Source organism: Nonomuraea sp. NPDC050202 (genome assembly GCF_040656115.1).
Taxonomy (GTDB): domain Bacteria; phylum Actinomycetota; class Actinomycetes; order Streptosporangiales; family Streptosporangiaceae; genus Nonomuraea.
This window is the reverse complement of the sequence record NZ_JBFALF010000037.1, coordinates 1-51,014: the sequence shown is the minus strand read 5'-3', so window position 1 is coordinate 51,014 and position 51,014 is coordinate 1. Positions and strand designations below refer to the sequence as shown.

The window sequence follows — 51,014 nt, the reverse complement described above, 5'->3', positions numbered from 1 at the left end:
GTCCTGAGTGTTCATGATCCTCCTCTCTGCGTTCACAGCGATAGTGCCTGATCGACGAACTGCACACGGGCCGGGTTGGCCACGATGCGCAGCAGCTCGATCGCCCGGCCACGCTCGTCCGCGATGACCTCGTCGGCGGCCAGCACCCACGAGCCCTTGGCCAGCTTGAGCCGGGAGGTCTCATCGGCGGTCGCGAGCCGGGCCCGGACCGTGCGGCGGGTGACTGCCGCGGGGGCGTGGCCGGCGTGGGCCAGCGTGGCGTAGATGCCGCCGGGCACCTTGCGCTCGGCCGCGATAGGTGTGCCCTCCACGACCTGCCGGGGGTAGATGGCCTCGTCCAGGCGGACCGGCGCGTCGCCGGCGAACGCGGTCCGCGCCCGAGTGACGATCTCGGCGTCGGGCTCGATGTCGAGGAGCGCGGCCACCTCGTGGTCTGCGTGGCCGGGGGTGACGGCGTCGGTGACCATGCGCCCGTCGAGGCCGGCGAGCTTGCAGCACTCGGGCCAGGGGAGGGGGCCGTGGCCGGTGGGGTTGTGCAAGATCAAGTCCACGACGGTGGGGTTGGGGTTTTGGACGATCATGCCTACGGCGGCGTTGCGGCGGATCAGCCCCTCTGCTTTGAGGATCTTGTACGCCTCTCGGAGGACGTTGTCGGAGCCGAGGCCGTAGGTCCTCATCAGGTCGCGGGAGTGGGGGAGGGGCTGGCCGGTGGGGTAGCTGCCGTTGAGGATCTTCTCGCGGAGATCGTCAGCGACCTGCTGGTAGAGGGGGACGGGCTTCTCGGCCATGTGGGCATGTTACGCGCGCAACATGCCGGGCGTCTACCGGGTTCCGCGAACTACGCGGCCGAGATCAGCTCGTTGAACGCCAGGGCCTGCGGCTGATCGGGCCACCGCGACATCAGCGTGGCGTTCAGCCGCGCCAGCTCCGACTGCACCGACTGCGATCCCACCTCCGTGGCGATCACCAGCGCGTCGCTGGCCGTCTCCGCCGCCGTGTCCGGCGCCCCGGCGGCGGCGTGCGCGTGCGCGAGCCGCGCCATGTACGACGCCTTGTCACGGCGCTGCGTCGGCCGCAGCCCAGCGACGCACCGCTCCAGCAGCTCGATGGCCTCACCCGGCCGGCCCGCCTCCAGGTAGGCGGTCGCAGTCTCCGCGTCGGAGAAGCTCTGGCCGTAGAACCGCAGATAGCTGGGCGTCTCCTCACCCTTCGGCCCGTTCAGCAGCTCGGTGGCCTGCTCCATGTCGGCGTCCGGCCGCGCTCCGGCGAGCGCCCGGCCGCGGGCGAGGTAGGCGTGACCGATCCCGCGCAGCACCGGCGGGATCGGCCAGGACGCGTTGACCGCCTGCTCGGCCAGATCCAGCGCAGTCTGGTGGTCGCGTCCGTCGAGCGCCACGCTCGCCCTCCGGAGCTGCATGTAGGTGACCATGGGGTGGTCGCCGCTGTCCATCGCCCACAGTGCCGCGCGCTCGGCCCAGGCCAGGCAGCCGTGCAGATCGCCTGCCTCCTTGGAGAGCCACGACAGGTGCTCGGCGTACGCGCCCATCGTGGCGCGCAGCTTCCGCCGAGTGCCGGAGTCGCTGGCCTGCCGGATCTGCTCGATGCCGTCCAGCCGCTTGCGCAGCGCCTCGATGTGCACCGCGGGCGGGAACAGGTGGTGGGCGTCCTGGTGCCCGGTCAAGAACCGCCAGGCGTACGCGACCGGGTCCTCGTCCTTCGGCCATGCCGGACTCGAGGTTGTGGATGCTGCTGCGGTGGGCGTGGCCGGGATCACCCCGGCGCCGCCGGCTGCCAGGACCCCGAGGAGCGTGCGGCGGGACAAGGACAAGTTGACCACCTTCCCGGCGATGCTGATCGGCACGGTCACCGTGTCGCCCTCAGGGTAATCGCCGCCATGCGACATGGACATCTCCAGGATGCCCGGCATGGTGTTGCTCGGCGGAAAGAGTGTTGCGTTTTCTGTTGCGCCTAGGCGCAACACCTCCAGCAAGCCCCCGGCGTGAAGTACCTGGTCAACGGCTCGGACCGCAGATGCGGAGAGCCGGGTCAGGCCGTTCTCGGCGCGAGAGATGCGGCTGGGATCCACGTTCGCCTTCTTGGCCAGGGCCCGGACGCTGAGCCCTTTCTCCTCCCGGAAATGGCGCATGACCTGCCCGAACAGGACTGCCGTTCCGTCTGGCATCTCGCCTCCAGAGGGTGTTGCGCCTAGGCGCAACACAAGACGCAACACCCAGTTTGCCAACACCCGTGCATCCAGAGCAGCGTGTTGCCCAACCCGAGTTCCGCTCGCAGGGTAACTCCGAACCCCGGAGGTCTGCTATGCGCGATCCAGCGATAGCGCAGTGTGCACGACATCGCTGGCGTTCACCGCGCCGGGCGCGTAAGAGGCAGCCCGTCGTACACCACCATCACGCGCGTCGGATCGATGACCATGCGCAGCCACTCCACCCGGCGGCCCTCCTGGTCGCGCGTGAGCCGATCCAGGGTGAGCACCGGGAAGCCGGTCATCAGCGTGAGCTCGGCCGCCTCCTCAGCGGTGGACGGCCGGGCCGACAGGTGCTCATCCGCGCTCGTGGGGATGATGCCCGCGGCGCGCATCGCGCCGTAGACACCACCGACGACCTTCTCCTGGCCGGCGAGCGGGGTTCCCTCGACGAGCTGGGCGGGGTAGTAGGCGGTGTGCACCTGGCAGGTGCTGTCTTCCAGGGTGGCATGCCGGGAACGGCGGACCACGGTGTCGGTGCCCTCGGTGAGGCCGAGCGCTTCGGCGACGTCGGCGTCGGCGGGTTCGGTGGCGACTTCGACGGTCACCATGGAGCCGGTCACCCCGGCCTGCTGGCACGCGGTCTCCCAGGGGCCGAGCTGGCCGCCGGGTTCGAGGACGGCCCGGTAGCGGGACAGGGGGACGCGGACGGGTTTCCAGTCGAGGACGAAGGTGCCCTGGCCGCGTACTCCGGTGACGAGGCGTTCGCCTCGGAGCTGGTTGAGGGCGGCGGTCATGGTGGCGCGGGCCACGCCGTACTCGTCGCAGAGTTCGGTCTGGGTGGGCAGTGGCGTGCCCGGTGGCCATTCGCCGTTCTTGATGCGCCGTCGCAGGTCGGCGGCGATCTGTCCGTATTGGGTGGGCATGGTGGTGGTGGTCTCTCCCGTGTTGGGGCGCTGCGTAGATCCACAAGTCTAGTCTTGCGATTGTCTCTTGACACGAGGGCGGTCCGCATGGACTCTATAAATGTGGATCGCATTCCTAGACTAAAAGATCTAGGGGTGGCGGCGTACGACAGCACCATCAACGCCACCACCGGGCTGCCGCTCGGGCACCACGCCTGCGGCGTCTGCCAGGTCACCTGGAAAGCTTGCTTCTCGTCCAGGTGCTGGATGTGCGGCAGGGAAGGCCGATCCGCGAACAAGCCCTGAGCACCACTACGGGGCCACCCGGTGTCGTAACCACCGGGCACCGGCCCCAGCAGCACCGCGCCAAAGCAAGACGGTCCCTGGTGTCGTAACCACCAGGGACCGCCGTTATCAGGCTCTCCTCGCGAAAAGAGATCCACCTGATGCAGTCCATGATGGCACCACGCCCGCCCGGCGTGAACCACAGGCCGGCTGAACGGCCCCGCCTGCCGCTGGAAATGCGCCTCCGCTACCAGCGGGGCAAGCTCCAGCACCTGCTCGACAACCCCGACCGGCCCTGCGCTTCGGACCCGTCCCCCTGGGACGACAACCTGGACCAGGACCAGACCCGCGCCCTCTGCAGGGGATGCCCCCTCACGGTCGCGTGCGGGACCGTGGCGGTCATCGACGAGGCGATCGTCCTCGCCGACTCCGAGTGCCACGCGACGAACGCCCTCACCTGGATGGTTTCCGGCACCCGCGGCGGCGTGACCGCCCGCGCCCGACGCCGGACCGTGCGGGCGCTGGCCGACCAGATCATCACCGAGCGCATGGCCCGCGCCGAGCAGGCCCGCGCCGAAACCGCGCGCAAGCGCAAGGCGGCCCAGGCCGCGAAGGCGGGGGCGGCGTCATGATCCTCGCTGCTGACCGAGGCCTGCACATCCAGAGCCACGACGTGCCCGACGCCATCCCCGGCGCACCTGGTGGCGTCTGCCACCTCATGCGCTCAGCGCTCGAAGCGGACACCACGTACCACGAGCGGTTCGTCACGCTCGGCGGCCTCGACGGGCCCACCGTCACCTGGACGGCCACCGCGGCGGACAGCTGCCCGAGCCTGGACGGCAACGGCGTGTGGAACTGCACCGGATGCGGTGCCCACCGGTGCCCGGGCACGTACGCGGACGCTGAGCAGCACGTCACCGAGTGCCTGCGGGGGTGGGGCGGATGAAGCGCCGTCTCGTCGTCCTCGCGGCTCGGACGGTGTACGCGCTGGCGTGGCCGGTGCTCGCCTACATCGCGTTCATCGAGTCGCACCCGCTGGGCCGCAAGTCCTACCGGGTCGTCGGCGTCAGCCCGGAGACGGGCATGACCGCCATCCGCTACCGGAACGAACCGGGCCGGACCTACTGGGTCAGGTCCTCGACGTTGGCCTCCCTGGAGCAGGGGAGGGCCGCCCGATGATCGCGAAGCTCACCTTGGCCACCGTGGCCATCGTGGCTCTGCCCGCGACGGCCAGCTCGTGCAAGGCCGTCGCGAACGCCGGAGGCGGGGCGGTCCCGTTCTCACCCCTCTGCGGCGACCCGGCGCCGAAGGGCAAGCTCGGCCTCACCGACGCGCAGGCCCGCAACGCGACCACCGTGATCCGGGTCGCCATCAAGCGGGACTTGTCCCGGCGCGCTGCCGTGATCGGCATTGCAACCACGCTGCAGGAGTCGTACCTGGACAACAGCGTCGTCGGCGACAACGGCACCGCGTTCGGGATCTTCCAGCAGCGGCCCGTGTCCGGTTGGGGCACCGTTGCGACCGCCACCGACCCGGAGGTCGCGGCGGGCAAGTTCTACTCCCGGCTGGTCAAGGTCAAGCGGTGGGACACCCGGCCGCTGACCGAGGCGGCTCAGGCCGTCCAGAGGTCCGCGTTCCCGAACGCCTACGCCAAGCACGAGGCCAAGGCCGAGTGGATCGTCGCCAAGCTCGCCCCCCGCGCCTGTAAGGAGGCCGGCCAATGAGCCTGTTCAACCTGGGTCACCGCAAGTGCGACCCCTACCAGGACGTGCGGAACTCACTCGGCACGCACATGGCGCCCTCGGGTGAGCCGTGCTCCCAGTACCGCAACCCGGACACCGGCGAGATCGAGCACGTGATCGACCGCGTCGTGGACGGGATCGAGATCGAGGCCCGCGCCATCGGCGAGTGCCCCGAGCTCACCACACCTACTCCCGACGTCTCGTCCTTGGAGGCGACGTACTGATGAAGTTGTTCAGCTTCCGCTCGCCCGCCCAGCGCGAGCAGGACCGGCTCCAGGCCGAGCGGGTCCGCCTGGCCAAGGAGAAGCTCCGAGACGACGCGCGGCGTGAGCGGGAGCTGGCCGACCTCCACCACCAGTCGGAGGTGAAGGCCCTCTCCGACGTCCAGGCGCAGAAGAAGAAGCGCCGCGACTGGACCTTCGCCCGCGAGGTGTGGGCGAAGCGTCTGGACGTGGTGCAGCGGTTCAACCGGACCGTGGCGCTCGTGGGCGCGAACGTCGGCGTGAACCTTGTCGCCATCACTGGCCAGTTCCTGGGCCTGTGGCTTGGCCAGGACTGGCCGTGGGTGGTGGCGCTGCTCACCGCCGTGATCACAGAGACGATCGCGATCAACGTGGGCTTCTACGCCCACGACAAGCTGCTCAAGGGGTACTCGCCGATCGCCACGCGGACGTTCTCGTACTTGATCGGGTTCAGCGTCGGCGTGATCAGCTACGTGCACAACCACGACGACGAGGCCACCAAGGACGCCGCGATCCTGTTCGCGATCTCCTCCTGCCTGAACCCGATCCTCTGGCACATGTACGGCGTGTGGAAGCACGCCGACAACCAGCACGTACGTGGCACGCACAAGCCGCCCGCGCCCTCGTTCCCGTGGCAGCGGTGGGTGTTCCCGTCGCTGCGGCCGGAGACGAGAGCCGCCTACAAGCTGGGCATCGCCGAAGGCATCTCCGACCCGGACGAGTGCATCCGACAGGTTCGCCAGCGCCGCGCTCTCGCGCAGACGCGACGGTCCATCCGGGAGACGCAGGACCTTGTCATCCGGGTCCAGCGCGACACCATCCGGCTCCTGCTCATCAACAGCGCGCAGCTCGCCGACGAGCTGTACGGGTTGCCGGGCAACGCCGGAGCCGCGATCAACGAGGCCCAGGAGTGGATCAACCGCGTCGGCAAGGGGCTGATCCCGCGCTACCTCCCCAAGATCGACCCCGAGCTGACGCCGGGGTACGGCAGCGGCCGGCCCGTCCCTTCCTCGGCTGGGCCGGCCGCTGCCGAGACGGAGACGAGCACCCGAGACGAGACGCCGTTCTGGAAGCGGCTGCTCCGACCGAAGGGCGAGCTCGTCTCCACCGAGACGAGCGGGCAGGCGGACGGCGCGGACCGTCTGCCCGCTCTTGGAGCCGGGGACGGAACGGGGGCCGTCCCCGGCCGCGAGACGAAGCCGGACAGTCTCTCGTCTCCAGCGCCCCCGCGGGACGACACGACGACGCGAGACGAGACAGAGACGAAACCGGGCCCGAGCCGGAAGCCGAGACGAGACGGAGACGGCCCCCGCCCGAAGCCGAAGACGAAGCCGAAGACGGACACCAACCGGACCCGGTGGCCTCAGCCCGCTGATGTCGATGACCTGATGCCGCTCGCGCGCACGGTGGCCGCCGAGTTCGCGACGACGGGAACGAACCTGACTCGCGACGGACTCGTTCAGGCATTCCGGCAACGCGGCCAGGGCATCGGAACCGCCAAGGCGAAGCTCGTCCTGGACCGGCTCGCAGCCGGAGACAAGGGCGCACCCGTCCCCGAGACGAGAACGGAGACGGCCGCAGCCCGAGCCGGAGACGAGACGGAGACGAACGCACCGTCCCGATCCGGCCGAGACGGAGACGAACGACAGCCAGGAGACACGCTCGTCTCCGGCAGACGAACGAGACGAAGCGGAGCCGCCGCATGACCGCCACCGACATTCACGCTCGCTGCATGCCGCTGCCCGTCGAGGACATGGCCACCGGCGACATCCTCGCCGGCGAGCTCGTCTACGGCCCCGGCCTCGACCCCGAGCGGATGACCGTCCTCCTGCCGGGGCGGGCGCCGCTCCTCGTCGCGCACGCGGACCTGGCCGGCTGCCGGACCCGCACGGTGCGGGCCGACCTGGACGGCGGGCTCCGGCTGACCATGTTTCCGCAGGCCGGGGGTGAGGCGGTGGTGTGGGAGCTGTCCAGCCCGGCCGCCGGCGAGGAGCGGGAGACCGTGCTGCTCGTGCGGGTGGGCGTGTCCTGGCTGCTGCCATATCTGTCGGCCGCCGCCGACGTCGCGCCCGAGGGGGTCGATCTGCCTGTCGCGGACTGGGACGCGGAGGCCGCCGAGTGGTTCGGGGCAACCCGTGAACGTGACTCTTCGTGACGGGGCTGGGGAGCGTCGCAGCTCCGGGAGGCCTTCCATCAGCGGATTCCGAGGACCCCCTACACGCAGTAGCGCGCCCGCGCGCTCACGCGCCAGCGCGCACGCGCGCGAGGGCATCGTACCCGTAACTACAGACGGTCACAACCCGGAAGGTGGGAATGGCGCGACCGACCCGCGCAGAGATCCGGGCCGAAGTCCGCGACCAGGTCTACGCCGAGCGCAAGGCCGAGGCCACGACCGGCCGCGAACGGCTGAGCGCGGCCCTGGATTTTCTGCGCGCCGAGCTGACCGACCTCGCGACGGTCAATCCAGCCCGCGAAGACGAAGCATGCCGCCAGCTCGCCGAAGACATCGAAGCCATCGCCTACGACACCCGGAAGGAGGCAGACAGTGAGCGGAAGAATCAGATCACCATTCGCCAGCGCGCCCACCTCCGGCGACGCTGACCCTGAGGCCCCTGGCGAGGCTGCCACCGCTCCGGCCGAGGAGCGCCCCGCCGCGACGCCGCACGCCGAGCAGCCCGAGCCCACCACCGAGCCCGCGCCGTCGCCGGCCCGGCCGCGGCGCACGTGGCTGGACCTGCTGGAGACGCGCATGTCCGCGCTCGGGGCCCAGCGGCTGCCGTCCACGGCGGTCGTGAGCGCCTACCACGCGGACGGTAGCTATGTGCCGTTCGAGTCGGACCTGCTCAGGGCGATCTGCCGCCTCCACGGCAAGTGGGTGGCCGTCCCCTGGTGCTTCACGTTCACAGCGGTCGCGTGGTTGGGCGCGGGTGACTACCGGCGCCGCCTGCGACGGTTCGCCAAGGAGGGGCTGCCCGGCCTGTGGCGGTCGCAGCTCCCTCCGCTGGACGCCATGCACGGCGTTGGCCGGGTGTGGGTGGGTGTCTGGTCGGCGGTGGCGTGGTCAAACCTCAAGATCACTCGCATGCCGCTGACGCTGGGCTACGTGCTCCCGGCGACCGGCCCCTTCTGGTGGCCGCCCGTGTGGTCGCTGTTGCAGCCCTTTTTCACAGGCTTTCTGTCGATCTTCTCCAGGTGAAAGGACGTCTCATGTACTGGTGGGACTTCGCATCCGCGTTCCTGCTCGGCATCGGGCTCGTCATGGGCCGCTTCCGCCGCAAGGACAAGAACAAGCCGCTCAACGGCGGCCCCGCAGGTGGAGCGGCGCAAGGCGCTCCTGGCGGTGCCCCCGGTGGTGGAGGCCGGGGTGCCGCGCGCGGCAAGCTCGGCATGTGGGCCGCGTTCGTGCTGCTCGCGTCCAGCCTGCTCGGCATGCTGACGATCGTCGGCGGCTGGGCGGCCAGCATGGGGTCGTGGCTGTCGGTCAGCTTCGTCCTCGCGGCGATCGTGCTCACGGTCACGTCCGGCATGCTCGTGGCCGGGGTGATCCTTGACCTCAAGGACGGTGTGCCCGACCGGCGGACCCTGCTGGCGTGCATCTTCGGACCGCAGATCGTCATGATCGCGCTGGGCGCGTTCCTCGGCGCTGGCGTGCACGACACGATGGTCACCCAGGTCAAGCACACCCAGAGCGAGGTCTTCAACGTCGCTCAGGGCGGCCGATGAACACCGTCCTCGCCACCATCGTCACCATCGTCCTCTTCGTGCCGGTCGCGATCTACTTCTTCAGCGTGGTGGGCCGCGACCGCGAACGGCCCGAACCCGAGCCGCAGGAAACACCGCAGGTCGAAGAGGACGGCACCGCAGTCATCGTCACCGTCAATCGTCCCGAATCCAACCAGACCACGAACGTTGCGCTCACCTGGATCAAGCAGGTAATCACAGGGGGCCGGGACAAGCCGGCGATCGAACCGCCCGCGCCCAAACCCGCACCTCAGAACGACGGGCCGGAGTGGACGCCGCCAACCGACCTGGACGACCTCCCCGACCTGAGCGACTTCGACGTCCAGGTGCAGGTTAACCGGCCCGCCCTGGACGCCACCTCGCCGCCGGAGAACCCTCCGGCGGCCGAGGCCGTAGCGATCGAGCGCGGGCTGCTCGACCGCGTGAGGGACTGGCTTGGCGGTGGCGGCACGTCCACGCCGCCGCCGCTCGGGCCTGCACCCGGCACGGTCCAGCCGCCGGCCTTGGGTCAGGCAGACCCCGACTGGCTCGACACGATCCCCGACCCTCGTCAGTTCCCCGAACCGCAGCACCAGCCTCTTCCCGACCTGGATCTGCCCGCTCTAGACGTGATCGACAACTCTGGTGGGTTCGACGTTCATGTCGAACACATCCCCGCTCAGCCCGCTGAACCGCCGCCCGAAGCTACTGCCAGCACCGCCGCCGTCGAGGTCATCGAACCTGTCGAGGTCATAGCACCCATCGAACTGCAAGGAGTGGACATGGAACTCGTGCCAGTCGGCCGCCGCACCATGGCCCGCGTTCCCACCGTCACCGGACTCGTGAATGCGCTCAGGACGGGCGGATACCGAATCCTGCACACCTGGCTGGCCAGCTTCCGCAAGGCAGACCTCCACGACCTCGGCAACGCCCAGCGCATACACCGCATGGCCCTCATGCAAGCCCAGCGTTCCCGGGTGAAGCTCGCCATCGCCATCAACCAGCTCCAGGCCGTGCAGAGCGACCGTCTCGGCCCCAACGTGATCCGCGCCTGCACGAACACGGTCTTGCACTGCCATCGCGAGGCCACGGCCGCATTCCAGGTCGTCACCCACACCGAGGCGCTCGTGCGCGCCTCGGGCGGGGTTCCCGTCTCGCTCAGGGACGCGATCCGTGCTCTGGAACACGACCACGGCGACATGGCTCGCGCACGTCGCAGGATGACCGTCGAGCCTGCCGACATGACGTTCTACGAGCACTAATCGCCATCCCCTCACCGCCGAACGAACCCGAAGGAGAACCACCCGTGGCCGCCACGCCCACCGCACCGCCGCAGGCCGGACAGGTGCCGCCGACCAGCCCCCCTGCGCCGCCGCAGCAGGAGAGCCAGTCCGGGCTGGCCAACGCCACCTCCTGGAACTGGAACGAGCTCAAGAGTCGCGGCCACCGGTTCCGCCACACCTGGCCCGCACACGCCACCGTCCCCGCCATCTGGACCGGAGGCGCCGTCCTGCACGCCCTCGACGTGCCCGGCCTGTACGTCGCCGCCGCCGCGGCGGGCGCGTACGGGGTGACCGCGCTCGTGCGGACGCTGTGGCCGAAGCTGCGGACCAAGCTCGCGTCCCGCCTGTGGTGGGTGGGCGCCGGCGTGTGGCTCACCCTCGCCGCTGAGCTGGGCACAACCGGCTGGATGCAGACCCTCATGTTCGCCGGTGCCGGAGCTGCTGTCCTTCCGCGCATCTACCGCTACAGGACCCGTATCAGTCTGCCGACCAGGCCGCGCCGGACGGCGTTGGTCGCCGCCGAGCACCAGGCCGAGCAGCGGGAACAGCCCGACCCGATCGTGGAGCGGTGGAACACCACGACTGCGAACGAGAGCAGCCGCAAGCAGGGCGCGCTACCTGGTTCCCGACTCACGGACCGGACCCCGTTCTCCTACGGCGGGGCCAAGGGCATCCGCTACCGACTGACGCTCAAGGGGCAGATCACCAGTGAGGCCATCGCCGCCCGCCCCCAGGTGTGCGGCGACTTCGGCCGCACCATCGACGGCGTCCAGATCGAGGAGCCCGACGACCAGGTGCTGAACGCCGCCACGGTCACCTTCCTGGACCGACTCGCTGTCGAGGACGTGCAGTGGTGGACCGGCCCCGGCCTCGACATGGAAACCGGCATCTGGAAGATCGGCCCGTTCGCCGACGCCAACGGCGACGCCGCACTGCGCATGTGGGAGGAGGGGTCCGGCCCGCTCCCGGTCACGATCATCGGCGCGTTGCGCACTGGCAAGTCCACGCTGATGCGAGCCGCAGCCGCCGAATTCAAGGGCAAGCCGATCAAGCTGATCTACTGCGACCCGAAGAACGGCCAGTCCGCGCCCGAGCTACTACCGCACCTGTCTGAGCCCGCGCTCGGCGAAGCGCAGATCAAGCAGCGGGTCACGAAGGTCCACACCGAGATGCAGCGCCGCAACCGGATGCTGGCGACGATGGAGTGGACCGACGCCAAGGGCCGCAAGCGACGCGGCGTCCAGTCCTACGATCGTCCAGGCGCGTACGGCCTCGACATGCTGATCCTCGCCCTCGACGAGTACCACAAGATCCGCGATCCCGACGTGATGGAGATGGTGTACGACATCCTCGCCGAGGGCTCTGCCTGCGGCATCACCGTGTGGGTCCTCGACCAGAACGGCGACGTGGACACGTTCGGCGGTGGCGACATGCTCGGACTGCTGCTGTCCGGCAACTTGATCGTGCTGCGGGTCGGACGGCAGATGACCGCCACCCAGACGATCAACCAGTTCATGGACGTGCACCCGCATCTGATCCCCATGCAGTGGCCGGGCGGCGGCCACACGAAGGGATGCGGTTACGTGAAGGGCGCCACGATGCGACCGGTGCTGATGCGCATCCGGGACGTGGAGGACGTGTACGCGGTTCTCGGGGGCGAACCGCCCGCGCCGATCAAGTGGCTGCCCGCCGCTCCAGGCGAAACCGACACGCCCTCGTCGGACAGCAGTGTTACTCCTGGTCCGGGCGACGACCTGGACGAGGCGAGCCAACTGCCTGAGGGCACGCCCACGCTCGGCGACGACTCGGCTGGCCTGCTCGACGACCCCACCGACATCGGCCAGTTGATCGACTTCGTGAAGCTCTCCCCGGCCGAGCTGGCGGTCACTGAGTCCGCGATCCTGCCCCTGCTCGACGGGGCCGAGCAGGGGCTGACCCTCACCGACCTGGAGTTGGCCACGCAGATGCAGCCGATGGCCGTGCTGCTCGCCGTCCGCTCCCTGGAGGGCAAGGCGGAGATCACTCCGGTTGACGAGCATGGCACCCGGTACCTGCGCGTGAGGAAGGCGTCATGACCGGCGTGCGGTCACGCGCCGAGACGCGCCAGCCGATCGTTGAGGGCCGGGGGATCGAGCCGCCCGCCGCCGTGGTGGTGGCCGTCGCCGGGGCGGCCGGCCAGCCACTGCAGGGCGTCCGCCACGCTCTGCCGCCCCACCCACGCTGCGGCCAGTTCGTCCGCCTCGTGCACCCTCTCGCGCAGGGCGTGCGCGGATTCGATCCGGGAACGCCACCCCAGCACGCTGCAGATCAGGCCGATGCCGCCCACGAACAGGAACGGTGCCAGGCCGGTCAGCAGCCCGAACACCGCGACGATCGTGCTGAAGCCCAGCAGGAGCGGCGCCCAAAGCCCGGCCGGCTCTGGCGTGCCGAGGTGGGCGCGGGCCACGTGCACGGCGACGATGCCCTTCACCACGTCACGCGGTGCCTCGACGGCCAGGCGCTCGCCCACCGTGAGCACCGGCCGCGGCCGGTCAGCGGCAGGTGGGGCGATCGTCGCCTCGATGCCGTCGCCTGCGATGAGCACCTCAGGATCACGAAACCACGCCGCTTCGGGCGGAAGCGGGATCTCCGCGACCCGGTCAGCGATGAGCTGGGCGTACGACTGCGCGTGGGAACCCTGCATGTCCGCAGGGTAAGCGCCGCCGGGCTTCCCGTACAGCACAGGAGGGCGTGCTGTCTTCATGTTGGCGAAATCGCCAACGTCTTTCAGGCTTCCCCCGGCCGTCCGGCCGCGAGGGATACCGGTCCCGTCCGGGGCCACGACGAAGGGGAACGAATGGTGATCAACACCGGGATCTACTGCGCGGACGGCGAACCGTCTCGCTGTCGGGCGTCGCCATCGGTGACGGCGCCACCGTCATCATCACCCACGACCAGGACGAGACCACGGTCATCGTCACCGACGACCAGGAGTAGCCCGCGCTGGCCGGGGCTGGCGCGGCGCAGCCGTTGTCGCGCCACCCCTCCCGACCATCAAGGAGATCGAACACACCTATGAAGACCTGCGACAACACCAGCGTCGGCGCCATCATCCTCGACGACCGCAGGCGGCTGCTCGTGTTCGACCGCAACACCGACCCGCCCGGCGTCGCCGGGCCCGCCGGGCACATCGACGACCACGGGACCGCCGACGACGCCGTTATCGCGGAGGTGGCCGAGGAGGTCGGCCTGACCGTGACCGCGCTCGACCTCATCTCCGAGGAGTGGCGGCCCAACCAGTGCCGCCGCCTGCCCGGCCCGGCCGGCGTCGGCCACTACTGGGCCTTCTACCGCGTGGAGGTCGCCGGCGAGCTGACCCCGAGCGCTCGGGAGACGCGCAACGCCCGGTGGGCCGACCGCGTGGAGCTCCAGTCGCTGACGCACCGCACGATCAACTACGCCTGCGGGTGGCTCACCAACGAGGAGTTCCGCGCCCGACCGGGGATTGAGCCGGTGTGGCTGCCGACGCTCGCCGCCGCGGGCCTGGTGGACGCGGCGCCGGAGCACCTGGCGCTGTTCGCGGAACTCATCGCGCAGCCCCTCCCGCAGGGAAGTCGCGCATGAGCGACCTTCCCGCCGCCATCGCGGCCACCCACTCACCACGAAAGGACGATCGGATGACGAACCCGAGCGAAAACCGGCCGGACACCGGCCGCGGCTACGCCGCCGACGTGTTCGGGCAGGACCCCAAGAGCATGGAGCAGAAGGCTCTTAGCGAGGCGAAGGACTTCTTGGGCGACGACGTGCAGTTGTGGCTCGACCCGACGTACGTGGCGCACGATGCGTCGGGCGTGGGCTACAGGGCGACGATCTTCGTGTACGAGGTCGTAGAGGCCGCCCGATGAGCGGCGAGGTCGCCCACCGCGCCCAGGCTCAGCGTTCGCCGCTGGTCGGCGACGTGCTCTACGGCGTCGCGGGCGCGCTCGCCACCCTCACCGTCGTCACCTTCGTCGTGGCGGCGGTCACCAGCCGCACGACATCCGACCGCAGGAGACCTGCATGATGCTGCACCTTCCGCCCATCGACCTGCCCGGCAACATCCACCACGTCAAGGAGGACAATCCCACCTACGTCACCGGCGCCGACAGCTACCGGATGAGCTGGGCCGCCGTCATCGAACGCACCAGCCCTCAGTGGGACGGACTCACCGAGGGGTTCATCGAGGAGTACCGGCCGGCCGACACGTTCGGCGTCGCCGGAGTCGAGAGTCAGGAGCACTCGCTGCTGTGGCTCGGACCGGCGGAGGTCATCGCCCGGTTCATCGCGGACCCCGTCGCCATCCCGTGGGTCGAGCTCGCCGAGAACGGCGGCTACGCCAACCGGTGGCCGAACGGCGATGCGTGGAACGCGCTGATCCCGCACACCACGTGGAACCCGGACGGCCAGGGGATCGTCGCCGAGTACCCGTTCGACGACGGCAACGGCAGCGTCGTCGTGTACGAGCTGCTGGGCAGGCCCGCGCTGCTGTCTCCCGGCGTGACCGCCATCGGTGACGAGCCGGTGCCGGTGGTGACGTTCCACTGCACCCGCTGCCACTACGAAGGCGACTCCGGCGACCGGCACATGTCGGCCGCTCCGGACGATCGCCGCACCGTCTGCCGGAAGGCCCGGCAGCACACGAGGCCCGGCCGCTGCCGGGGAGAGGAGGCCAACGCCCGCGGCGACGAGATGGTGGCCGCCGTCCAGGCGTTCATCGGCAACCCCGTCACCGGGAGCAAGGAGGGCTTGCACGCGGCCTGGTGCCAGACGAAGGACCTCAACCCGAACGAGATCACGGAGTTCAGCTCGTGCGCGGAGGTCCGCGAGGCCCGCGTACACACCGACCGGCACCGCATGGCTGCCGGGAGGGCGCACTGATGAACGAGCTGTTCCGCACCGTCGAGATCGCATACTCCGGAGACGACGGCACCACCACGCATGTGCTGTACGCCCGCGTCGGCGAGGGCCAGTACGAGATGCTGCTCAACCCGAACGACCTAGCCGCCCCGCCGGACCAGGTCGTCATGTCGGTGTACGCGCAGCTCACCCCGACTGGAGACGTTGGCCCCCGCGTGATCCGGCTGAGCTGGGTCACCAGCGTGAAGCTGTGGGAGCCTCCGGTGGACTGCGGCTTCGCCCGTGAGGGGTGGTTGTGATGCTGGCGATCATCCGTGGCGCGTTGTCGGCCGGGAACCGTCGCCAACCCCGGCCGCCGAGAGGGTTTCCCGCTGCGGGCCTCGATCTCTACGACTCCGAGGATCACGATCACCTCTACGTGCTCGGGCACGTCAGCCCTGACCGGATGACGCGGGCCGTCGCCGAGTACATGCGGCACATCCACTTCGCGCCCGACGCCGTGGTGGACGACCCGCTGGCCATCCTCGCTGGCGGCGCCGCGCGGGTGCGAGCCACGATCCGCCAGGGCTATGCCACGTTCGACCTGCGCCCGGTCGGCTTCTGTGAGTTCAGCGCCCGGCTGTTTGTAGACCCGAAGACGCCGAGCGCGTGGCCGATCACGTACTGGCCAGGTGAGTTCGGGTGATGCGGCACCTGCTGATCGCCCTGGCCACCGCGGGCTACCTCACAACCGCGAGCTGCCAACCCGCCACGCAGGAGCTGACGGGCGTCGTCATCGGCTCGCAGGGTGGCGACGATGTCACCGCGACCGACCCGTACCAGCGGCCCATCGTGAACGTCGAGGATGCCCACGGCCGGATCTGGACCGTGTGGCTCTCCCCGGAGGAGCGGGACGCCTGCGCAGAGGTCAACAGCCCCTACCCCAACTGCCGGAAGGCGGCCAAACCGTGACGAACATACACACGACCAGGAGCGAGGACAGCACCACGATCACTCTGCCGGGCGCCGCCACCCGGCTCCCCATGGCCCTGGCCGTCTACGACCAGCTCAGCACGGCTGAGCGGCGCGCCCTGTTCGAGAACATGTTCGCCGCCATGCTCCAGTACCGCCGAACGGGCGAGGTCGAGCACCTGACCCGCAGCGCCGAGAGCGTGACGGTCACGATGTGGCTGCGCGGCCAGCCCGGAGTGCAGCAGGCGATCCGGGATGCGCCGACCGCACCATGTCCGGCCGAGGACCTGGTGCCCGTGGACGAGGTAATCCGCATGCTCCAGGAGGACCAGCCGTGACGTACACGTACACGGACGGGCGGCCGGCGGGCGCCCGGATCACGCCGGAGACGCACCCGTGCCGATGGCTGGCCGAGGAGGTGGGGCTGTTCCGGCAGAACCTCTGCTCGTACCAGGTCGAGTACGGCAACTGGGGACCACCCAAGCACTGCGGTGACCCATCCGACCCCGAGGCGGACTTCGGGCACTGCACCGAGCACGCCCTGGCTGTCCAGGACGATCACGGCGGGGCGAACTGGTGGCACGGGCTGGGCGAGGAGCACACCGACCCGTCCATCGACTGGAAGCGCGACCCGGCGTTTCTCGCGGAGCCCGACAGCGGAGGTGATGGCCATTGAGCAGGTTCACTGCCGTGATCAGTGTCCCCGGTGAGATGACGACGGAGGAAACGCTGCCCACCTTCGACACCGCGCGGGAGGCGTGGGCTTACCTGGCCAAAGAGCGCAGGGAGGCCGAGGACGAGCGCTCGGTGTACGTGGACGGCCTGCCCTGCGAGGAGTACTCCAGCGCTGTGGACGTCTTGGACTACCTCGCCTCAGACGATGGCCAGGCGGTTTACGGCGATCCCCTCGCGCTTCAGGTCGTCGGTGCTGACGGGACGGGTGTCATCGTCGCGCCCACTCCTGGCTATGACGGCGAGCACGACGTGGGGGTGTCATACACCGTCGCCTTGACTCCATGACGGGATGATCCGATCTTCCCACCAAGCGAAATGATCACTCGAAAGTGCAGGTCACAGGGCTCGTCGTGGCCTAGTGGACAGATCCAAGCAGGCGACCATATGGTGTCAGGCGACGCGCGTTGATCGCGTCTCCCGCGCCGCTCACGAGGCTTGATCGTCTCGGAGGTGGTGTGAGGGGCGCGGTCACCCGGCCGCCAACCCCTCTCAGGTCGCGCGGAAAGGCCCTTCATGATCGAAGTCACGGAAAGTCGTTGCGCGACACGCCCGCGCAAACCTGGATTCATGAATCACGGTTGCGCCATGATTAGCGACCATGAGTGGACGGAAGCCTGGCCCCCCCAAAGCGGTCGTGTACCGGTACCCGCAGTCGATCACCGACCCGGAGCTGCTGCGGCTGCTGAAGGAGCGGCACGCCCAGAACGGCGGCTCGTTCGCCAAGACGGTGGAGCGCATCCTCGCCGAAGCCCTCAAGCCCTCAGCGATGGAGCGCAGCGCCCAGGAGGAACTGCCCCTCGACCGCGACACCACGATGGCCGCCTAGCCGTACGGCGGGCGCCTCAGCGTGAAGGAGAACCCCTAGCAACAAGAAAGCCCCGCAGAGCGGGGCGTTTCCTGACGAGCGATCCACTACGTCGTTCGGCTCCCACATGGTTTCGCAGGCCCTGTGAGCTGAGCGACAAGGAGGATCGTCCGGCCGGTTTGACCGCGTCGGCCTGGATGGCCGCCCGCGGGCTTTGTCGTGCCTTCTGAATCGAAAGGCAATCGCCATTATGGCATCCCAACCCGGGGCCATGCCAGCATGCCCCGCAACAGGAACCGTGGCGTGTCGGACACGCGCCACCAAAACGCCCACCAGGCGGCGCCGGGACGGCGTGCGCTGGACGGTGCTCACCGGCGTGTCGGACCTGCCCGACCTCGTCGCCGGCCCGTCGAGAGCGCTCATCGCCGCCGCGGTGCCGCGCGGGATGCGCCGGGCCGGCTCGCAGCAGGAGTGGCTGCGCACCCTCAAGGAGGACCCGGAGGTCCTGGGCCTGCGCTGTGACGGCTACTCGAACCTGATGCGCGTCGCGAATTTGATCGTGTGGGGCGCGGACTGGTCCACGATGTGCTCGCGGCCGACGATCGCCCGGATCGTGGACGTCACGGGCCTAGCCAAGGGCACCGTGAAGCGGTGGGTGCGCTGGCTGCGGCACCGGGGCTGGCTCGGCGTGGTCGAGCAGGGGAGCACCGTCCGGTACCGGAAGGGAACGTGCGCGGGCCTGCTGGATGACGGCCTGGGGAACCGGGCGGCGCTGTGGGTGCTGGCCGTGCCACGCCGCACCAGCCGTGATCATGATCGACGCCAGATCGCTGAGCAGCACCAGCAGATAAGTGGACCCCCCTCTGTCTCTCTCCCTGAGAGAGACAGAGTTGATCCCACGCGCACGAAGCAGGCACCACGCCGCCACTCGCGTGATCATTCCCGCATTTCGCCTGCCTGGCACCTGCACGCCACGGCCAGGACGAAACGCGACAAGATCGCCCTGTGTGAACGGCTCCGTGCAGAGCTGCCTCTCCTGCGGCGCGTCACGGCCTGGTATCTCCGCTGGTGGCTCGCGCCCTTCCTCGACGAGGGATGGACGGCGGCGGACGTGCTGCATGCGCTGGATGTGCGGGCGGATGACTCTCGGTGGACGTACACGTGGCGCAGTTCGGCGGAGATCCGGCATGTGCCGGGCTGGGTGCGGCATCGGCTGTCGGCGTGGCTGGATGAGGAGGGGCGGCCGGTGGCGTCGCGGTCGCAGCGGCGTGCGGCGGCGGACGCGACACGGAGAGCTGGCCAGGAGAGGCGCAGGCGGGAGTGGGCTCAGATGGCGGCCGCCGTTGGGTGGCTGCTCGCCCCGGCCGGGAGCCCGAGTGACGTCGCGGCGGAGGACCTCGAGTGCGTGGCGTCGGGCTCGCCGGCGGCGGACCCGGGCGCTGAGTATCGGGCGGTGCGGGCGGAGATGGAGCGGCGCCGCCGGGAGAAGGCGGCGGAGGAGGCGGCGCTGGTGGAGGCCTGGCGGGCCCGGCGGTCGTTGGGGAGGGTGTCGTGACGGATGCGAGGGGTTGGGCGGATTTGGCCAGGACGTGGCTGGCCGAGTCGTCGCCGCAGGCGGCGCGGGCGATGAAGGAGCGGGAGCGGGAGGCAGCGCGTCGTCGCCGGGAGTGGCGACCAGACGGTGACTGGCGGGGGAAGCGCGCGGACCTGGAGGCCGGGGAGGAGCTGAACCGGGTGCGATGGGCGACGGAGCCCGATCCGGTGGCCGGCCCTGGCGCGGAGGAGATCGAGGCCGCGCGTGAGGCGCTGGCGCGCGAGCTGGCGTTGGCGCGGGCGAGGGCTCGCGCTCGGCGGGAGCGTGGGGGCGGAGGACCCTCGTGAATCTACATCGTAAAGGCCCGGGTGCTGCCCAACTGTCCGCGCTGCCCGGGTGTGGTGGCGCTCCCCTTACCAGTGATACCGGACATGCGGGAAGGATCCCGGCTCTCGATGCCAAGGGGCCGAGCCTTGTGCGGTGCTGCCGGGGCCGTGCGGTGGCCGGGTCGGGGGTGTTTGTGCAGGTTGCCCGCCTTTACACCGTAGATTCGATCTTGTCGCGGGACATGGGGGTCGTTCCGTGTGGTGTCCGCCGCTTTGTCGCGGCGGCGAGCAGTGATCGGCCAGCATGCGCGGAATGCTCATCATGGTGGCCACTGGCAGGCGAACGCGCCTGGTCCGATGTTGCCGGAACCGCCAACAGTGATCTTGGCTCAGAATCGCACACAGACAAGATCATCAGGCTGTGAGCAGGAAGATCGTAAACCTAGACTTAGCTGCCGTACGCGGTATCCTAGAAGTAGGTACAACACAAGATCAAAACGGCAGTGACCAGGCACAACACCCCACAGGAGACGCCATGCACCTGCCCACCCCTCCCCCCACCGCCATCCCCGCCGACCGCATAGGCACCCTCACCCCCCGCGACCTGCTCGACGCCGCCGCAGAACTCGACGTCAGCGAGGAACACCAGCGCGACGCCGCCATCTGGGGCATCACCGCCGCCCAGGTCGCCGCCGGATACGGCACCTTCGACGACCTCCACCCCGAGATCGCCGCCGAGTTCCGCCAGCACACCTTCGACCCCGACACCGGCGAAATCAACATGGCGGCCGTGGCCGCCGCCGCCTGCTACAACGAGACCTTCCCCCCAGCCGTCCCGGCCACCGCGATCCCCGCCGACCAGATCGAGGCCGTCACCCCCTCCCAGGTCCTCGCCGACGCCCGGGCCGTCGGCGCCCGCCCCGAGCACGTCCTGGACGCCACGGCGGTGGCCATCGCCGCCGCCATGGAGACCGTCACGGGCGCCGATTACTTCCACCTGCTGCCGAGCTACGCCAACACCGTCCGGGACTGGGCGCACGGCTGGCTCCACCTGAACCACGGCCTCGACCCGCAGATCGAGCCGATCGACTACGCCACGTTGGGCGGTGAGGTCGTGGCCGGGATGCTCGACCACGTCGCCGAGCACGCCCGCCAGTACGACCAATACGCCGGATAGTGCACGTTGTTGGCGGAATCGCCAACAACAGATCGAGAGGGACGCCAGAGTGGACGACCACACCACCGACACCGTGGGCACGCTGTACGGCGCGTTCGAACCCACCAACATCAACCTGCTGAACATGCTGTGGGCCGCGCACAAACTGGCCCGCGCCAACGCCAACCCCGCCATCAGCCAGTACGTCACCAGGGACCTCCGCGCCGCCATCATCGAGGTCCTCGACACCGAGGGTCACGACGCGAGTTCGGCGGCGCGGCTCATCGAAGAAGCGGAGCGGACCGGCAGCACGCAATGGGTGCTGGCGGGACTCGAATTGGCCGCCGGCCCGCAGGACGAGCCCGGCGACGGCGCCTGAAACGCGTTGAGCCGGACCCAGCGCCACCTAGGTCCGGCTCATCCACCAGCTATGAACCCCCACCACCAGAGGGAGTACGTGACCAGTGCTCCCACGATAACGCACCGCGAGGGCCGCACCGCAACCCCGAATCCGATCACGATGCGACGGGAGACTCACATGTACCACGACGACTTCGGCACCGACATGGAAGCCATCGAGAGCATGCGCCATGACGCCGACCTGGAGCAGGCCGCGATGGAGCGCGAGGGCAACCGCCTCGCCGCCCTCCGCGCCCGGGGGATCTGCACGCACAGCTCCGGCGTCGAGTACCGCGACCCGCCGTTCTACCCCGAGCAGACCGGCCTCCTGCCGGGCCAGTCCCGCTGCACCGAGGGCACCGCCGGCTGCGCCCGCGTGTTCAACTCCGACGAGGACTGGGTCGCCGCGCAGGAGGCGCTGTGACCGCCCTCTTCGACCTCGGCGAGCCGTGCCCCAAGTGCGACGCCCCGCGGGCGTCCAGTGCGACCCCGACTGCGTGCTCATGCAGGACCCCGCCGCGTGGTTCGACGGCGACCTGCACATCTCCGACGCCGACCCCGGCCTGTGACGGGAGTCCTGATGCCTGAGTGGACCCGCGACGAGCTCGTGAACCTGGTCGCCGTCATCGGAACCGTTCTCGACGACCCCACCGCCGACCACACGTACATGCTGCGCCACACCCACGAGGACCTGAGCCGCATCCTCGACGAGGACCAGGCGGGCAGCCGGTGACCGGGCTGGAGCCGCTCGACCCGGGCGCCGACGCGAGCGCCGACGCCGTGGCTCGGCTGCTGGAACGAGCGCAAGAGCTGGGCCTGGATGAGCTGGCCCTGGACCTGCTGGTCTACGACGCCACGAACGAGGTGGCCGCCGACCGTGTCAACGGTGGCGACTGGGACGACCCCACCTGGGACGACGCCTACGAGCGGCTACACGACGAGGCCGACAAGGAAGCCAGTGGCATCAACAACAACGGCCTCGCGGCCCAGCTGGCCTACCTGCTCGACGGGTACGGGGAGACGGAGCTCGCGGCCATGCTGGGGCGCGCAGCGGCGGTGGCCGATGAGCACGCTTGAGCCGCTCGAACCGGGGACGCGCGTCGTCTACTACGGGTCGCTGCCCGAGCAGTACGGCATCTGGACCGTCGTTGGGCCGTGCGGCCAGTGGGAGCACTGCGAACGCTGCGTCAAGGCGTTCGACGAGCTGTGGGAGCAGTGGTACTGGTCCCTGACCCCACGTGACCGCGCCCGCGCTGGTGACCTGTTCGACCGCCAGTTCGGCCACCTGTGGCCCCGCTACGAGCTGGAGCGCGCGAGCGGCGAGGTGCTGCTGTGCGTCCGCCGCTCCAGCCTCACCCTGACCACGTAACCGCACCCGGCGGGGCTGACGCGCCACCGTCACCCCCGCCTCCACCACCACCACGAAGAGGAAGCCATGACCAAGCACCAGGATCTGCTCACCACGAAAGCGCTGCTGACCGGGTGGACTCTCACCAGCGGCGGCACCCCGCCTGCGGCCACGCTCACCCGAGACGCGTGGTCGATCCTCGTCCTCTACGGCGGTGACGTCCCGGTCAGCGCCGCGCTGCTGCCACCCGGCCGCGCCGAGTACGACACCATCCCCGTGGCCGACGTCGATCGGTGGATGAAGTGCAGCCGCGAGGAGATGGCCCTGCACACGATCGGTGAGCGCGTCACCGTGGGCGGCCGGGCCGGGACCGTCGTCGGCTACCGGCTGGAGGACCGGGCCCCGGCGGCCGGCCCGTGGCGGTTCCGGCTCGCGGTCGTGTACGACGACGGCGTGGACGGCGACCCCCGCCCGGCCAGCGCCGTGCACCTCGCGCCGGCCCCGGCCGCGGCGGGTGAGTGCGCGGGCTGGCAGTGCGAGGACCTCGGCACCCGCATGTGCCTGGTCCGCGAGTACACCCGCGACGCCAGCGCTCCGCTGGAGCGGAAGCCGCTGTGCGAGTACCACGCCGAGTACGGAGACCGGCGGCTGACCGTCGTCCGGGCCCTACACGAGATCCCCACCCCCGCCGCTGCGGGCATCACGGAAGGCTGACCATGACCCAGGCCGAACGCAAGCCCGTCAAGTTCGGTGTCCGGCTGCTAAACCACCCCATCTACCAGGACCCGGACGGCTTCCACACCTACGTCACCACACGGGACGAGCAGGGCCGGGTCCTGCTGCACGTGCCCATCTGCCCCCTCCTGAAGGACACCGGGGCCGCCGCCGAGCGGCAATGCACCTACCGGCAGGCGATGGACACCGGGGCGTACCAGTGCCGGTACTGCCTGCCGCATGGCGTCCACCACGTCACCCTCCCGGACGGGACCCTGCGGTATCGGCCGATGAGCCCCATCTTCACCGGCGGCGACCTCGACGGCTACGAGTACGGCGAGTACGCGCTGGTCGAGAAGCGGGCCGGAGTGTGGCGCGTCCGCAGGTGGGCCGAGTCCGGGGAGGCGGCGGTCGCCCTGGCCGTCGAGCTGGACGTGCCGTACATCCTCGGCCCGCAGTACGACCGGCTCGGGCTGCCGACTCCGATCCGGGACGAGGACCTGTAGCCGATGACGGACCTGCTCACCGACCCCGGGCCGGCGCCCACCCCGGCCGACCTGATCCGCGACGCGGTCGATCTGATGCGGCGCACGTGGCGGGTGCGTGGCGACTTCGTCATCGGCCGCCTCACCGCTGGCTACGGCTTCTGCCCGGTCGGCGCGATCGGCGCGCTCGCCGGAGATGCGTTCGTCGCCGGGGTGCCGCAAGGTGAGGTCCCGGTCGTCCAGGACACGCTGTCGTGGCTGGTCACCCACTACCGCCTGCCCCCGTCACGCCCTGAGGTCGAGGCCGGGCGTGACGACCCTCGCATGGCGTACCTGCGTGTCGCCGCGTGGGCCGACTCGTTCCCCGAGGCGGCCGACGAGGACCTGTACGCCGCCCTGGAAACCGCCGCCGACGCGTGGCGACCTGACCTTGTTGGCGGTACCGCCAACACTCACGGAGAGAGGACCACATGACCACTCCCATCCCCGCGACCGCACTGCGGAGCCCCAAGAACCTGCTCGCCGCCGTCGTCGCCCGCATCGAGCACGACGGCACCCTCTGGGACATCGAGGACACCGAGGAACCCGCGCCGAACACGTTCACGTGCTGGGGCCAGAGAAGCTGGCAGCAACTGATTCGCCTGGCCGACAGGTGCGGCACCACCCTGTGCGCCGCCGGGTACACCGCCGACCTCGCCGGTCGGAAATGGCTGGTCACGGTCGGAGACGACGGCGGCGCCCTGCTCGCCGGCGAGCCCACGACCTGGGACACGGCCAGCTACAACACGGGCTACGTGCTCGCCGAGGAGAGCGACCCCGAACACGAGGTGATCACCGTGTCCGGCCACCGGGTCGTGCGCGTCCAGGACGTCGCGGTGCGACTGCTCGGGCTGGAGCGGCAGACCGTCTACGGCAAGTTCGGGAACCCGCTGGACGTCCCGCACCCGCTGTTCGCGCCGGACAACACGCTCGACGACCTGAAGGCGTGGCTCGACCGCCTCCCCGACTAACCCCCTTCACAGGCTCGCCCGCGCCGCGGGCGAGCAACCTCACCACCACGAACACCCACGACCAGGAGGAACGCCATGTGGCGAACCGAGATGACCGACGAAGAACAAGCCGCCTGGAAGGCCCGCAAGGACGCCGGCCGCGCCCGAGCGTACGAGGCCGAGCTGCAGATCGCGGCGCTGCTGCGCGACCACCCGGAGGTCATCGACGGGTTCCGGAAGTTCTGCGCCCGCATGAACCCCTACAGCATCCGGAACTGCCTGCGCATCTACGGACAGAACCCGGACGCGACGCACGTGCAGCCGCGATTCTTCTGGGGCCGCTTCGGCCGCCAGCTCACCAGCGAGGACGCCCCGCGCATCTGGATCCTCGCACCGAAGGTCGAGCGGAAGGCCACCAAGGAGGAGAAGAACGAGCAGACGGGCCAAACGGAGGAGGTCGAGCACGCCTACAAGATCTGGCCCGTCCAGGACGTGTACGCCGCCCAGGACACCGTGCCGAAGAACGGCCCCTGCCCCTTCTGCAACGGCCCCGAGGGCGAGCGATGCCCGGACTGGTGCGCGGTGATGCAGCCGCAGGCCGGAGTACCGCCGACGCGGGAGGCCGTGGCCGAGGAACTGGGCAAGGTGCTCAAGCAGGTCGGCGGGTTCGATCCCACGGTGCTGGCCGAGCTGGGCGAAGACCCGCTGCAGGACCGGTACGGCGACCCGTACGAGGCTCCCGGCGTCCGCTGGGAGACCATCGCCATCACCTCCGGCGCGGCCAAGGGCCGCAAGCCGAGGACGCGCCGTCACCGGTTCCTGCACACCATTGACCTCGACCGGCCGGGCGTGCGCTACGCGATCGCCGGGCTCGGCGTCATCTGGATCGGCCCGTACGAGCTGCGGCGCGACCAGGGCGGAGACGACGCGGTCACCATCCAGTACGGCGACGACGTGCCCGCCGCCGATCGGCACTGGGACAGCCGCCGTCACCAGGCCGGGCCGCACGCTCCGAATATCAACAGCATCACGTTCGCCGGGACGTCAACCGTGTACCCGTCCACAGAGCAGTGGCGGTGGTTCTCACCGCACCGCGCGGGCGGCGGCACCGTGCCCGAGAAGACGGCCGAGCGGATGAGCCAGGTCATCCGGCAGCTCCTGCCGCACTACCGCGGGCTGGTCGAGTTCGACGCCATCGAAGAGGCCGGGTTCCGCAAGCGGGCCGCCCGCCGAGCGCGTGAGGCGGACCACGAGGCCGTGCGACTCGCGGATCGTGAGCGCGAGCTGGCCGAGCAGCGGGCCGACGCCGAGCAGCGCGCGGCCAAGCATCGCCACCAGGCCGCCCACCCGAACGAGCTGTAGAGCGCGAGCCCGTCCCAACCGGGCTCGCGCACACCGATCGTACGGCCCCGCCGCCGGCGGCGGGGCCACCCCCTCGAAGCCCCCTTCCCGAGTACGAAGGGAGGAGCGCAGTGGCCAACGCTGCGATCCCCATCCAGCTCATCCACGCCCCTCAGCACAACGGGATGGTCATCCCGTACATCGCCCTCCGGCACGCGGACAGCACCCCCGAGTTCGGCCGTGTCGAACCCGCCCGCGTCACCGAATGCATCCTCGAACGGCGCTGCCAGCTCTGCGCCCAGGAGCTCGCCGACGCCGCGGTCCTCATGGCCCGGCCGCAGGACTATGCAGACGGCTACGTCCCCGAGCCCGCCGAGCATCCCTGGTGCGCCGCCTACTCGATCAGGGCCTGTCCCATGTTGTCGGGCCGGCTGCCCCGCCACCGTGACCGGACCCGGCCGACACGCCGCCACTGCACCCTCCCGGAGGCGTGCTGGTGCGGCTCGAACGAGCCGCCCAGCGTGGACGCCATCGTGCGATCCGGCCGGGCGGCCACGCCGTGGTACTCGGTGCGGTTCCCCATGTCGGAGTACGAGGTGGTGGAGTCGGCACGGAAGGGACCGCGCGGCATCTCGCTGCGCGCCCTCGCCCATCCCAAGGTCCGGCTGGTGGCCCGCGGCCATCCAGAGCCGCACGACCTCGTGCGGCTCGTGCTGTGGGACCTGCCCTGGCCCGCCGCCGGCGACGAGGGCGGGCACTGATGTACGTCGTCTTCTCCTACGGCATGGGCGCCAACGGCACCGCGATCCTTCTGCGGTGGCTGTTCGAGCCCGGCACCAGGCCGCCGGAGCTGCTGCCGGATCTGTCGAACCTGGTCGTGATCACGGCGCATACGGGTGACGAGTTCCTCGACACCGCCATCGATGTCGAGCTCCACGTCTACCCGCTGCTCGCCGAGCACCGAGTCCGGACGGTGCAGCTCGCCCGCGCGGGCCACTTCGAGCGAGACGGCATCGTCGTCCTCGACGACACCCGCGAGCCCATCCTGTGCCTGACCAGCGGCGCGTACGCGCTGTCGGAGGAGCTGGTGACGACCGCGACCGTGCCGCAGACGGGCGGGATCCGCAAGCACAGCCAGCGGTTCAAAGCCTGGGTGATGGACCAGTTCATCAAGACCCTCACCTGCGGCGAGCCGTACGTGCACGTCATGGGCTACGACGTGTCGGAGCCGGAGCGGGTCGTCGGGGACTTGGCGCTCGGCCTTCCCAACAAGCTCCCCACGTATCCGTTGCTGGACTGGGGCTGGGACTGGGACGCCTGCGCACGCTACATCTACCAGCGCATCGGCGTGCGGTGGAAGCGCAGCCACTGCGTGGAGTGCCCGTTCGCGTTCTCGGTCACCAAGGGCGGCCAGGCGCGGACGATCCCGCGCCTGCTCGCCCACCCCTACCAGGCCATGGACACGCTGACGATGGAGTACCTGGCCGTCGCCTGCAACCCCAAGCAGGGCCTCCTCGCGGGGAAGCAGCTGTACGACCTGCTCGCCGCCTGGCCCGGCGGCCCCATCCTGCTCGACCTGTTCCACCGCCACCTCGACGCCATCGAGTGGGCGGTGTACGACGTGCGCCGCGGGTTCGGCAGCAAGCCCGGCGACGCGATGAAAAGAGGCCAGCCGGCCCGCTCCATGGGCCCGCTCGTCACCGGCACCCGCGCCGACATGCTCGCCCACCTGGAGCGGGCCGCCGGCCTGCTCGGGCGGCGGCTGGAGTCGGACGGCCGACACCACCGGGTGTGGTGGCGGCGGCGCGGCATCTACTTCCCGACCGTCGAGCACCTGCTCACCGTCGCGCCCGCGCTCGCGCACGACAAGACCAACCCCGCCTTCCCGAAGCTGTGGCGGAACGGCCTGAACGCCGCCCGCCAGCTCGAACTCGCCATCTGACCTGGAGATCGCCATGACATGCCACCACCTGTTCCACCACCCGCAAACCCCCGCCGAGCGGGAGACGATCGTCAAGCAGTTGAACTACTGCCGCAGCATCGGCGACGGCCCCGGCGTGATGGTCGCGCTCGTCCAGCTCACGCAGCCCTGCTCCTCGCCGGAGCCGGACGCTGAGGGGGCCAAGTGAGCCGCCGCGCCAAGCAGAAGCCGCGACGCGTGGCGTCGCATCGCCCCGCCGTCCGTCCGCGCCGGTTCCGCCACGACGACCACATCGCCGTGGACCTCTTCAGTGGCTTCGGGGGACTGACCAAGGGCATCGAGGAGGCCGGGTTCACCACGATCGTGGCGGCGAACCACGACGAGTACAAGGTGAAGGTGCACGAGAAGAACAATCCGCACGTCGAGCACTGGATCGCAGACCTGGTGGACCCGGAGTCGTCCGACTACCACTCCGCCGCCGACCTTCCCCGCGCTGACCTGCTCGTCGCGGGTGTGTCCTGCGTCAACCACAGCCAAGCCAACACGCAGAAGGCGTACGAGTTCGGAATGACGCTGTTCGACCTCGACGACCCCGAGTACGAGGAGCGTGTCACCCGCTCGGAGCGGGACCGTGCGACGGCGACGTGTGCGCTGCAATACGCGGCCAAGCACCATCCGTGGATGGCTCTCATCGAGTGCACCACGGAGCTGTACTCGTGGGGGCCTCGGGTGCCGGGCAAGAAGTACGGCGACGGCTCAACCTACCGGTGGTGGCTCAAGCAGTGGGAGAACGAGGGCTACGCCTTCCGCATCCTCTATCTCAACAGCATGTTCTTCGACGTCCCGCAGTCCCGGGACCGGTGGTACGGCATCTTCTGGGACAAGCGCCTGCCCGCCCCGGACCTCGACCACCGGCCCGAGTCGTGGTGCGGCTTCTGTGGCACCATCGTGCAGGCGGTGTGGACCTGGAAGACCGGGGTTCCTCCCACGGGCAGCGTCCGTTACGGCAAGCAGTACGAGTACCGGTGCCCCTCGTGCAGGCGGATCGTGATCCCGCCGTTCGCGCCCTCGATCAACGCGCTGGACCTGTCCAACCTCGGCCCCAAGATCGGTGACAGGCCGCTCAAGGAGTTCAAGGACAAGAAGACGGGCAAGATCGTCATGAGCCAGCTCGCCCCGTCCACGATGGCTAGGGCCGAGAGGTGCAGGCAGAAGTTCGCCGACTTCCCCGCCGTCCTCATGCCAGCCAAGGCTGCGCACGGGTCCGAACGTCACCCTTGGCAGCCCCTCTCGACGCAGACGAGTCAGCAGGAGACGGCGGTCCTCTCGACCGGGGCGCTCGTTGCTGCCGCGGGCAACACGTTCGAGCGGCCCGGCTCCGACTGCCGCACCCGCACGCTGGACGAGCCGCTTCCGTCGCAGACCGCGACGAACACGCAGGCGTTGCTCACGCCGCCGGTGTCCATGGCGACAGGGCACATCATTGCGGCGCACCGGCACAACGGCGATGGCCAGCACATCACGGAGCCGATGGACACGGTGACGACCACGCATGAGAAGGCGGTCCTGCTCGCGGTCAACAACTTCCAGGGCGCCCCGCGCGGCGTCGATGAGGCGCTGCCCACGCAGGGCGGCTCCGAGACGCTCGGGCTGCTGTCCGCTGGCGTCGTGCCGTTCCGGAAGAACACGCTGCCGACCTCGCAGTCAGAGGCGATGCCGACCCTCACGTCCGACCAGATCCCCGGCCTGCTCACGGCGGCCGGGCTCGTCCAGTTCAACCAGGGGACGGACCGGCGGGTGTCCGGGGTGGACCAGCCGCTCAAGACCGTCATCGCCGACAACACGATGGCCCTGATGTTCTCCGGCTGGTACAAGCAGAACGGCTCCGAGGCCGACGCGACCGCTCCGCACCCCGCGAGCGACCCGCTCGGCACCCTGACGGCGCGCGACACCACGGCGCTGCTCCACGCCCGGTGGCGCGAGGTCCTCGCGGATCTGAAACTGGAGGACTGCCACTTCCGCATGATGGGCCCGCACGAAGTCGGCGTCGGCTGCGGCTTCGACGTCGATTTCGGCGACCACAAAGGCACCTTCATCGTCTGGGGCTCCGCGAGAGACCAGATCGACGGCTTCGGCAACGCCGTCAGCCCCGCGGTCGGGAAATGGATCGGGCTCCGACTCCGTGCCGTCCTCGATCCCAAGTGCCCGGCATGACCGAGTTCGGACGTTCGCGCACGGACACCCGCTTTCCTGGCTGATTCTGTTGGCGGTACCGCCAACAAATTCCCTGGCCCCGCTTGTTCGAGCGGGGCCAGCCACCACCATCACGACCGTCAGGAAGGAGACAACTATGTCGATCACCGACACCACCTCTCGCACGATCGCCAACCTCGTCAAGGCCACCGGCCTGCCCGGCAACACCGACATCCGCCTCCTCGATTTGAAGCCTCTGGCCCGCAACTGCCTCCTCCGGGAGGGCATCCGCACCCTCGCCATCCTGGCCGAACACGACGATCTGTCCCTCACGGACATTCGGATCTTCGGTGACAAATGCCTAGCCAACGTCCGCGCCGTCCTATCCCGGCTAGGCGAGCGGTACGCGGACATCATGCAGAACGCGCCGCCCTTGTACCAGGAGATCGCCGACCTGGCCGGAGCCCTCAGGGACGGCTACGACCAGGACCTCATCGCCTCCGTCCTCGCCCGCGTGACCGAGGCCGGCGCCCCCGGCTACCTGCTGTGCGTGTGGGCCGAGCACGACGTGTCCGGGTACGGCGGCGACTCAGAGATCTACATCGACGGCAACCACGGCGGCGGCCTCTGCCACATCGGCGGAGACCTGTGGGCCTGGCTGTCCCAGCACCCGCTCACGCCCGGCACGCCGGCCACCCCCGGAGACCCGTCCACGTGGAAGGGCAACCGCGCCGGGTTCGACCTGGCCAGCCTCCCGGTGGACGACGGCGGCCACAACTTCGCCCGCACCACCCGCTAACCCCTCCCGGCCGCCGCCGGCCAGGAGGGCGGGCGGCGGCCACCCCACCACCACCGAGAGAGAGGCCCCGATGGGCAAGTACGACGAGCAGAACGAAGACCTTCACACCACCCTCGTCCGCGCCGGAATCAGCGCCCGCATCGACTACGAAGCTGCCGAACACGAGGTCACCGTCGAACTCCCCGGCCCGCCCTCGAAGCATCTCGTCTTCGACCCGGTGGACGACGGCGCGTGGCGACTCGACGTCGAATTCGACCTGGGCGACGGCTGGGCCACGCGGGAGAACGTGGTGTATTCGGTCGGCGTGGAGTACGCGGTCCCGGTCGTGGAGGGCCTGCTGCGCTGGTTCCAGGCCCGATCGGCGGCGAGTGCCTGATGGGTGAGAAGAAGCTGTTCTACCGCCACGACGTCCAGGGCCGGGTCTGGCTCATCGATGATGACCACAGCCGCCAGGTCATGGACGCCTTCCCGGACCCGCTGGCGTGCGCGATCGTGCACGAGCTGAACGAAGCGGCGTGGGCGGGCCGCTGCAACGGCGGCACCTCCGCCTACTACGCCGAAGACGACCGGGTGTACGCCAAGCACGGCCCGCACGAGGATCGCTGGCAGCTCGTGCCCGTGCTCGACCTCACCGCGGAGCAGGCACAGGCGTTCGCGCACGAACTGCACCAGGCCGGCCAGATGGGCGCCTACACGTGATTCGAGAACTCACCCACGACGGCCGCAGCTACACCATCCGCGTCCATCACATCGAAGGCCCGGACCCGCTGAACGTCATCCTGTCCGCCACCTCCACTGCGGACCCGGACGACATCGGATACGCCGGCTACACCTGCGTACGGACCACCACCGAGCACGGCTGGCGATGGGCGCAGGTCGGCGACATCGTTAGTGACCCCAGCGAATGCCTGGAGATGGTCCGGGATCGCACCTGGAACTCAGCCACTCCGGACCCCGAGATCGTCGCCCTGCTGGAGTGGGCGCGCGGGCACACTCCGGCAGGTCCGCAATGAGTCGTCAACTCGCCCTGCGGCTGTCACCCGTCGTCGCGTTCTACCAGGTGGACGTGGCCGAGGTCGTCGAGCTGCTGATCCGCTGGCGGCACCCGCTCCACCTGCCCGACGGCGAGCATCCGCGCGGCCGGCCCTACACGCGCCCGTTCGGCAGCCTGGGGTTCGTCATGGAGGACCGCGGCCGGGTGGCCGCCGCCGTGATCCTGGCCAGCACCCCGAACACGTCTGTGTGCAAGGGCCTGGGCCTGCACCGGTACAACACGGTGGACCTGGCGAGGATCGTCCGCTCGCCGGACCGGCGCGATGAGCAGTGCCTGCGGGCCGTCCTGCGCATCGCGCGGCTGTACCTCGTCCCGCTGTGGCTCGGCACCTACGCCGGGTGGGACACGCGCAGCGCCGAGCTGTGCGGCCAGCCGCAGATCGAGGCCCTGTCGTCCACGAGCCTCCCCGGCACTCCTGGCAATCTCTACCGCTTCGACGGCTGGACCAAGCTCCGCACCTCGAAGGGCCCCATGGGCGGCGGCCGTCAGAAGCCCAGTGCCGCGAACGCCATCGCGGACGGGGCGCGCGGCCTGTGGATCCACCGCTACCCCGAACCCCTCACCACCACCACGAAGGAGATCGCCCATGTCGGATAACAGCGCCATTGAATGGCTCCGAGGCCCTGACGGGCGCCGCGGCGCCACCTGGAACTTCGTCACCGGCTGCACCCACGTATCCGAAGGGTGCGAGAACTGCTACATCGTGCGGCAGCCGCCGCTCCGGATGGCCGGACGCCGGTTCGACGGCAAGCACATCGGCGCGACCACCGGCGTGCTGCTGCACCCGGAGCGGCTGGACTGGCCGCTCACCAAGCGCGACTCGCTCCGTGTCTTCCCGAACAGCCTGGGCGACACCTGGCACGACGCGGTACCCGACTGGATGATCGTGCGGGCGTTCGCGGTGATGGCGATGACACCGCAGCACGCCTTCGTCTGGCCCACCAAGAGGCCCGGCCGGATGCGGGCGATGCTCTCTTCGGACGACTTCTGGAAGGCGGTCGGCGAGGCAGGCAGAGGTATCGCGCTCGCGCGGGTCCGAGGCAAGTACCGTTCGGCCTCCCCGATGCAGCTCACCCCCGACTCCAGCGCGGACGGCTACTGGATGCCAGTCCGGCCGCTGCCGAACGTCCATATCGGCGTCAGCGTCGAGAACCAGAAGTGGGCCGACATCCGCATCCCCATCCTCCTCGACACTCCGCACATCGCCGTCCGGTGGATCTCGGCGGAACCGTTGCTCGGGCCGGTCGTGCTCCGCAATGAATGGCTCACCGCCGATAGCTCGGGGAACATCCCGGCGCTGGATTGGGTGGTGGCCGGCGGTGAGTCAGGCCCTGGCGCGCGGCCGATGCACCCCGACTGGGTGCGCGGCCTCCGCGACCAGTGCACCGCCGCTGGCGTGCCCTACTTCCTCAAGCAGTGGGGCGAGTGGCGGCCCCAGCCGTCCTATGCCACCGACGACCGCCACCACGTCGTCATGCTCGACGGCCGGGACCGGGGCACGCCGTGGCCGGGCTGGAAGCTCGACCAGCCGGACGCCGAGGTGATGGAGCGCGTCGGCAAGCACCAGGCGGGCGCCGTCCTCGACGGCCAGACGTGGACGGAGTACCCGGATGCCTGAGCTGACCCTCTGGGACAAGCTGGAGACGGCGGCCACCATCTGCCGCGAGATCGCCGCTCGCACGAGCGGCACCCCGTGGCGGGCCACCGGCAACAACGTGGACGGCCCGGCCGGGCCCGTCGCCATCGCCTACCAGTGCTACGGCGACGCCACCTGGATCGCCATCGCTGACCCCGGCATGGCCGAGCCGATCGCGGACGTGCTGGAGCGGGCTCTCCTCATCCGCGAGCGGGAGGTCCGCGCCCAGGATGCCGGCGACTACCACGCGGCCTGCGACGGCATCATCTGGGAGGGCTGCGAGTGCTTCACGCCCGCCGAAGCTCTGGCGGACCACGTTCTCAAGCGGGCGGCTGGCCATGGGTAGGCGCGTCCAGGTCACTGGCGACCTGTTCCACCCCCGGCTCCCGTCCGGCGCGGTCTGGTGCGGCCGGGAAGGGCCATACCTGAAGCGGTCGCCGTACGCGAACCCGCACACGCTCTCCGGCGCCGGCTGCTGGCAGCCCGGATGTGACGGCCGGGTGCACAGCCGACGCGAGGTCCTTGACCTCTACCGCGAATACCTCGACTCCCACCCGGAGCTTGTCGCGCAGGCCCGCGCCGAGCTGGACGGGCAGGCGCTGGCATGCCGGTGCAAGCTCGACGAGGCGTGCCACGTGGACCTCCTGCTCGCCGCCATGGCGACCAAGGAGTGAGCAGTGGACGTCATGCACGGCTACACCCTGGAAGACCTCGACTGCATGGCCCGCAGGGCTGTCCGGTTGGACTACGGCGCCATGCGCTGGAGGGCGTCCGACGTCGAGGAGCGCTACAACATCGCGTGGGCCGCCATCGCTGAACACCTCGCCGCCGCTGATGAGTGTCCACCTTGGCGTGACCTGGTGCAGAAGGGCACGGCGGCGCTGAGCCGCTACACCGACGCGGACATGCGCCACCACGGCCACCTCTCCAACATCCGCGCCTACGTCGTGTACTGGTGGGTCACCTGCGGCCCTCGCGACACTCATGAGGAACGGATCGTGGAGCGCGCGGCACTGCCCGAGATCATGGCGGCGCTGACTGACCGGCAGCGAGAGGTCCTGCACGCGCTCGCTGTCTACGAGGACCACGGCAAGGCCGCTGCCGCCCTCGGCATCTCCCTTGCGACCTATCGAGCGAGGCTCTCGCGTGCCCGCCGCCACTTCGTGGCGTTGTGGCACGAAGGCGAGGAGCCGTCCCGGCAGTGGGGCAAGGATGTCCGCCCTGACGATCTGAGCCGCCGCCCTCACGGCGGCGTGTGCGCCCGCGTTCGCCACCGCGGCGCTCTCCGTAAGCCCAGCAAGGAACATCCCAGTTCAGAGATGGAGTAAACCCTGATGACCCAGCTCAACCACACCACCACCGAATACACGCCGGCCGAGCCCGCCGACTTCCTGCCGTACCTCGCCCGCAGCGTCGCCCGCAACATCACCCAGCTCACCCTCGCGACTGCGGACGGGGTCCCGACGCTCATCGCTGCGGCGGCCGAGGATGCCGCTCGGGGCATGGACGCCCTCATTGACGTGATCATGCAGGCCGAGGGCTTGACCATCGAGCAGGCCCAGTCCCGGGCCGCCGGTCTCATCGCCGAGCAGGGAGAGCTCGAAGCGCGCGGCACCCTGATCGACGAGCTGACGGACGGGCTGGCGCTGGAGGAGGCACCAGCCCAGACGGAGGGAGAGTGGTAACCATGCCGACTTGGGAGAGGACCAAGGAACGCCGGACGCGCATCGCCGAACTCGTCGCCTCCGACTACCCCGTCCCCACCATCGCGGCCCGGCTCGGGATGCACGAGCGCAGCGTCTACCGGCACCTGGTCGCGATGGAGGGTCGTTCTCGGTCGCTGCGGGCGTACGAGGACCGGATGCCTCGCGTGCTCACGCACCTGGAGGCGTACCCCGGCAAGCTGTTCACGCACGGGGAGCTGCTTCGCGTGCTGGGCCTGCCGGTCACGGCGAAGCTGCGGGGCACATTGGAGCGGATGGAGCGGGAGGGTCTGATCGAGTCGGTGCCGGGCTTTCGTAATGACCGGGAGTTCTGCGTGCCGCGCCCGGTCACCCGATGGCGACTTGCCCCCGGCAAAGAACTCGGATAGCAACTGATCTCTCGTTGGCAATAGCGCCAACAACATGAAGGGCGCGGGCCAGACAGGTCCGCGCCCTCTCTGCTTCACCAGTTCCCCGGATGTCGTGTAGATTCCAGGATGGCTGACGCTCCAGCCAACCTTGGAGCCGGAACCCCGCCCACGCAGGGGACCAGGCGATGAACAGGGAAGTGTCGAGGGACAGCGAGCGACCACCTCGCAGACGACGCGCCTCGATCGCGCTACTCGACCATGCAGGGGGTGGGCGTGGGACACCTCCGGACGGGCGAGACATGTCGAACGACCTGAGCCGCGCCACGCGGGAGCTGATGCAGCACCGGCCCGGCAAGAACTACACCGAGGTCCGCGCTGAACTCGTGGACTGGCTCGACGGGCGCGAGGAAACCCCCGGCGAAGCGGTCGCCATCATGACCGATCCGGCCAACCAGACGCTGTGCGAGACGTGCGGGTGGACGGTCGGCATGGTGTGCCCCGAATGCCCGAAGGGCTGCGGCTGCGAGAACGACTGCACAGGGTGGCGTCACGGCGAATGGGCCGTGGAGCGTGACCCCCTGGAGGAAGAAAGCACCTGCGAGGAGTGCGGCGGGGACCAGGGCCTGGTCGGGTACGAGGCCGGATGCATTTGCTGACTCCCGATCCGCTGCCGCTCGTCGAGCTCGGCATAGCGGTGTTCCCGTTGCTGCCCGGTGGCCGGCTTCCCGCCAGGCCGGGCTGGCAGCGGGACTGCCTGCGCACGCCGGGCGAGGTGGCCGAGCGGTGGCCGCGCGGCGCAAACCTCGGCATCGGCTGCTGGGCCAACCAGCTCGTCATCCTCGACCTCGACGTGGACGACGGCGTAGACGGGCGGTGCACGCTGGAGAGCTGGTGCGAACGGCTCGGCGTCGAGTGGCCGGACACGTTCACCGTGGCCACGCCGTCCGGCGGCTCGCACCTGTACTTCCGCGCCCCCGCGGGCTGCACCATCGGCAGCATCTCCGGTGGCACGACTCTGCTCGGGCAAGGGATCGACACTCGCGGCCCGGGGCGCGGCGGCCGAGGCGGTTACGTGGTCGGTCCCGGTTCCATCGTGAACGGCAAGGTGTACGCGATCGAGCGGGACGTGCCGATCGCGGAGCTGCCTACGTGGATTGCCGACCTGCTGCAATGACGAAGGGCGCCCCGCGCGGGGCGCCCTTCACCGTTTACGGCGTAAATACCTGTAGGCAGGCTACGCATCGGCCGACATGTCTGCCTCCAGCTCGCGGACGGCGTCCTTCAACACCCGCAGGATGGTGCGAGCCTTCTCCGGGTGCTGCATCGCCACCCGTCGCAGAGCACGCAGGTTCCCCACCGTGTTCGCGGCCTGCTCGATGCGCAGGGCCTCGTTCAGGCTCACCTCGTCGCCCGTGCCCCCTGCCGACTCTCCACGAGGCGCGGGGTCGATGTTCCGCCCTGCGGCCGGCGCGGGGGCCGGCTGAGGAATAGCCCCTCCCCCGCTAGTCGCCACTCCCCCGGCCGCCGGCGGGTCCGGCTGGGCCGCGGCGGGAGTCGGGTCCGGGACGGGTTCAGGCCAGACCTGCTGCTCCACCGGCAGCTTGCCCAGCCGCCGCGCATCCTCCAGCTTCAGGTCCCCGCCCAGAAGCGCCTCCTGAAGCTCCGGCCGCAGACCGAGCAGCGCCAGCCGCTGCGACACCCAGCCCGGCGACTTCCCGAGGGCCTTGGCCACGCCGTTCTGCGACAGGGCCTCCTCGTCCATCAGTTTCTGGATCTGCCGGGCCTCGTCCAGCGGGGGCAGGTTGAGGCGCTGGATGTTCTCGATCAGCGCGTCACGCCGCGCCTTGTCGGCCGTCTCCCGCACATCGACCAGAGCCTCGACCATCCCGGCCAGCTCGCAGGCGTACCGGCGGCGGTGCCCCATGCCGATGACCCAGGGCTTGTCACCGATCCCGCCGTCCTCGACGGGCCGGTCGTGCTCCGGGCGGGCCTGCAACCAGATGTCGCGCGGTACCAGGATGATCCGCTGGAGGAGTCCGCTCTCGCGGATGCTCGCGGCCAGCTCCTCCAGCTTCTGGGGCTCCAGCCGCGACGGTGGGTTGTCGGGGTTGTCGGCCATGTCGGAGAGTTTGACCTTGTCCGGCCACTTGGGCTCGACGGCGACCGCGCCGGGCGTCTGTACCGGTTCCGGCTGGGCCGTGATTCTAGGCCGTTGCGAAGGAGATCCTCGCTGCACTTTGGCGGCGGCCACCTACACCACCTCCGCCGAGAGCGTGCCCAGCCCAACCCGCAGGGCCAGCGCCTTAGCAAGATCGTTGTAAAGTCCAGCCATCTCGCTGCCCGTCGATCCGAGCGCAGGCAACGGCCGGGGCGGGCTGGAGTCGGCCGCGTCCTTCACCGCCGCCCGCAGCGGCAGCATCGGCAGCAGCAGCTCGTCGCCGAATGCCTCCGGAATGCTGTTTTCTACTTGGTACTTGTCCGCGCCAACTCGCAGGTCCACCCGATTGACGATGTAGCCCACCACCGACAGGTTCGGGTTGGACAGCTTGCGACGGCTCACGGCCACGAAGTCCCGCAGCGCGAGAGCACCCTCGATCCCGTCCAGCTCCGGGTCCATGACCGCCAGCGCGTAGTCGGCGGCCGACAACGCCATCTGAGTCAGGTGGCCCAGGTTTGGCGGGCAGTCGATGAGCACCAGGTCGTAGTCATCGTCCGCGCCTTCCAGCGCGGTGGCCAGGCGTTGGACAGCGCCGAGCTGCCCCGCTTCCGTCAACGACCGGTTCTCAAGGTCAGAACGCGAGGGAATGAGGGTGATGCGGTCGTTGTACGGGGTCGGCCAGCCGATGGGCGCGAACGCGTCGGTCGCGCATCCTGCGAGGTCGCCGTCCGGTTGCTCAGCCAGCGCCTTGAGCACGTCGGAGAGCGTGGCCTGGTCGGCGGCCAGATCGGCCGCGAGGCGACGGCCAGCATTGCCCTGCGGGTCCATGTCGATGATGAGGATGCGCAGTCCGTACAGGGCGAGAGCGGCGGCGAGGTTGACGGTGGCCGACGTCTTGCCGGTGCCGCCCTTGTTGTTGGCGACGGCGATCCGGACCGCTCGTCGCTGGGGCTGGGTCACGGTGGGTCTCCTGTGGGTGGAACGAGTCGCGTCCGTGGCGCTGGGCGACATCTTAGGACTGGCCGGTCTGGTCGATGTGGTCGAACCACGCGTTGAGGGCGGCGGGGACAAACTCCTGCCCGCCCAGCTCCTCAAGGTGGCAGCCGGCGATGAGGCGGGCGCGTGTGTTCGGCGCGAGCCGGACGGTGATGAGTGTGAGCGAGTCCGGGTCGGCCACAGGCTCGCTGGGGCGGGGGATCCGTTCCCGTTCGCTGCCCGGAGGCATCTCGGCCGGGATGCCGATCTGGTCGCAGTGGTAGTTGATCGCCTGTTCCCAGACGCCTTGGAGGCCCAGGCCGGTGCGGTGGATGGCGTCGTTCATGCGCTCGATGGTGTCCTCGTCGAGGCGGCTGCCGGTGTTGATGCGGTTGGTCCAGGTGGCGGCTTTGCCTCGTTGGGGGGCTGAGCGCGTTCGCGGTTCCGCCAACGAGTGGGAGTCGCCGGGTTGCTGGAAGGTGACCTGGCGAGGGTCGGGTTGGCGGTGGCGGGCCACGTGGCGCTCCTTGTGGGTGTGGCGGTGGTGGTGCGGTGTGATCTCTACCGTAGTCCTGCGTGTGTCTCGCGACAAAGTTGTGTCCGTTATGTCCGTTTTCGTGAGGCGTTGAGAGCGATTCTCCGGCCTAGCGACGGCATCCGAGAGGTACCGTCAAAAGTGAGTCGATCAAGCCATTTCAGGCCACCACGGCGCCACCTGAGGCCATCTCCGGCAGACTCGTTGGCGTAACCGCCAACAAAGAAAGGATCATGAAACGCTATGACCGATCCCACCACCACCGACCCGATCGAGCCGGGCGTCACCTACGTCCGCAGCCTCGTCTGGCCCGGCCACGTCGGCACCGTCACCGACATCTTCGATGACGGTGACCTGCCCGTGGCCTGGCACCACACGTTCGTCAACGACCAGGTCAGCCCCACCGAGGTCGAGGTCCTCTCGCAGGAGGAGAAAGCCGCTTACATCGCAGCCCAGCCGCCCGGCTACGACAAGGGCTACTCGACCGTTCACCTGCCCGAGGAGAACGCGTGATGAGCGCCAAGGGGACGATCGCCCACTACCTGCGGCTTGCCTGCCAAGAAGCAGGCGTGAACTGGAACTACGAGAACGACAACGAACTGTCGCTCATCGAAGAGGAGATCCGGGCCGAGGCCCGCGCCGAGGTGGGTCAGGAGCTCAACGAATTGCGCCAACGCATTACCAACCTGGAGCGGCGCGTGGCCGAGGCGTCGGTCAGGCACATCGGTGAGCTGCAGGCCCGTGTCGAGCAGCTGGAGCGCCGCCTTCAAGGGGGCAACTAGATGTCCTACAGCACGTTCGGCAGCCACCCCAACGTCCTTCGCATCGTCGTCCAGGACGGAAACGGCACTCGCCCCAGCCCTTTCGATGAGGACGACAAGCTCATCCCTCCCCCGCGGCCGGGCGAATGGGCCATCACCCTCATCGACGACGACAACCTCCACTTGCTCGCTATCGAGGAAGGCACCGCCGACGACCTCGCTGCCTTCCTCACCCGCCTCACCGTCCAGGCCGCCGTCGTCATGCGGGCCGCCGGCGTGGATCTGTCGGGCCGGATCGTGGCCGCCCTCGCCGACGCCGGGCTCGAGACCGGCACGAACACCACTTCACCCGACCAGCAGGAAGGAACCCCATGAGCTTGGACAGCCACAGCTACCACGGTCACCTGTCCGGGGACAACATCGACGGGGTCGCCGACCGGCTCCGCACCGCGCTCTCCGGCCGTGCGTTTACCCTCGTCCGCAGCTCTCCCAGCAGCGATGACGGCCGACCGCAGGTGACGACCGGATGCGTGCTCACCTCCCCGATCCAGGTCGTCGTCCTCGCAGATGCGAACCGTGGCCTGGAGTTCAGCGGCGGCGGCTGGTCCTTCTGCTTCGCCGCCGGGGAAGGACCGCGGATCGCGTTCGAGGGTCACGTGTTCACCATCTCCGAGCACTCCCCGAGCGGCCACCTGCACCACTGGGTGTTCGCCCCAGAAGGCGGCAGCGAATGACCATGACTACGTGGGACGGCCACTGCCCCGAAGAGATCAACCGCGAGTGGTGCAAACACACCACCAGCCATTGGCCGCCCGCCGAGCCCGACACGGAAGAACTCGCGCCCTGGCGAGGAGGCCCCGCCAACCAGCGGGACCGGGCCAGATACCTCTCGCTGTCGGCCGAGGACAGGCACCGTGCGTCCATCCTCGCAGAGGATGCCGAAGACGGCGACATCCGCTCCACTGCGGCGTGCTGGGCGGCGGCGCTGGACGAGGTCAGGGGAGGAGGCGGCGAGTGAAGGCGCTCACTGTGTGGAACCCCTGGGCGTGGGCGATCGCGCTCGGTGGCAAGGACGTCGAGAACAGAACGCGCGGCACTCGTCACCGCGGCGAGCTCGCCATCCACGCCGGGAAGCCCTGGGACGAGTACGGCGCGGCCGACCCGCGCATCATCGCCGCGGCCGGCCAGTTCGTCGGGCCGCTGCTGCGCGACGAGCGGTTCGTGTTCGGTGCGATCGTCGCGGTCGCCGACCTGGTGGACGTGGTCCGCGACTCGTCGTCGCCGTGGGCGGCACCGGGCCAGTGCCACTGGCTGCTGGCCAACGTGCGCCCGATCGCCGAGCCGGTGCCGTGCCGAGGCTGGCAGAACGTGTGGGACGTGCCGCCGGATGTCGAGGCCCTGGTGCGCGCCCAACTCGGGCTAGCGGCATGACGACGGGTCGGCTGCTCTCGTGTAGTGTGCCCGGAACTGTCTGGCGAAGCGGCCAGTTGAACGCATAGAGTGCCCCGTACACGCGCGTGATCTGCATACTCCCGCGCACCGAAAGGCCCCGGCTCGGAATCCACCCCTTCCGGCCGGGGCCTTTCGCGTTCCGCCGTGGTTCGCGGTGCGCGCGATGGTTCGCCGGCCCGCTCGGGGCTAGCGCATGCGGTCCAGCCGGGCGCTGACCCGCTCGTAGGAGCGTGTGTACGCCTCGTCCACGGGGCGCCGCTGGGCAGGCCGGAGGATCGCGTGCACAGTGGTGGCCGACGCGACGAGCATGAGCACGACCGCAGCCGCGAGGGCCGTCAGGTCGGTCAGCTGGGCCTGGCCGATGAGCAGAGCCGTGAAGGCTGTGGCGGCGGCGCTGACGGTCAGGAGGCGGGCTGGCCGGTACATGTGAACCCCCGGTGGCGCTGGCGTGTGAGTGAACGTGCGCTGAACTTGGTTCGGTAGCCGTGCGAGGTGTCACGATACGGGTTCATCGGGCGGGGATGCTAGATCGTTATGGCCTCGTGGAACATTGCTCGGTGCGGGCCGCCGCTGCCAAGCTGAGCGGCGTCGTGCCCCACTCCTTCTCCCGTGAGGGGTCTTGTGAGCAACGTGACGCTGACCTACAACCCGTATGACCACGCCGTACATGAAGATCCGTACCCGACCTACGCGCTTCTGCGCGAGCAGGCGCCCCTCTACCGCAACCATGAAATGGACTTCTGGGCCCTGACGCGGCACGCCGACGTGTACGCCGCAGGTCGGGACGCCGCCACCTACAGCAACAGCTACGGCGTCAGCCTGGAGCTGTGGTCACCCGACATGGCCAAGCGCAGCTCGTTCATCGCCATGGACCCGCCGGATCACACCCGCTTCCGGGCGCTGATCTCGCGGGGGTTCACACCGCGGCGTGTCGCCGATCTCGAACCCCGCATCCGCGACATCACCCGCGGCTACCTCCAGGCGGCGCTGGACGCGGGCGGCGAATTCGACTTCATCACCGACCTGGCCGAGAAGATCCCCGCCGACGTCATCAGCGAGCTGATCGGTGTGCCCGCGGCTGACCGCGCGCAGATCCTGCAATGGTCGAACGAGAACCTGCTGAGGGACGAGGTCACCGGGGGCGTCACCGAGGTCTCCGCCGCCGCCACCATGAAGCTCATGGGCTACTACCAGGAGCTCATCGCCGATCGGCGGGCCCGGCCGGGCGACGACATGGTGTCGGCGCTCATCGAGGCTGAGATCGATGGTGAGCGGCTGTCGGACAGCGACATCGGCGCCGTGCTGCTGCTGCTCGGTGTCGCGGGCAACGAGTCCACGACAAAGGTCTTGGGCAATGCCTGGTATCAGGCGGCCCGCCATCCCGGCCAGCGCTCGATCGCGTTCCAGCCTGGCCGGGTGCCCGCGTGGGTGGAGGAGACGCTCCGCCACGACTCCTCCGGTCAGATGGCGGCCCGCCTGGTCACCCGCGATGTCGAGTGGCACGGCACGGTCGTGCCGGCCGGGTCGCGGCTGCTGCTGGTGTACGCCGCCGCCAACCACGATCCGCGAGTTTTCCGGGATCCGGAGCGTTTCGACCTCGATCGTGATCATTCGAAGACGCTCACGTTCGGGACGGGCCCCCACTTCTGTCTCGGGGCGGCCCTGGCCCGCCTGGAGACTCGGGTGGTGCTGGAGGAGCTGGTAGCCGCCGTGGAGGAGGACTACCAGGTGGGTACGCCGGCCCGCATGCACCATCCGAACATCCGGGGGTTCCGCAGCCTGCCGACGATGGTGAAGGCCCGCTAAGGAACGCGGCCGACCGCGCCGATGATGCCGACCTCTCGCGCGGTCAGCCCTTCGGAGATGCCGTCAGGGCGCCATTCGGTGATCGGGACCAGGCCGGGCTCGACGAGATCGAGCCCGGTCAGAAACGGTTCGACCTGCGCTCGGGTGCGGAGCTGGTGGGACATCTGCGAGGAGTAGACGTTGCTGATGTTGTTGACGAGTCCCTTGTCGAAGCCCTCGCTCATGCCGTGGCTGATCGCCGCGAAACTGCCGGACGGAAGCGCATCCCGCAGCCGCGCCACCACGCCGTAGGCGCCCTCCCGGTCCTGGACGAAGTGCAGCAGCCCCACCAGGAGAAGCGCGAGGGGCTCGTCGAAGTCGAGGAAGCGGCAGACGCTGGGGTGCTCCAGGATGGCGTCCGGGTCACGCACGTCTCCCATCACGACACGGACGCGGTCGCTGCCTCCTAGTAACGCCCTTGCCTGTGTGATGACGACCGGGTCGTGGTCCACGTAGACGACCCGGGCCTCCGGCGCGATCTCGTGCACGTTCCCGGCCGTGGGCAGGCCGGCGCCGATGTCGAGGAACTGCTGGATGCCCGCCTCCTGAGTCAGGTAGGTGACGGCGCGCCGCAGGAAGTGCCGGTTCTCCCGGGCGGCCGGTCGGACGTTCGGCTGCAGCGCGATGACCTTGCGGGCTGCAGCGATGTCGGCGGGGAAATGATCCTTGCCGCCCAGGTAGTAGTCATACATGCGCGCCGAGTTCGCGGCGCTGGGGTCGATCCCTGCGCGCCAGTCGGTGGAATCATCCATGAACATCACCCTTACGGGGAGGGGAGCGCGATGGCCGGGAGTGTCACCGCATTCCCGGCCCTGATGATCCGCCTACTCAACTAAACGTTTGAAACGTCCGTCAATTCTTCGGAGCGAGCGCGGCCTTGAGCGACGATGGCGCGAGCCTGCGTCAGCACGCGAATCGCCTGGTCCGGCTGCGTGGCCGAGAGCGTCAGCCGTGCCCATGCCATGGTGTACTCCGCCATGTGTGCCGAGTCGCTGATCACGAGGTCCTCGCTGAGGTGAGGGATCCACGCCACGTCCGGCATGTCCGGGTCGGGGCGGCGCAGCAGGGTGAAGGACCCGCCGCGGGGCCGGTACCGGTCAGGGCCGCTGAGATTGACCTGGATGGAGATGTGAGGCTGTGTGGCCAGCGCGATCAGATGGTCGAGCTGCCGGAGCTGGACGTCGGTGCCGCCCACGGCGTCGAGCAGGGCCGACTCCTGGATGACGGCCCAGATGCGGACCTTCCGCCGCTCGACCAGCCGCTCCTGCCGCTCTCGCAGGAGGCGCGTGCCCAGCTCGATCTGCGCGGTTGCCGCGTCCGGGTGGTGGGCGGCCAGGCGGAGCACGCGTGTGTAGTCCGGATGTTGCAGCAGGAACGGGATCTCGCTGCTGCTGTAGTAGCTGATCCGCTCGGAGCTGTCTTCCATCTCCATGAACGCCACCACCCACAACGGCAGCGTCTGGAAGTACGGCAGCCACCAGCGGTTGTCCAGGCGGCCCTGCGCGGCCGACACGAACAGCGTCTGGTAGTAGGGGTTCGTGACGCCGTAGCTGGACAGCAGGAGCGTCAGCATGGCCGTGGTCGGCACCAGCGTGCCGCTCTCGATCTGGTCGAGCATCCCGGGTTCCCCGCCGATGACCAGTTCGGCCTCCGCCACGGACAGGCCCGCGGTCTTGCGCAGGCTCCTCAGCCGGGCGCCGATGCGGTTGGGAGGCATGTCCTGGCTGGAGCTGAGCGCCTGCCGTACGACCTCGACGGGGTACGGGTGGGAGGGCGGCGCGTCCGCTGTCACGCTGTCGGCGGTGGGTGTTGAGTCCACGCCGCTGGAGCGGCCGACCGGGGCGAGCCGATCGGCACGGCGGGCCAGGTCGAGCACGGCGGCCAGCGCCTGGCGGCTCTCGTTCGACAAGGCCGCGAACGGAGCGGCTTCGGCGGGGTCCGGGTCGCCTAGCAGCCACCACAGGGGCACGTCGAGGACCTGAGCCAAGGCCTTCACTCGCGCGATTCCGGGGTCCTTCGGCACGCCGGTTCGGAGCTGCGTGACGTACTGACGGGTCATCGTGAGACCGGTCTGCTCGACCAGGGCGGCGACTTGGGCGTCTTTGAGGTTGCGACGCCTCATGATCTCTTCTAATCGCGCAGCGAACACGTTCACTTGGGACGAGCTCCTCCCACTGGCACCGAAACGCGTCGGTAACGGCACACGCTACTCAGGCCCCCACTCCTCAGCGCAAGTGTTGACAGAGCGTGCCCATAGCGGCGACCATCGAACGCCTGACTTGGTAACTGGCGACGCAAAAACGGTAACTGGAGTCGCTAACTGCTGGCCAGTGCTTCATTGACGACACACTCTCCACACCGTTGGGAGTCACCGCCTTGAACAGCCACGGCCGACCCGGCCATGCCGCAGGGAAACGACGGCACCGGCGGAGAGCGGCGCGAAGACCGCACGGCACCCGCTGGCCGGAGAACGTGACGTCGATGGTGGCCGGCCTGGCGGCGCCCGCCGTCCTGCTGGTGGCCGCCCCGGAGCTGACGCCGGCGATGCTGCTGCTCCTCGTGTGGGTCATCGTGCCGGTATACGCAGCGGTGCGAGTGATCGCGGATGTGCGGTACGGGCTCAGGTGGTGGTCGGCGTCGCGGGCCGGTGCGCGTCACGCCCGTCAATTCTTCCGGATCAAAAGCCACAAACTTTTTCAGGAACGTGCCAACCACCCGCGTCTCACAGGCGTCACACAAGGCGGCATGGACCACAGAGCGAGGTAAGAAGCGGGGGTGCGATGCACGACTCGGGCCGGCTGACGCAGCGACGCGCCACGGACGATCGCCCCGCCTCCGGCGTGAGCTCGCGGACGACCGTCGTCCCGCAGGCGTCCGCCGCGCGGGTGACGCGGGCGTCAGCGCCCGTCGAGGCTCGTGGTGGTGACCTGCTCACGGTCGAGGACCTGGCGGGTGCGCTCCAGCAGGTACCGCTTCATGCGCTCCTTCTCCGGGCCGCTGGCGTTCAGAGCGTCGATCTCGGCGTACGCGTCCCGCAGGAAGCCCTCCACGGCGTCGGCCGCGCGGTCGGCGGCCCGCTTGGCGGCGGCGTCCTTGGTTTCCTGGTCGGCGAGGATCTGCCGGAGGAGGTCGGCGGCCTCGGGGCGGCCGGTGGCGGCCAGTTCGTCGGCGGGGACGCCGAATCCCCATGCCCACCAGGCGAGGTCTTTGTCCGAGATGTCGGTGACGAGGCCGGATTCTCGTCGTCGCCAGAACTGCTCGTTGAACTTGTGCCCTGACGCTGCGCTGATCTTGCGGGCGAGTGGGCGGACCTGGAGTTCGGGTTCGGGGCTGCCCTCGCGTTTGCGGTAGCGGACGAGGAGCGCCAGGGCGGGGCTGAGCTGGGTTGTTCTGGTGGCAGACATGGTGGCGACATCCCCTCGTGGCGGACCGGGATCGACGCGAGCGTATCACCCGCCCTTGCGTCGGCTGCGTCTGCTGACCTCTGTAAAGATCTTTTACAATGCTTGTTGATCTTGGCGTGCTCGCGATCGGAACGGCGCGAGAGACGCAGCTAGAGCGTGACATGCGCGTCGCTCAGGCGTAGGCTGAAGGTGTCGCGAGACACGCACCACCAAGATCAACAAGTCTCGCGGGGACCACCACCACCAGCGGAAACGCCACATTCCGTACCCTGCCCCGTTGGCGCAACCGCCAACAACAGCCGAGGGAGACGCAGTGACCAGCAACCCCCACACCGACCACGCCGCCAACCGCGCGGCCGACCTCGCCCTCATCGCCGCCACGACCAGCCCGACCTGCCGCCATGCGACGTGCACCATGGCAGGCACCGCGCGCGACCTCCTCATCCAAGAGCAGGGGGAGGAGATGGCCGACCGGCTCATCGCCGAAGCCCGCGCCGTCCTCGACGAGCAAGAGGCCGGACGCCGATGAGCCCCACCATCAAGCCGGGAGACCGCCTACGGATCACCGTCATCTGCGAAGCCAACCTCCTGGACGACAAGGATCTGTGGGTCACCGTCCCTGCACCCCACACCCCCAGACTCACCTTCAAGATCCCTTTGGACAGCACGGACGTCACCATCGAAGTCCTCACCCCCCGCTACTGGCCCCCCCTGCGGGGCGATGTCTGGGCGGACGGCAAGGACCGCGAATGGTTCGCCGTCCAGGACGAGCCCGGCACGCCCGTCACCCTGGTGACCGAACACGGCAACCACGTCGCCGGCGACCCTGAGGAGCTGCTGCCCCTGCACAGCCCGTGGAGGATCGCCTATAAGGGCCGGGAACGCAGGGAAGCCGAAGCACGCGCCCTCGGTGACGAGCCGCCGTTCTGATGAGCACCATCACTGCAACCCCCGCCACCAGCCTGGACGGCTGGGCACAAGCCGCGCACGCAGCAGCCGCCGGCCTGCCCGAGATGGCACCCTGCCCCGAATGCACCTTCGATCAGAAGGTCAACGCGAAGTCGGGCACCATCCGCAAGCACAAGGCCGACAAGACCGACGTGCTCCCCTGCACCGGAAGCGGCGCGGTCGTGGGCAACGCCCGCATCCCGCGCCGATCGCGTGGCTACTACCGCGACCCTGAGACCGGAGACAGGCTCCGCTCGGTCACCACGATCCTCGACCAGGGCATGTCCAAGGCCGGGCTCGTCTACTGGGCGGCCAAGGTCGTGGCACAGACCGCGATGGACCACGTCGGCGACATGCTGCGCGTCTCCCGCACCCCCGAGGAGCGGGAGGAGTTCATCAAGTGGCTCAAGCAGGAACCCGTCCGCCGCCGTGACGACCGCGGCGACATCGGGCGGGCCGTGCACCGCCTCATCGAGGCGCGCATCCTTGGCGAGCCCGCGCCGGTCAGCCTCGCCTCCGACCCGGAATTACGCCCGTACCTGGCGCACTTCACCGAGTGCGTCGAGACGTGGCAGCTCCGGTTCATCGCCTCCGAGATGGTGGTCGCCCACCCGGAAGACGGGTTCGCGGGCACGCTCGACTACCTGTTCACCTCGCCGCTCGTCGCGGCCGAGGTTGGTTTGCCGCCCGACACCATCTTTCCCGGCGACACCAAGACCGGCGGTGAACTGGACCAGATCACATACTCCGGCCACCGTCACGGCGTCTACCCGCAGGCAGGCGCCCAGATGGCCGCCTACCGAGCCGCCCCGTGGGGATGGCTCCGCGACGGCACGAAGATCCGCCTCCCGGAGCGTGCCCCCATCGGGATCATCATGCACTTGCGCCCCGAAGGCTGGCGCCTCTATCCGGCCCGGTGCGGCGACGACATGTACGCCGTCTTCCAGCACGCCCGCGCCATGTCCGAGTTCGAGGTCCGCCACTCCAAGAACGTCATCGGCGAGGCCCTCGCCCTCCCAGAACCCACCATCCCCTCCACGAGAAAGGTCGCCTGACCATGACGCTGAGCATGGACGACGAGGGCCTGATCCTGGACCTCCAGCACCGCAACCGCACCCTCGGCAAGATCCGGTCCGGCACGTACGGAGTGAACCCCGCCACGGGCAAGAGCAGCCCTCAACGGTCGGACACGTTCATCATCACGAGCGAGTACCAGCACTTCGTCCAGTCAGCCGAGGACACCTACGGCGGAATCATGGAAGAGTGGCAGCCGCAAGGCCCAGGGCCCGCTCAGTGGAGGGTCGTCACCGACGAGATCGCGCTCGACGCCATCCTGCCACCCGGCCCCAAATCGCCGCTCAGCCAGGCGTACGAGAAGTGGACCAAGGGCGGCGTCCAGCGCCGCTGCAACGGCGTGCTGGAACGCAAGTCCGGCGGGCCGTGCCTGTGCAAGCAGCAGTATGGCGAGGAACGCTGGTGGGAGCGCGCCCCTGTCGGACAAGCATGCAAGGTCACGACCCGCCTGAACGTGATCCTTCCCGACGTGCCCGATCTCGGGGTGTGGCTGTTCGAGACGCACTCCTACCACGCGGCCCTGGAACTGCCCGCGCACGTGGCCATGATGCGCCGCATCTTCGGCACGGAGATCCCGATCCCGATCAGGCTGTTCCTCACCCAGCGGCGCATCACCAGGAACGGCGAGACCAAGCACTTCCCCGTCCCCGCGATCGAGCTGCGTGGGCTCACAGCCGGTCAGGCCATGGCGGCGCTCCTACCTGGCGCGGCCGGGGTGCTCGCACCAGGTAGCGGACCGCAGGCACTTGAGGCCGGCCCGCCCCCGGACTACCTGGCCGAAATTGAGCAGGCACACACCCGCAACGAGGTCGTGGCCGTCTGGCACCGAGCCAAGCAGAACCCTTCCCTGACCGTGTCGGGCAAAGAGATCGAGGCCGCGGCCAAGGCCCGTGTGCAGGCGATCGACCAGGCCGTCAAGGCATGGCAGGCCCTCGTCGAGGTGTGGCAGGGCACGCTCGCCGAGCTGGAGGAGGCGTTCCGAACGGCGTACGACGGTCTTGACCCGCAGGCAGCGTCCGCCGAACTGTTGCAGGCGTTCCGAGCCGCCGTCGAGTCGGAGGCGCCGCAGACGCCGCCCGCCGAGTCGAAGCCTGCGGACATGACGCCTGAGCAGCCGGTGGAAGCGGACCTCGTTCCCGATGACGCGCCCGCGGAGAAGGCGGACCCGGCGCCGCCGGCCCCGGAGAGGAAGCGGCCGGTCGGGGCCGCGAATCGGCAGACGCTCACGAAGCTGAACACGCTGTTCGGTGAGGCGGGCATCTCCGGCGACGCCCGCTTCCTGTGGCTCACGCAAAACGTCGGCGTCGAGGTGTCCTCCACCTCGCAGCTCATCGCAGCCAAGGCGGACGAGGCGATGGCCAAGCTTGCTCCGCTCATCGATGCCCGCCGCGAGGACCTGGCATGGCGCATCTACGACACCTGGACCGACCTGGGCGGCACCGATGAGGAGATGGTGCCCGCCGTCTGCCTGTGGGTGAACCACAACACCAAGCGGCGCGGCAAGCCGGTCACCCTCCTCGATGAGGTGTCCAACGTCCACCTTGACGGCTTCCACAAGGCGCTGTGCGCGGACCCCGGCAAGGGCCAGATCACCCCAGACGACTACCGGCAGGCCATCGCCGCGCAGCAGGAAGGTACGTCCTGATGGCCTCCACGGAGATCGCGCTCCCGCACATCGTCACCTTCTCCAACGGGTGCTCCCGGCCCACCTTCCACCTGTACGTCAGCCAGCCACTTCCGAAGGACACCCGCGACCCTCGCGTCGAAGCCTGCACGAACCACCACCCCGCGTGCGACTGCCGGGAAGCGATCCTCACTGAGGAACTGGCCGAGCTGCGGGCCGACCGGCACCTGCTGCTCGGCGCGCTGCGCGAGGAACTCGCCGGGCACGCCACTTGGGCCTACACCTCCGACAACGAGCGCGATGAGGCGGCCGAGTGCAAGTGCACCGGCTGCCGGATTATCCGCCGACTGCCGTTCTACATCGGCGGCTACGTCATCACCACGCGGAGGAGTTCGACGCCCGCCCCCTGAAGCCCCGGCCGAGCGCGCCCCCGGGGCCCGGGGGGGGGCCGGGCGGCCCTGCCCGCGGGGGGCTTTCTTCCGGGCCCCTCCGGCGCCCACGGCGGCGGTGGCCAGCGCCACCC

78 protein-coding genes and 1 pseudogene (1 of these 79 running past the window's edge) are annotated in these 51,014 nt (G+C 69.5%); 66 read left to right on the top strand and 13 right to left on the bottom strand.

Annotation, left to right across the window (positions count from 1 at the left end; all coding sequences use genetic code 11):
* From AB0I79_RS51090 to AB0I79_RS51070, 5 genes and pseudogenes are all read right to left on the bottom strand, one after another.
* On the bottom strand, positions 1-15 hold the 5' portion of the coding sequence (locus AB0I79_RS51090; RefSeq protein WP_357890359.1) for a hypothetical protein. Its footprint begins 177 nt before the window's first position; only the first 15 of its 192 coding nucleotides appear in the window; the start codon lies at positions 13-15; its stop codon lies beyond the left edge, outside the window.
* 17 nt (positions 16-32) lie between these two features.
* Positions 33-788: a GntR family transcriptional regulator gene (locus tag AB0I79_RS51085; RefSeq protein WP_357890356.1), complete on the bottom strand. Its 756-nt coding sequence runs from the start codon at positions 786-788 to the stop codon at positions 33-35.
* 50 nt (positions 789-838) lie between these two features.
* The gene (locus AB0I79_RS51080) at positions 839-1,903 is read right to left on the bottom strand and encodes a hypothetical protein (RefSeq protein ID WP_357890662.1); all 1,065 of its coding nucleotides are present in this window, start codon (positions 1,901-1,903) and stop codon (positions 839-841) included.
* Positions 1,904-2,002: 99 nt separating this feature from the next.
* Positions 2,003-2,146, bottom strand: a pseudogene (locus AB0I79_RS51075) (helix-turn-helix transcriptional regulator); the annotation flags it as partial.
* A 218-nt stretch (positions 2,147-2,364) separates the two neighbouring features.
* Positions 2,365-3,129, bottom strand: coding sequence for a GntR family transcriptional regulator (locus tag AB0I79_RS51070; RefSeq protein WP_357890353.1), 765 nt, complete (start codon positions 3,127-3,129; stop codon positions 2,365-2,367).
* Between the two features lie 434 nt (positions 3,130-3,563).
* Between AB0I79_RS51070 and AB0I79_RS51065 the strand changes: the two genes are divergently transcribed.
* The 12 genes from AB0I79_RS51065 (at position 3,564) to AB0I79_RS51010 (ending at position 12,455) form a co-directional block, all read left to right on the top strand.
* Positions 3,564-4,025, top strand: a complete 462-nt coding sequence (locus AB0I79_RS51065; RefSeq protein ID WP_357890350.1) for a hypothetical protein — start codon at positions 3,564-3,566, stop codon at positions 4,023-4,025.
* A complete protein-coding gene (locus tag AB0I79_RS51060; protein WP_357890348.1) occupies positions 4,022-4,339 on the top strand; it encodes a hypothetical protein in 318 nt (105 codons plus the stop codon). Before AB0I79_RS51065 ends, AB0I79_RS51060 begins: the two co-directional genes overlap by 4 nt.
* Positions 4,336-4,572 carry a hypothetical protein gene (locus AB0I79_RS51055; RefSeq protein ID WP_357890346.1) on the top strand — a complete coding sequence of 79 codons (237 nt, stop codon included), beginning with the start codon at positions 4,336-4,338 and terminating at the stop codon, positions 4,570-4,572. The genes AB0I79_RS51060 and AB0I79_RS51055 overlap by 4 nt, the downstream gene beginning before the upstream one ends.
* Positions 4,569-5,117 (top strand): hypothetical protein, encoded by a 549-nt coding sequence (locus AB0I79_RS51050; protein WP_357890343.1) that lies wholly within the window; start codon positions 4,569-4,571, stop codon positions 5,115-5,117. Before AB0I79_RS51055 ends, AB0I79_RS51050 begins: the two co-directional genes overlap by 4 nt.
* Positions 5,114-5,359, top strand: a complete 246-nt coding sequence (locus tag AB0I79_RS51045; protein WP_357890340.1) for a hypothetical protein — start codon at positions 5,114-5,116, stop codon at positions 5,357-5,359. The genes AB0I79_RS51050 and AB0I79_RS51045 overlap by 4 nt, the downstream gene beginning before the upstream one ends.
* The gene (locus tag AB0I79_RS51040; RefSeq protein ID WP_357890337.1) at positions 5,359-7,083 is read left to right on the top strand and encodes a hypothetical protein; all 1,725 of its coding nucleotides are present in this window, start codon (positions 5,359-5,361) and stop codon (positions 7,081-7,083) included. Before AB0I79_RS51045 ends, AB0I79_RS51040 begins: the two co-directional genes overlap by 1 nt.
* Entirely contained in the window at positions 7,080-7,532 is a 453-nt protein-coding gene (locus tag AB0I79_RS51035) for a hypothetical protein (RefSeq protein ID WP_357890334.1), read from the top strand. The genes AB0I79_RS51040 and AB0I79_RS51035 overlap by 4 nt, the downstream gene beginning before the upstream one ends.
* A 158-nt stretch (positions 7,533-7,690) precedes the next feature.
* Positions 7,691-7,978, top strand: a complete 288-nt coding sequence (locus AB0I79_RS51030; RefSeq protein ID WP_357890331.1) for a hypothetical protein — start codon at positions 7,691-7,693, stop codon at positions 7,976-7,978.
* Positions 7,923-8,573 carry a hypothetical protein gene (locus tag AB0I79_RS51025; RefSeq protein ID WP_357890329.1) on the top strand — a complete coding sequence of 217 codons (651 nt, stop codon included), beginning with the start codon at positions 7,923-7,925 and terminating at the stop codon, positions 8,571-8,573. The genes AB0I79_RS51030 and AB0I79_RS51025 overlap by 56 nt, the downstream gene beginning before the upstream one ends.
* Before the next feature lie 11 nt (positions 8,574-8,584).
* Positions 8,585-9,100, top strand: a complete 516-nt coding sequence (locus AB0I79_RS51020) for a hypothetical protein (RefSeq protein WP_357890326.1) — start codon at positions 8,585-8,587, stop codon at positions 9,098-9,100.
* On the top strand, positions 9,097-10,359 hold the full coding sequence (locus AB0I79_RS51015; protein WP_357890323.1) for a hypothetical protein: 1,263 nt from the start codon (positions 9,097-9,099) through the stop codon (positions 10,357-10,359). The genes AB0I79_RS51020 and AB0I79_RS51015 overlap by 4 nt, the downstream gene beginning before the upstream one ends.
* 44 nt (positions 10,360-10,403) lie before the next feature.
* The gene (locus AB0I79_RS51010; protein ID WP_357890320.1) at positions 10,404-12,455 is read left to right on the top strand and encodes a hypothetical protein; all 2,052 of its coding nucleotides are present in this window, start codon (positions 10,404-10,406) and stop codon (positions 12,453-12,455) included.
* A gap of 11 nt (positions 12,456-12,466) precedes the next feature.
* On the opposite strand, the gene AB0I79_RS51005 is transcribed toward AB0I79_RS51010, so the two are convergent.
* Positions 12,467-13,063: a hypothetical protein gene (locus tag AB0I79_RS51005; protein WP_357890317.1), complete on the bottom strand. Its 597-nt coding sequence runs from the start codon at positions 13,061-13,063 to the stop codon at positions 12,467-12,469.
* A 371-nt stretch (positions 13,064-13,434) separates the two neighbouring features.
* On the opposite strand from AB0I79_RS51005, the gene AB0I79_RS51000 reads away from it, so the two are divergent.
* The 41 genes from AB0I79_RS51000 to AB0I79_RS50800 all read left to right on the top strand — a co-directional run bounded on the left by AB0I79_RS51000 (position 13,435) and on the right by AB0I79_RS50800 (position 36,889).
* Positions 13,435-13,983, top strand: coding sequence for an NUDIX hydrolase (locus AB0I79_RS51000; protein ID WP_357890314.1), 549 nt, complete (start codon positions 13,435-13,437; stop codon positions 13,981-13,983).
* Entirely contained in the window at positions 13,980-14,264 is a 285-nt protein-coding gene (locus tag AB0I79_RS50995; protein WP_357890311.1) for a hypothetical protein, read from the top strand. Before AB0I79_RS51000 ends, AB0I79_RS50995 begins: the two co-directional genes overlap by 4 nt.
* Positions 14,261-14,422 carry a hypothetical protein gene (locus tag AB0I79_RS50990; protein ID WP_357890308.1) on the top strand — a complete coding sequence of 54 codons (162 nt, stop codon included), beginning with the start codon at positions 14,261-14,263 and terminating at the stop codon, positions 14,420-14,422. Before AB0I79_RS50995 ends, AB0I79_RS50990 begins: the two co-directional genes overlap by 4 nt.
* Entirely contained in the window at positions 14,419-15,276 is an 858-nt protein-coding gene (locus tag AB0I79_RS50985; RefSeq protein WP_357890305.1) for a hypothetical protein, read from the top strand. Before AB0I79_RS50990 ends, AB0I79_RS50985 begins: the two co-directional genes overlap by 4 nt.
* Positions 15,276-15,554, top strand: a complete 279-nt coding sequence (locus AB0I79_RS50980; protein ID WP_357890302.1) for a hypothetical protein — start codon at positions 15,276-15,278, stop codon at positions 15,552-15,554. The genes AB0I79_RS50985 and AB0I79_RS50980 overlap by 1 nt, the downstream gene beginning before the upstream one ends.
* Positions 15,554-15,940: a hypothetical protein gene (locus tag AB0I79_RS50975; protein ID WP_357890299.1), complete on the top strand. Its 387-nt coding sequence runs from the start codon at positions 15,554-15,556 to the stop codon at positions 15,938-15,940. Before AB0I79_RS50980 ends, AB0I79_RS50975 begins: the two co-directional genes overlap by 1 nt.
* On the top strand, positions 15,940-16,206 hold the full coding sequence (locus AB0I79_RS50970; protein WP_357890296.1) for a hypothetical protein: 267 nt from the start codon (positions 15,940-15,942) through the stop codon (positions 16,204-16,206). Before AB0I79_RS50975 ends, AB0I79_RS50970 begins: the two co-directional genes overlap by 1 nt.
* Positions 16,203-16,544 carry a hypothetical protein gene (locus tag AB0I79_RS50965; protein WP_357890293.1) on the top strand — a complete coding sequence of 114 codons (342 nt, stop codon included), beginning with the start codon at positions 16,203-16,205 and terminating at the stop codon, positions 16,542-16,544. Before AB0I79_RS50970 ends, AB0I79_RS50965 begins: the two co-directional genes overlap by 4 nt.
* Positions 16,541-16,882, top strand: a complete 342-nt coding sequence (locus AB0I79_RS50960; RefSeq protein WP_357890290.1) for a hypothetical protein — start codon at positions 16,541-16,543, stop codon at positions 16,880-16,882. The genes AB0I79_RS50965 and AB0I79_RS50960 overlap by 4 nt, the downstream gene beginning before the upstream one ends.
* A complete protein-coding gene (locus AB0I79_RS50955) occupies positions 16,879-17,226 on the top strand; it encodes a hypothetical protein (protein WP_357890288.1) in 348 nt (115 codons plus the stop codon). Before AB0I79_RS50960 ends, AB0I79_RS50955 begins: the two co-directional genes overlap by 4 nt.
* 313 nt (positions 17,227-17,539) lie before the next feature.
* Positions 17,540-17,767 carry a hypothetical protein gene (locus AB0I79_RS50950; RefSeq protein WP_357890285.1) on the top strand — a complete coding sequence of 76 codons (228 nt, stop codon included), beginning with the start codon at positions 17,540-17,542 and terminating at the stop codon, positions 17,765-17,767.
* Between the two features lie 277 nt (positions 17,768-18,044).
* A complete protein-coding gene (locus AB0I79_RS50945) occupies positions 18,045-19,301 on the top strand; it encodes a hypothetical protein (protein WP_357890282.1) in 1,257 nt (418 codons plus the stop codon).
* Complete coding sequence (locus AB0I79_RS50940; protein ID WP_357890280.1) at positions 19,298-19,627, top strand: hypothetical protein; 330 nt, start codon at positions 19,298-19,300, stop codon at positions 19,625-19,627. Before AB0I79_RS50945 ends, AB0I79_RS50940 begins: the two co-directional genes overlap by 4 nt.
* Before the next feature lie 514 nt (positions 19,628-20,141).
* Positions 20,142-20,783: a hypothetical protein gene (locus AB0I79_RS50935; protein WP_357890278.1), complete on the top strand. Its 642-nt coding sequence runs from the start codon at positions 20,142-20,144 to the stop codon at positions 20,781-20,783.
* A gap of 49 nt (positions 20,784-20,832) precedes the next feature.
* The gene (locus AB0I79_RS50930) at positions 20,833-21,141 is read left to right on the top strand and encodes a hypothetical protein (RefSeq protein WP_357890275.1); all 309 of its coding nucleotides are present in this window, start codon (positions 20,833-20,835) and stop codon (positions 21,139-21,141) included.
* Between the two features lie 159 nt (positions 21,142-21,300).
* Entirely contained in the window at positions 21,301-21,585 is a 285-nt protein-coding gene (locus tag AB0I79_RS50925) for a hypothetical protein (protein ID WP_357890272.1), read from the top strand.
* A gap of 156 nt (positions 21,586-21,741) precedes the next feature.
* Complete coding sequence (locus AB0I79_RS50920) at positions 21,742-21,894, top strand: hypothetical protein (RefSeq protein ID WP_357890269.1); 153 nt, start codon at positions 21,742-21,744, stop codon at positions 21,892-21,894.
* Entirely contained in the window at positions 21,891-22,238 is a 348-nt protein-coding gene (locus tag AB0I79_RS50915) for a hypothetical protein (RefSeq protein ID WP_357890267.1), read from the top strand. Before AB0I79_RS50920 ends, AB0I79_RS50915 begins: the two co-directional genes overlap by 4 nt.
* The gene (locus AB0I79_RS50910) at positions 22,225-22,530 is read left to right on the top strand and encodes a hypothetical protein (protein ID WP_357890265.1); all 306 of its coding nucleotides are present in this window, start codon (positions 22,225-22,227) and stop codon (positions 22,528-22,530) included. Before AB0I79_RS50915 ends, AB0I79_RS50910 begins: the two co-directional genes overlap by 14 nt.
* Positions 22,531-22,596: 66 nt before the next feature.
* On the top strand, positions 22,597-23,223 hold the full coding sequence (locus tag AB0I79_RS50905; protein ID WP_357890262.1) for a hypothetical protein: 627 nt from the start codon (positions 22,597-22,599) through the stop codon (positions 23,221-23,223).
* Positions 23,224-23,225: 2 nt separating this feature from the next.
* Positions 23,226-23,729 carry a hypothetical protein gene (locus tag AB0I79_RS50900; RefSeq protein ID WP_357890259.1) on the top strand — a complete coding sequence of 168 codons (504 nt, stop codon included), beginning with the start codon at positions 23,226-23,228 and terminating at the stop codon, positions 23,727-23,729.
* A gap of 3 nt (positions 23,730-23,732) precedes the next feature.
* Positions 23,733-24,182 (top strand): hypothetical protein, encoded by a 450-nt coding sequence (locus AB0I79_RS50895; RefSeq protein ID WP_357890257.1) that lies wholly within the window; start codon positions 23,733-23,735, stop codon positions 24,180-24,182.
* Positions 24,179-24,718, top strand: coding sequence for a hypothetical protein (locus AB0I79_RS50890; protein ID WP_357890254.1), 540 nt, complete (start codon positions 24,179-24,181; stop codon positions 24,716-24,718). Before AB0I79_RS50895 ends, AB0I79_RS50890 begins: the two co-directional genes overlap by 4 nt.
* 75 nt (positions 24,719-24,793) lie before the next feature.
* Positions 24,794-26,059: a hypothetical protein gene (locus AB0I79_RS50885; RefSeq protein ID WP_357890251.1), complete on the top strand. Its 1,266-nt coding sequence runs from the start codon at positions 24,794-24,796 to the stop codon at positions 26,057-26,059.
* 110 nt (positions 26,060-26,169) lie between these two features.
* Positions 26,170-26,799 (top strand): hypothetical protein, encoded by a 630-nt coding sequence (locus tag AB0I79_RS50880; protein WP_357890248.1) that lies wholly within the window; start codon positions 26,170-26,172, stop codon positions 26,797-26,799.
* Positions 26,799-27,980, top strand: coding sequence for a hypothetical protein (locus AB0I79_RS50875; RefSeq protein WP_357890246.1), 1,182 nt, complete (start codon positions 26,799-26,801; stop codon positions 27,978-27,980). Before AB0I79_RS50880 ends, AB0I79_RS50875 begins: the two co-directional genes overlap by 1 nt.
* 13 nt (positions 27,981-27,993) lie before the next feature.
* Positions 27,994-28,167, top strand: coding sequence for a hypothetical protein (locus AB0I79_RS50870; protein ID WP_357890243.1), 174 nt, complete (start codon positions 27,994-27,996; stop codon positions 28,165-28,167).
* Between the two features lie 29 nt (positions 28,168-28,196).
* Positions 28,197-30,173 (top strand): DNA cytosine methyltransferase, encoded by a 1,977-nt coding sequence (locus AB0I79_RS50865; RefSeq protein WP_357890240.1) that lies wholly within the window; start codon positions 28,197-28,199, stop codon positions 30,171-30,173.
* A gap of 136 nt (positions 30,174-30,309) precedes the next feature.
* Positions 30,310-30,951, top strand: coding sequence for a DNA-directed RNA polymerase subunit alpha C-terminal domain-containing protein (locus tag AB0I79_RS50860; protein WP_357890237.1), 642 nt, complete (start codon positions 30,310-30,312; stop codon positions 30,949-30,951).
* 70 nt (positions 30,952-31,021) lie between these two features.
* On the top strand, positions 31,022-31,327 hold the full coding sequence (locus AB0I79_RS50855; protein WP_357890235.1) for a hypothetical protein: 306 nt from the start codon (positions 31,022-31,024) through the stop codon (positions 31,325-31,327).
* Complete coding sequence (locus AB0I79_RS50850; protein WP_357890233.1) at positions 31,327-31,650, top strand: hypothetical protein; 324 nt, start codon at positions 31,327-31,329, stop codon at positions 31,648-31,650. Before AB0I79_RS50855 ends, AB0I79_RS50850 begins: the two co-directional genes overlap by 1 nt.
* Positions 31,647-31,964 (top strand): hypothetical protein, encoded by a 318-nt coding sequence (locus AB0I79_RS50845; protein ID WP_357890230.1) that lies wholly within the window; start codon positions 31,647-31,649, stop codon positions 31,962-31,964. Before AB0I79_RS50850 ends, AB0I79_RS50845 begins: the two co-directional genes overlap by 4 nt.
* Positions 31,961-32,602: a hypothetical protein gene (locus tag AB0I79_RS50840; protein ID WP_357890227.1), complete on the top strand. Its 642-nt coding sequence runs from the start codon at positions 31,961-31,963 to the stop codon at positions 32,600-32,602. The genes AB0I79_RS50845 and AB0I79_RS50840 overlap by 4 nt, the downstream gene beginning before the upstream one ends.
* Positions 32,592-33,623 (top strand): phage Gp37/Gp68 family protein, encoded by a 1,032-nt coding sequence (locus AB0I79_RS50835; RefSeq protein ID WP_357890224.1) that lies wholly within the window; start codon positions 32,592-32,594, stop codon positions 33,621-33,623. Before AB0I79_RS50840 ends, AB0I79_RS50835 begins: the two co-directional genes overlap by 11 nt.
* Positions 33,616-33,987, top strand: coding sequence for a hypothetical protein (locus AB0I79_RS50830; RefSeq protein ID WP_357890221.1), 372 nt, complete (start codon positions 33,616-33,618; stop codon positions 33,985-33,987). Before AB0I79_RS50835 ends, AB0I79_RS50830 begins: the two co-directional genes overlap by 8 nt.
* Positions 33,980-34,315, top strand: coding sequence for a DUF4326 domain-containing protein (locus tag AB0I79_RS50825; protein ID WP_357890218.1), 336 nt, complete (start codon positions 33,980-33,982; stop codon positions 34,313-34,315). The genes AB0I79_RS50830 and AB0I79_RS50825 overlap by 8 nt, the downstream gene beginning before the upstream one ends.
* 3 nt (positions 34,316-34,318) lie before the next feature.
* Positions 34,319-34,969, top strand: coding sequence for a sigma-70 region 4 domain-containing protein (locus AB0I79_RS50820; RefSeq protein WP_357890215.1), 651 nt, complete (start codon positions 34,319-34,321; stop codon positions 34,967-34,969).
* A 6-nt stretch (positions 34,970-34,975) separates the two neighbouring features.
* Positions 34,976-35,326 carry a hypothetical protein gene (locus tag AB0I79_RS50815; protein ID WP_357890212.1) on the top strand — a complete coding sequence of 117 codons (351 nt, stop codon included), beginning with the start codon at positions 34,976-34,978 and terminating at the stop codon, positions 35,324-35,326.
* Positions 35,327-35,328: 2 nt separating this feature from the next.
* Positions 35,329-35,733, top strand: a complete 405-nt coding sequence (locus AB0I79_RS50810) for a helix-turn-helix domain-containing protein (RefSeq protein ID WP_357890209.1) — start codon at positions 35,329-35,331, stop codon at positions 35,731-35,733.
* Positions 35,734-36,014: 281 nt separating this feature from the next.
* Positions 36,015-36,371 carry a hypothetical protein gene (locus AB0I79_RS50805; protein WP_357890207.1) on the top strand — a complete coding sequence of 119 codons (357 nt, stop codon included), beginning with the start codon at positions 36,015-36,017 and terminating at the stop codon, positions 36,369-36,371.
* On the top strand, positions 36,359-36,889 hold the full coding sequence (locus tag AB0I79_RS50800) for a bifunctional DNA primase/polymerase (RefSeq protein ID WP_357890204.1): 531 nt from the start codon (positions 36,359-36,361) through the stop codon (positions 36,887-36,889). Before AB0I79_RS50805 ends, AB0I79_RS50800 begins: the two co-directional genes overlap by 13 nt.
* 60 nt (positions 36,890-36,949) lie before the next feature.
* Here the strand turns inward: AB0I79_RS50800 and AB0I79_RS50795 are convergent, their stop codons facing one another.
* Genes AB0I79_RS50795 through AB0I79_RS50785 form a run of 3 tightly spaced genes read right to left on the bottom strand, consistent with a single transcriptional unit; the run spans position 36,950 to position 39,365 of the window.
* On the bottom strand, positions 36,950-37,951 hold the full coding sequence (locus AB0I79_RS50795; RefSeq protein ID WP_357890659.1) for a ParB/RepB/Spo0J family partition protein: 1,002 nt from the start codon (positions 37,949-37,951) through the stop codon (positions 36,950-36,952).
* 15 nt (positions 37,952-37,966) lie between these two features.
* Positions 37,967-38,833: a ParA family protein gene (locus tag AB0I79_RS50790; protein WP_357890202.1), complete on the bottom strand. Its 867-nt coding sequence runs from the start codon at positions 38,831-38,833 to the stop codon at positions 37,967-37,969.
* A 52-nt stretch (positions 38,834-38,885) separates the two neighbouring features.
* A complete protein-coding gene (locus tag AB0I79_RS50785) occupies positions 38,886-39,365 on the bottom strand; it encodes a hypothetical protein (protein ID WP_357890199.1) in 480 nt (159 codons plus the stop codon).
* 261 nt (positions 39,366-39,626) lie between these two features.
* Between AB0I79_RS50785 and AB0I79_RS50780 the strand changes: the two genes are divergently transcribed.
* Genes AB0I79_RS50780 through AB0I79_RS50755 form a run of 6 tightly spaced genes read left to right on the top strand, consistent with a single transcriptional unit; the run spans position 39,627 to position 41,575 of the window.
* Positions 39,627-39,896: a hypothetical protein gene (locus tag AB0I79_RS50780; protein WP_357890197.1), complete on the top strand. Its 270-nt coding sequence runs from the start codon at positions 39,627-39,629 to the stop codon at positions 39,894-39,896.
* Complete coding sequence (locus tag AB0I79_RS50775) at positions 39,893-40,165, top strand: hypothetical protein (protein ID WP_357890194.1); 273 nt, start codon at positions 39,893-39,895, stop codon at positions 40,163-40,165. The genes AB0I79_RS50780 and AB0I79_RS50775 overlap by 4 nt, the downstream gene beginning before the upstream one ends.
* Positions 40,166-40,519, top strand: coding sequence for a hypothetical protein (locus tag AB0I79_RS50770; protein ID WP_357890191.1), 354 nt, complete (start codon positions 40,166-40,168; stop codon positions 40,517-40,519).
* On the top strand, positions 40,516-40,878 hold the full coding sequence (locus AB0I79_RS50765) for a hypothetical protein (RefSeq protein ID WP_357890188.1): 363 nt from the start codon (positions 40,516-40,518) through the stop codon (positions 40,876-40,878). The genes AB0I79_RS50770 and AB0I79_RS50765 overlap by 4 nt, the downstream gene beginning before the upstream one ends.
* Entirely contained in the window at positions 40,875-41,162 is a 288-nt protein-coding gene (locus AB0I79_RS50760) for a hypothetical protein (RefSeq protein ID WP_357890185.1), read from the top strand. The genes AB0I79_RS50765 and AB0I79_RS50760 overlap by 4 nt, the downstream gene beginning before the upstream one ends.
* Complete coding sequence (locus AB0I79_RS50755; RefSeq protein WP_357890182.1) at positions 41,159-41,575, top strand: hypothetical protein; 417 nt, start codon at positions 41,159-41,161, stop codon at positions 41,573-41,575. The genes AB0I79_RS50760 and AB0I79_RS50755 overlap by 4 nt, the downstream gene beginning before the upstream one ends.
* Positions 41,576-41,782: 207 nt before the next feature.
* Here AB0I79_RS50755 and AB0I79_RS50750 read toward each other — a convergent pair whose 3' ends face one another.
* Positions 41,783-42,022 carry a hypothetical protein gene (locus AB0I79_RS50750; RefSeq protein ID WP_357890179.1) on the bottom strand — a complete coding sequence of 80 codons (240 nt, stop codon included), beginning with the start codon at positions 42,020-42,022 and terminating at the stop codon, positions 41,783-41,785.
* Positions 42,023-42,217: 195 nt separating this feature from the next.
* Between AB0I79_RS50750 and AB0I79_RS50745 the strand changes: the two genes are divergently transcribed.
* Complete coding sequence (locus AB0I79_RS50745) at positions 42,218-43,402, top strand: cytochrome P450 (RefSeq protein ID WP_357890176.1); 1,185 nt, start codon at positions 42,218-42,220, stop codon at positions 43,400-43,402.
* Here the strand turns inward: AB0I79_RS50745 and AB0I79_RS50740 are convergent.
* Complete coding sequence (locus tag AB0I79_RS50740; protein WP_357890173.1) at positions 43,399-44,193, bottom strand: SAM-dependent methyltransferase; 795 nt, start codon at positions 44,191-44,193, stop codon at positions 43,399-43,401. The genes AB0I79_RS50745 and AB0I79_RS50740 overlap by 4 nt on opposite strands.
* Before the next feature lie 80 nt (positions 44,194-44,273).
* Positions 44,274-45,563, bottom strand: coding sequence for a helix-turn-helix transcriptional regulator (locus AB0I79_RS50735; RefSeq protein ID WP_357890170.1), 1,290 nt, complete (start codon positions 45,561-45,563; stop codon positions 44,274-44,276).
* 350 nt (positions 45,564-45,913) lie between these two features.
* Here AB0I79_RS50735 and AB0I79_RS50730 point away from each other — a divergent pair, with 350 nt between their 5' ends.
* Complete coding sequence (locus AB0I79_RS50730) at positions 45,914-46,207, top strand: hypothetical protein (protein ID WP_357890167.1); 294 nt, start codon at positions 45,914-45,916, stop codon at positions 46,205-46,207.
* 131 nt (positions 46,208-46,338) lie between these two features.
* Here the strand turns inward: AB0I79_RS50730 and AB0I79_RS50725 are convergent, their stop codons facing one another.
* Complete coding sequence (locus AB0I79_RS50725) at positions 46,339-46,845, bottom strand: hypothetical protein (RefSeq protein WP_357890165.1); 507 nt, start codon at positions 46,843-46,845, stop codon at positions 46,339-46,341.
* 313 nt (positions 46,846-47,158) lie between these two features.
* On the opposite strand from AB0I79_RS50725, the gene AB0I79_RS50720 reads away from it, so the two are divergent.
* From AB0I79_RS50720 to AB0I79_RS50700, 5 genes are read left to right on the top strand one after another with little or no spacing between them, the layout of a single operon-like run.
* The gene (locus AB0I79_RS50720) at positions 47,159-47,374 is read left to right on the top strand and encodes a hypothetical protein (RefSeq protein WP_357890162.1); all 216 of its coding nucleotides are present in this window, start codon (positions 47,159-47,161) and stop codon (positions 47,372-47,374) included.
* Positions 47,371-47,775 (top strand): hypothetical protein, encoded by a 405-nt coding sequence (locus AB0I79_RS50715; RefSeq protein ID WP_357890159.1) that lies wholly within the window; start codon positions 47,371-47,373, stop codon positions 47,773-47,775. Before AB0I79_RS50720 ends, AB0I79_RS50715 begins: the two co-directional genes overlap by 4 nt.
* Entirely contained in the window at positions 47,775-48,848 is a 1,074-nt protein-coding gene (locus AB0I79_RS50710) for a hypothetical protein (protein ID WP_357890156.1), read from the top strand. Before AB0I79_RS50715 ends, AB0I79_RS50710 begins: the two co-directional genes overlap by 1 nt.
* Positions 48,849-48,850: 2 nt before the next feature.
* Positions 48,851-50,512: a hypothetical protein gene (locus AB0I79_RS50705; RefSeq protein ID WP_357890153.1), complete on the top strand. Its 1,662-nt coding sequence runs from the start codon at positions 48,851-48,853 to the stop codon at positions 50,510-50,512.
* A complete protein-coding gene (locus AB0I79_RS50700) occupies positions 50,512-50,901 on the top strand; it encodes a hypothetical protein (protein WP_357890150.1) in 390 nt (129 codons plus the stop codon). Before AB0I79_RS50705 ends, AB0I79_RS50700 begins: the two co-directional genes overlap by 1 nt.
* Positions 50,902-51,014: the final 113 nt, after the last annotated feature.

What these genes read in the sequence shown, in the direction of transcription:
- AB0I79_RS51085 (WP_357890356.1), bottom strand. Translation starts at nt 788, where the DNA reads ATGGCCGAGAAGCCCGTCCCCCTCTACCAGCAGGTCGCTGACGATCTC.
- AB0I79_RS51080 (WP_357890662.1), bottom strand. Translation starts at nt 1,903, where the DNA reads ATGTCGCATGGCGGCGATTACCCTGAGGGCGACACGGTGACCGTGCCG.
- AB0I79_RS51070 (WP_357890353.1), bottom strand. Translation starts at nt 3,129, where the DNA reads ATGCCCACCCAATACGGACAGATCGCCGCCGACCTGCGACGGCGCATC.
- AB0I79_RS51065 (WP_357890350.1), top strand. Translation starts at nt 3,564, where the DNA reads ATGATGGCACCACGCCCGCCCGGCGTGAACCACAGGCCGGCTGAACGG.
- AB0I79_RS51060 (WP_357890348.1), top strand. Translation starts at nt 4,022, where the DNA reads ATGATCCTCGCTGCTGACCGAGGCCTGCACATCCAGAGCCACGACGTG.
- AB0I79_RS51055 (WP_357890346.1), top strand. Translation starts at nt 4,336, where the DNA reads ATGAAGCGCCGTCTCGTCGTCCTCGCGGCTCGGACGGTGTACGCGCTG.
- AB0I79_RS51050 (WP_357890343.1), top strand. Translation starts at nt 4,569, where the DNA reads ATGATCGCGAAGCTCACCTTGGCCACCGTGGCCATCGTGGCTCTGCCC.
- AB0I79_RS51045 (WP_357890340.1), top strand. Translation starts at nt 5,114, where the DNA reads ATGAGCCTGTTCAACCTGGGTCACCGCAAGTGCGACCCCTACCAGGAC.
- AB0I79_RS51040 (WP_357890337.1), top strand. Translation starts at nt 5,359, where the DNA reads ATGAAGTTGTTCAGCTTCCGCTCGCCCGCCCAGCGCGAGCAGGACCGG.
- AB0I79_RS51035 (WP_357890334.1), top strand. Translation starts at nt 7,080, where the DNA reads ATGACCGCCACCGACATTCACGCTCGCTGCATGCCGCTGCCCGTCGAG.
- AB0I79_RS51030 (WP_357890331.1), top strand. Translation starts at nt 7,691, where the DNA reads ATGGCGCGACCGACCCGCGCAGAGATCCGGGCCGAAGTCCGCGACCAG.
- AB0I79_RS51020 (WP_357890326.1), top strand. Translation starts at nt 8,585, where the DNA reads ATGTACTGGTGGGACTTCGCATCCGCGTTCCTGCTCGGCATCGGGCTC.
- AB0I79_RS51015 (WP_357890323.1), top strand. Translation starts at nt 9,097, where the DNA reads ATGAACACCGTCCTCGCCACCATCGTCACCATCGTCCTCTTCGTGCCG.
- AB0I79_RS51005 (WP_357890317.1), bottom strand. Translation starts at nt 13,063, where the DNA reads ATGCAGGGTTCCCACGCGCAGTCGTACGCCCAGCTCATCGCTGACCGG.
- AB0I79_RS51000 (WP_357890314.1), top strand. Translation starts at nt 13,435, where the DNA reads ATGAAGACCTGCGACAACACCAGCGTCGGCGCCATCATCCTCGACGAC.
- AB0I79_RS50995 (WP_357890311.1), top strand. Translation starts at nt 13,980, where the DNA reads ATGAGCGACCTTCCCGCCGCCATCGCGGCCACCCACTCACCACGAAAG.
- AB0I79_RS50990 (WP_357890308.1), top strand. Translation starts at nt 14,261, where the DNA reads ATGAGCGGCGAGGTCGCCCACCGCGCCCAGGCTCAGCGTTCGCCGCTG.
- AB0I79_RS50985 (WP_357890305.1), top strand. Translation starts at nt 14,419, where the DNA reads ATGATGCTGCACCTTCCGCCCATCGACCTGCCCGGCAACATCCACCAC.
- AB0I79_RS50980 (WP_357890302.1), top strand. Translation starts at nt 15,276, where the DNA reads ATGAACGAGCTGTTCCGCACCGTCGAGATCGCATACTCCGGAGACGAC.
- AB0I79_RS50975 (WP_357890299.1), top strand. Translation starts at nt 15,554, where the DNA reads ATGCTGGCGATCATCCGTGGCGCGTTGTCGGCCGGGAACCGTCGCCAA.
- AB0I79_RS50970 (WP_357890296.1), top strand. Translation starts at nt 15,940, where the DNA reads ATGCGGCACCTGCTGATCGCCCTGGCCACCGCGGGCTACCTCACAACC.
- AB0I79_RS50950 (WP_357890285.1), top strand. Translation starts at nt 17,540, where the DNA reads ATGAGTGGACGGAAGCCTGGCCCCCCCAAAGCGGTCGTGTACCGGTAC.
- AB0I79_RS50935 (WP_357890278.1), top strand. Translation starts at nt 20,142, where the DNA reads ATGCACCTGCCCACCCCTCCCCCCACCGCCATCCCCGCCGACCGCATA.
- AB0I79_RS50925 (WP_357890272.1), top strand. Translation starts at nt 21,301, where the DNA reads ATGTACCACGACGACTTCGGCACCGACATGGAAGCCATCGAGAGCATG.
- AB0I79_RS50920 (WP_357890269.1), top strand. Translation starts at nt 21,742, where the DNA reads ATGCCTGAGTGGACCCGCGACGAGCTCGTGAACCTGGTCGCCGTCATC.
- AB0I79_RS50910 (WP_357890265.1), top strand. Translation starts at nt 22,225, where the DNA reads ATGAGCACGCTTGAGCCGCTCGAACCGGGGACGCGCGTCGTCTACTAC.
- AB0I79_RS50905 (WP_357890262.1), top strand. Translation starts at nt 22,597, where the DNA reads ATGACCAAGCACCAGGATCTGCTCACCACGAAAGCGCTGCTGACCGGG.
- AB0I79_RS50900 (WP_357890259.1), top strand. Translation starts at nt 23,226, where the DNA reads ATGACCCAGGCCGAACGCAAGCCCGTCAAGTTCGGTGTCCGGCTGCTA.
- AB0I79_RS50895 (WP_357890257.1), top strand. Translation starts at nt 23,733, where the DNA reads ATGACGGACCTGCTCACCGACCCCGGGCCGGCGCCCACCCCGGCCGAC.
- AB0I79_RS50890 (WP_357890254.1), top strand. Translation starts at nt 24,179, where the DNA reads ATGACCACTCCCATCCCCGCGACCGCACTGCGGAGCCCCAAGAACCTG.
- AB0I79_RS50885 (WP_357890251.1), top strand. Translation starts at nt 24,794, where the DNA reads ATGTGGCGAACCGAGATGACCGACGAAGAACAAGCCGCCTGGAAGGCC.
- AB0I79_RS50875 (WP_357890246.1), top strand. Translation starts at nt 26,799, where the DNA reads ATGTACGTCGTCTTCTCCTACGGCATGGGCGCCAACGGCACCGCGATC.
- AB0I79_RS50870 (WP_357890243.1), top strand. Translation starts at nt 27,994, where the DNA reads ATGACATGCCACCACCTGTTCCACCACCCGCAAACCCCCGCCGAGCGG.
- AB0I79_RS50860 (WP_357890237.1), top strand. Translation starts at nt 30,310, where the DNA reads ATGTCGATCACCGACACCACCTCTCGCACGATCGCCAACCTCGTCAAG.
- AB0I79_RS50855 (WP_357890235.1), top strand. Translation starts at nt 31,022, where the DNA reads ATGGGCAAGTACGACGAGCAGAACGAAGACCTTCACACCACCCTCGTC.
- AB0I79_RS50850 (WP_357890233.1), top strand. Translation starts at nt 31,327, where the DNA reads ATGGGTGAGAAGAAGCTGTTCTACCGCCACGACGTCCAGGGCCGGGTC.
- AB0I79_RS50840 (WP_357890227.1), top strand. Translation starts at nt 31,961, where the DNA reads ATGAGTCGTCAACTCGCCCTGCGGCTGTCACCCGTCGTCGCGTTCTAC.
- AB0I79_RS50835 (WP_357890224.1), top strand. Translation starts at nt 32,592, where the DNA reads ATGTCGGATAACAGCGCCATTGAATGGCTCCGAGGCCCTGACGGGCGC.
- AB0I79_RS50830 (WP_357890221.1), top strand. Translation starts at nt 33,616, where the DNA reads ATGCCTGAGCTGACCCTCTGGGACAAGCTGGAGACGGCGGCCACCATC.
- AB0I79_RS50825 (WP_357890218.1), top strand. Translation starts at nt 33,980, where the DNA reads ATGGGTAGGCGCGTCCAGGTCACTGGCGACCTGTTCCACCCCCGGCTC.
- AB0I79_RS50815 (WP_357890212.1), top strand. Translation starts at nt 34,976, where the DNA reads ATGACCCAGCTCAACCACACCACCACCGAATACACGCCGGCCGAGCCC.
- AB0I79_RS50810 (WP_357890209.1), top strand. Translation starts at nt 35,329, where the DNA reads ATGCCGACTTGGGAGAGGACCAAGGAACGCCGGACGCGCATCGCCGAA.
- AB0I79_RS50805 (WP_357890207.1), top strand. Translation starts at nt 36,015, where the DNA reads ATGTCGAACGACCTGAGCCGCGCCACGCGGGAGCTGATGCAGCACCGG.
- AB0I79_RS50800 (WP_357890204.1), top strand. Translation starts at nt 36,359, where the DNA reads ATGCATTTGCTGACTCCCGATCCGCTGCCGCTCGTCGAGCTCGGCATA.
- AB0I79_RS50780 (WP_357890197.1), top strand. Translation starts at nt 39,627, where the DNA reads ATGACCGATCCCACCACCACCGACCCGATCGAGCCGGGCGTCACCTAC.
- AB0I79_RS50770 (WP_357890191.1), top strand. Translation starts at nt 40,166, where the DNA reads ATGTCCTACAGCACGTTCGGCAGCCACCCCAACGTCCTTCGCATCGTC.
- AB0I79_RS50765 (WP_357890188.1), top strand. Translation starts at nt 40,516, where the DNA reads ATGAGCTTGGACAGCCACAGCTACCACGGTCACCTGTCCGGGGACAAC.
- AB0I79_RS50760 (WP_357890185.1), top strand. Translation starts at nt 40,875, where the DNA reads ATGACCATGACTACGTGGGACGGCCACTGCCCCGAAGAGATCAACCGC.
- AB0I79_RS50750 (WP_357890179.1), bottom strand. Translation starts at nt 42,022, where the DNA reads ATGTACCGGCCAGCCCGCCTCCTGACCGTCAGCGCCGCCGCCACAGCC.
- AB0I79_RS50740 (WP_357890173.1), bottom strand. Translation starts at nt 44,193, where the DNA reads ATGGATGATTCCACCGACTGGCGCGCAGGGATCGACCCCAGCGCCGCG.
- AB0I79_RS50735 (WP_357890170.1), bottom strand. Translation starts at nt 45,563, where the DNA reads ATGAGGCGTCGCAACCTCAAAGACGCCCAAGTCGCCGCCCTGGTCGAG.
- AB0I79_RS50725 (WP_357890165.1), bottom strand. Translation starts at nt 46,845, where the DNA reads ATGTCTGCCACCAGAACAACCCAGCTCAGCCCCGCCCTGGCGCTCCTC.
- AB0I79_RS50715 (WP_357890159.1), top strand. Translation starts at nt 47,371, where the DNA reads ATGAGCCCCACCATCAAGCCGGGAGACCGCCTACGGATCACCGTCATC.
- AB0I79_RS50710 (WP_357890156.1), top strand. Translation starts at nt 47,775, where the DNA reads ATGAGCACCATCACTGCAACCCCCGCCACCAGCCTGGACGGCTGGGCA.
- AB0I79_RS50705 (WP_357890153.1), top strand. Translation starts at nt 48,851, where the DNA reads ATGACGCTGAGCATGGACGACGAGGGCCTGATCCTGGACCTCCAGCAC.
- AB0I79_RS50700 (WP_357890150.1), top strand. Translation starts at nt 50,512, where the DNA reads ATGGCCTCCACGGAGATCGCGCTCCCGCACATCGTCACCTTCTCCAAC.